Below are 57,671 nucleotides of genomic sequence, written 5' to 3' on the forward strand. Positions count from 1 at the left end.
CGCGACGAGCTGCTCAACTCCTGGCGCTTTGACTCCCTGCGCGAAGCCCGGGTCATCATCGAAGACTGGAGGATCGACTACAACGCCAACCGACCCCATTCGGCCCACCACGGACTCACCCCCGCCGAGTTCGCCCTACAGTGGACCACGACCCACCAACCTCAAGCCGCATAGCGACTGGACCATCGAATGGGTCCCCCTCAGGACGCCATGCGTTCGTCGCCTGCCTGGCCCGGAGCCGACCGGACGTCGAGGTGCACCCGGTTCTTCGCGGTCTTGCCCTCCGGAACGCGCTGGAAGAAGATCCGCGGACCCCGACCGTCGGGGTCGATCACCGCCGACGCATCGTTTCGGCGTTCCTCCGGGATGCCCATCGCCTCCAGTGCGGCGTCCCAGGTGCCGAATCCCGCAGGCGGCGCCTGGATCCGGTACCCGAGCACCTCGGCCCAGAACGCCGCAAGGGCCGCGGGATCAGCACAGTCGAATGTCACCTGGATCTCTCTGGTCATGTCTCCACTGTGGCCTACATCGAGGACAGCCACGGTCCTCATCGCAAGGAAGCCCAGGCGTGGATCAGCGAAGCCGCTCGCCGTACACCCGCTTGACCGACATCACCATCAACACGCGCCGATCCGACACCATCACGCTGCGGTACTCATCCCAGTCCGGGTGCTGGCCGGCGGCCTTCCGGTAGTACTCGACCAGTGCCTCCACCTCGGGGCCGTGGGGATCGGCGCCCGGCCCGATCAGCGTGACATCGCCCTCTGCGGTCGCCCAGGTGTAACGGTCGGGTCCGGTGACCTCGAGCGCCGCGCGCGGATCGCGGCGGAGGTTGACCGTCTTGGCCCGTCCCTCGGTCATCGACACGTAGATCGTGTCCGCGTCGCGGTCGTAGAACGGGGTCACCGGCGAAAGCTGCGGCAGGCCGGAGGACTTGATGGTGGCGAGAACGCCGAGACGTGATTCGGCGAGAAGGTCGCGCGGGTCGTACTCAGAGGTGGTCATGGTCTGGGCAACTGCCCTCGGTCGGCGACTATTCCGGCGCGACGGACGCACCGGACCCGGCGCGGAACCCGGACATCGGACCACGAGGGCCTATACCTTCATACGGTGTTCACGATCGGAATAGTGGCGGCATCGCTTGCCGCGGTGGCCTATGGACTGTCGACGGTCCTTCGCGCACTCGGCGCCCGGAACGCCGCCGGACCCGACGCCGCCGGTGTCACGGCCAAGGGCGGGCCGTCGTTGCGTTCGACGCTCGACACCTTCCGCGACCCGGCCTTCCTCGTCGGCACCCTCATGGTGGTCCTCGGTTTCGCCGGTGGCGCCGTCGCCGCACGACTGCTCCCGCTCTTCCTCGCACAGACGATTGTCGCCGGGAACCTGATCGTCACCGCGCTTCTCGGCAGCGTCCTGCTCGGGACCAAACTGCGTGGCCGGGACCTGGCCGCGATGGGCATCGTCGTCGCTTCACTCTGCATGCTCGGCGCGTCGGCGTCGCATGAGGCCGCGACCGCCCACGACATGGCCTTCCACTGGGCTCTGTTCATCGTGTCGACGGTGGTCGCGGTCGTGGGCCTGATCGTCGTGCACCTCCTCGGAAGGCGCGGCGCGATCCTCGCGGGGGCGCTCGCCGGCGCGATGTACGGCGCCCTCGCGGTGGCGGTGCGCGTCCTCGACGGCGTGCACCCATTCGACCCCGCGGCGCTGCTGACCGATCCGGCGGCCTGGACCATCGCCCTCGCCGGCGCCCTTGCGTTCTACGTGCAGACGGTCGCGCTCCAGCTCGGTCCGGTCAACGCCGTCACAGCCGTTCTGGTGGTGGGCGAGGTCGGCATTCCGTCGGTGATCGGTGTGCTGTTCCTCGGTGACCGCGCCGTCGACGGACTCGGGTGGCTCGCCTACGTCGGTTTCGTCGGTGCGATCGCGGGCGCCTTCGCGGTCGCGTGGCTCACCTCCCAACCCGACGGCAACGACGCGCAGCGCGGAGTTGCCGCAGGTTCGACCTCCTGACATTGCAACATTCTTCTCTATTTGTGTCTTTGGCCGTAGGATCGGCGACATGGACGTGCGCGAGATCCTGACCACCATTCCCACCGACACCGCCGAGGCACTCGAGCTGTTCGACTCCTGCGACGCGATCGACCCGGAGTTCATGATCGGCACCTGGCGTGGCGCGGAGCTGCCGACGGGCCATCCCCTCGACGGCTTCCTCGCCGCCAGCGGATGGTGGGGCAAGCAGTTCGTCGACGCCGAGACCGTCCACCCGCTGCTCTTCCCCACCCGCAACCACACCGCGCTGTGGGCGATGAACCCGGCGATCGCCTTCAGCGGGCTATCCGTTGCGGAGAAGACGCCCCAGGTGAAGACGATGTCGTTCGCGACACCGATCGCTGCCACCCGACTGCTGAGCCAGACCCGCAAGGCGCGCGCACGGCTGCGCACAACTCGCTATCGCGGCACCGACACCGCAACCATGGTCTACGACCAGTTGCCGATCAACGATGTCTTCCACCGCATCTCCGACGACGCGGTGATCGGCGCCATGGATCTCAAGGGTTCGCCGGCACCGTACTTCTTCGCACTTCGACGCGACGATTCGTTGCGGTTGATCTGAACACTCAGAGATCGGCGAGCGCCGCTCTCAGCATGTTCGCCTCGGAGACCGCGTCGCGGAGTGCGACCTTGGCCTCCGATCGGCCCTGCTCGGCGGTCGACAATCGCTGACGCGCGAAGCGCAGTGAGTCCTCGACGCGGGACAACTGCTCGCGGAGTTCCCTTGCCCGAGAAACGAGTTCGTCGACCTCCGCGGACGCCTCGTCCACCGCGGAGGACGCGTCGCCGAGACCTTCGCGCGCGGACTGCTCGTCGTCCTCGGCCCGGGCGATCCGGGCCTCGAGTTCACGCCTGGTCTGGTCGTCCTCATCTGTACTCCCGGCCTCGTCGGCCGACTCCTCGCCGACATCCTCCGGGCCGGCACCGCGACCATGCCCGGCCGCGCGTTTCGACTCGGCCGGCGGGTCGGGAACGACGAAGACCCCTGCGGGGCCGAAACCGCTGTACTCCGCAGAGGTGACGAGGCGTCCGCGTCGGAGATCGTCCAGGATCTCGGCGTCGGCGATCGCGGCGCGCAGCGTCGTCGCGACCTCGCGAACCGCGCTGTCGGACAGCTGCACTCCGAGCGAGGAGGCGGTGCCGGCCACGCCGTCGGCGGAGTCGGTGATCAACTCCTGGCGCCGACGGGACAGTTCGCGCATCGTGTCGACCGCCGAACGCCGTTGCGCCGCAGACAGGTCCGCGGCCAGCGAGGTGACCTGGTCGCAGTCGTCGGGATTCGCGCGCACCCACTGGTTGATCGCCCAGGCGGCCTGCGTCGGCCTGCGCAACTTCGAGATATCCTTGGCCAGAGAGGTTTCGCCATCGGCCTTGACCTCCTTGGCGATCTCGTTTCGTCGCTTCACGAACAGGTCCGGCGCCAGGCCGTAGAGTTCGTCGACGGTTTCGTCGTACCGGGACATCACATCACCCGCGACCGGCAGGATGTCGCTTACACATGAGCCGATCGTACGGCTCCGACTGCCCGTCATCCGACACATCACGGCGGCCTAAACTTGAACAGTTCCAGAAATGGGTGCATACTCGTCCACATGCTCACCGACGACGACTGCGCCACCCGGCTGCGCTCGGCTCGACTCCGCGTCACCCGCCCGCGGGTCGCGGTCATGCGTGCGGTGCATGCACACCCCCATGCCGACACCGACACCGTGCTCGGCTCCACGAGAGCCGAACTCGCCGACGTCTCCCAGCAGACCGTCTATGACGTGTTGGCCGCGTTGACATCTGCCGGTCTCATCCGGCGGATCCAGCCGTCGGGGCACGTGGCTCGCTACGAGTCCCGGATCGGCGACAACCACCACCACGTGGTCTGCCGCTCGTGCGGTGCGATCGGGGACGTCGACTGTGCCGTCGGCGCAGCTCCGTGCCTGACCGCGTCCAACGACCAGGGCTTCGTCATCGACGAGGCCGAGGTCGTCTACTGGGGCCTCTGTCCCGACTGCCAGGCCTGAACCACCGAAGATCCGACCACACCTGACCGCCCGGTCCACATCTGTGGACCGGGCGGGATCAAGGCTGCGCCCAGCCACCATCACCATTTCCCGAAAGGAATGACATGGCGCAAGAACACCCGCCGATCGCCGAGGCCAACACGCAACCGCCCGCCGGCGGTTGCCCGGTCATGCACGGCCAGGCCAAGCAGCCCACCGAGGGCGGCGGAAACCGTGACTGGTGGCCGAACCAGTTGAATCTCAAGATACTGCAGCACAATCCGGATGTCGTGAACCCGCTCGACGCCGACTTCGACTACGACGAGGCCCTCAAGGGCCTCGATGTCGAGGCCCTCAAGGCAGACCTGATCGCCCTGATGACCGATTCGCAGGACTGGTGGCCCGCGGACTTCGGCCACTACGGCGGCCTGATGGTGCGCATGTCGTGGCACGCGGCGGGCACCTACCGCGTCCGGGACGGACGCGGTGGCGCCGGGGCCGGTATGCAGCGCTTCGCGCCGCTCAACAGCTGGCCGGACAATGCCAACCTCGACAAGGCGCGTCGTCTGCTGTGGCCGATCAAGAAGAAGTACGGCCAGGCCGTCTCGTGGGCCGACCTGCTGGTCTTCGCCGGGAACGTCGCACTCGAGTCGATGGGATTCGAGACCGCGGGCTTCGCCTTCGGCCGCGTCGACGAGTGGGAACCCGATGACGTCTACTGGGGTCCCGAACTCGAATGGCTGGCCGATCAGCGGTACTCCGGTGACCGCGAACTCGAGAAGCCGCTGGCCGCTGTGCAGATGGGTCTCATCTACGTCAATCCCGAAGGACCCGAAGGTAATCCGGACGTCCTGGGATCGGCCGCCGACATCCGGGACACCTTCGCCCGGATGGCGATGAACGACGTCGAGACCGCGGCACTCATCGTCGGCGGTCACACTTTCGGCAAGACGCACGGCGCCGGGGATGCGAGCCAGGTCGGTCCCGAGCCGGAGGCCGCCGCACTCGAGGACGCCGGTCTCGGCTGGCGGAGCTCGCACGGCGAGGGCAACGGTGCCGACACCATCACGAGTGGTCTCGAGGTGACCTGGAACCCGACCCCGACCCAGTGGGACAACGCCTTCCTGGAGACCCTCTACGGCTACGAGTGGGAGCTGTACAAGAGCCCGGCGGGCGCCAACCAGTGGCGTCCCACGGACGGCGCCGGCGTGGGCACCGTGCCGATGGCCTTCGGTGACGGCAAGACCCACCCGTCGATGCTGACCAGCGACCTCGCACTCCGTTATGACCCCGAGTACGGGAAGATCACCCGCCGCTGGCTGGATCACCCGGAGGAGCTGGCCGAGGAGTTCGCCAAGGCCTGGTTCAAGCTGCTCCACCGCGACATGGGACCCGCGATCCGCTACCGCGGACCGCTGGTTCCCGACGTCACCTACGACTGGCAGGACAACGTGCCGGTGCACGAGGGACCGCTCGTCTCCGAGGCAGACATCGCCGCACTGAAGGTTGCGCTACTCGGGTCGGGCCTGTCGGTCTCGCAGCTGGTGAAGACCGCATGGGCGGCCGCATCGTCGTTCCGCGGCAGCGACTTCCGCGGCGGCGCCAACGGAGGTCGCCTCCGTCTGCAACCGCAGGCGAGCTGGGAGGCCAACGAGCCCACCGAACTCGCCGACATCGTCGCGACGCTGGAGGGCATCGCCGAGTCGTTCACCGGTGAGGCGGGCGCGAAGATCTCCTTCGCCGACCTCGTCGTCCTCGGTGGCGTCGCCGCTATCGAGAAGGCCGCTCGCGATGCGGGAGTCGACGTCACCGTGCCGTTCACGCCGGGCCGCACCGACGTGGCGCAGGACGACATCGACGTCGACTCGTTCGCATACCTCGAGCCCACCGCGGACGGTTTCCGCAACTACCTCGGCAGTGACAACGGCAAGCGGGGTGCCTCACTGCCGGCCGAGTTCACGCTGCTCGACCGGGCGAATCTGCTCACCGTGAGCGCGCCGGAGATGACCGCCCTCATCGGCGGCCTGCGCGTGCTCGGTGCCAATTACCAGAACTCGGCACTCGGTGTGCTCACCGACAAGCCGGGCGTGCTGACGAACGACTACTTCGTCAACCTGCTCGACATGTCCACCAAGTGGTCGAAGACCGACGACGAGAACGTCTTCGTCGGCACCGACCGCGCAACCGGTGAACAGACCTGGACCGGCAGCCGCGTCGACCTGGCGTTCAGCTCGAACTCGCAGCTGCGCGCCCTGGCCGAGGTGTACGCCTCCGACGACGCCGAGGAGAAGTTCGTCAAGGACTTCGTCGCGGCGTGGGACAAGGTCATGAACCTGGACCGGTTCGACGTCTGAGCCGATCCGTCGGTCAGCTGACTCGCTGATCGCCTCTCACACGACGATGCGGTGGTATCCGACCCGGGTGTCACCGCATCGTCGTCTCCGAGGAGCGCAGTCGTTCCGCGCGGCACGATCGCGAATTCGGAACTATGCTGGCGCTTTCCTCGAGGTGGCGGATGACCGTCGTGGCAGAAGGAGATCGCGATGTCCGGCGAGCACAAATCCCTGGGGCACATCCGACTGACCTCGCACAGCGGCGGAGTCGACGCCCCGCCCATCCACTGGGGGGCACCCACCGCGGCCGAGCGCGGGCCGGTCATCGGGACGACCGGAGTTCGCGCTCACCGCAACGTGATCGGCACCCACAGCGGGTCGTACAGCGTCTACCGTGCGCTGGCGGTGGCCGCCGGTGCGCTGGCCCGCGACCATCGCGCGGATCTGACCAACACCTCCCCGACCGACCACATCGGACCGTATCCGCAATGGGGAGATCCGAAGGCGATCGTCTCGCTCGATCCCTGGGGAGCGACGGTCGCCGAGAGCTTCCCCGACAAGATCGCCGCCGGCTACGACATCCGACCGACCATCGCGGTCACCAAGGCGCACGTCATCCTCCCCGAGATCGCCGAGGCCATCGAGAAGGGGCGGCTCGTCCCCGACGGCAAGCTGCTGCTCCCGAGCGGCGCCGCCCTGGTCACCAAGGCCGCGGTCGAGCCGGTGTGGCATCTGCCCGGTGTCGCCGAGCGCTTCGGCTGTTCCGAGGCCGAGCTGCGGCGGGTGCTGTTCGAGGAAACCGGGGGCATGTATCCCGAACTCGTCACGCGATCGGACCTGGAGGTCTTCCTGCCACCCATCGGCGGCCAGACCGTCTACGTCTTCGGCGATGCCCGTGATCTCGCCGATCCATCGGTCGAGCTGACCGCCCGCGTCCACGACGAGTGCAACGGCTCGGACGTGTTCGGTTCGGACATCTGCACCTGTCGCCCGTACCTCACGCACGCGATCGAGGAGTGCATCCGCGGCACCCAGCGCGGAGGCGTGGGCCTGGTCGCCTACTCCCGCAAGGAAGGGCGCGCACTGGGCGAGGTGACGAAGTTCCTCGTCTACAACGCCCGCAAGCGACAGGAAGGCGGCGACACCGCCGACCAGTACTTCGCCCGCACGGAATGTGTTGCCGGAGTTCAGGACATGCGCTTCCAGGAACTCATGCCCGATGTGCTGCACTGGTTCGGGATCACCAAGATCCACCGGCTCGTCTCGATGAGCAACATGAAGTACGACGCGATCACCGGCTCGGGCATCGAGGTCGGCGAGCGGGTCAACATCCCCGATGAGCTGGTCCCGGCCGATGCCCGGGTGGAGATCGACGCCAAGATGGCCGCCGGCTACTTCACCCCGGGACCCGTGCCCGACGCCGAGGCGTTGCGAAAGGTCAAGGGCCGGGGGCTCGAGTGAGCGGCACCGTGCGGAACGGCACCGCCGACCGGTCCGCGGGGACACCCGACAATGACGTCGCCGCGGCCGCGCTGCTGCGAACGAGCACCGCGGTTCGCGAGCGTTCGCGCCGGCTCCTCGAGCGTGCCCGCGACGGCCGGTCCCCCTGGTTCACGGTTCACGACGATGCCCTCGGTGTCGCTGCGGACATCGTCGTCGAGACGACCCGCGGTCGCTATCCCGACGGCACGATCCCATTCCACAGTCGCTGGCGCCATTTCGAGGCCGGCGGCGTCGACCGGCTCGGAGCGCTTCGTGACGCACTACCGTCGACGAACTCCCCCGACCACACCCGTGCACTCATCGACGTCGTCCTGGTCAGCGTGCTCCTGGACGCCGGGGCCGGTCCCGAGTGGTCCTATCGTGAGGAGTCGAGCGGCCTGGTCCTGACCCGCTCGGAAGGACTCGGCGTCGCCAGCTGGCAGGCGTTCACCGCCGGGTTGTTCTCCGACGATGCGGCGCAACCCCTCCGCGTCCACGCGGCCGGCCTCCGTGCGGTGACGATCGAGAGTTTGGGCGGCGCCTTCCAGGTCTCCCCCACCAATCCGCTCACCGGATTGGCGGGTCGCGTCGAACTGTTGCGTCGGCTGGGCGACGTTCTCGCCGATGAACCGACGGTGTTCGGCCCCGACGGCCGGCCCGGACGGCTGTTCGATCACCTGACCGCGGACGGTCGCGGAACGGTGACCGCTGCCGAGATCCTCGGCTCCGTGCTGACTCACCTCGGCCCGATCTGGCCGTCGGACAACAGGATCGGGTCCGTACCGCTGGGCGATTGCTGGCCTCACCGCGCAGTGACCGGACCGGGTCTCACCGCCGGGTGGATCCCGTTCCACAAGCTGTCCCAGTGGCTGACCTACTCGCTGCTGGAACCGTTCCTCTGGTCCGGCGTCGAGGTCACCGGCCTCGACGAGCTGACGGGTCTCCCCGAGTACCGCAACGGTGGACTCTTCCTCGACACCGGCGTGCTCACACTTCGGGACGAGGACTGGGCCGACGTCGAATGGGAGGTCGGCGACCAGATCGTCATCGAATGGCGTGCCCTCACCGTCGCCCTGCTCGACGAGATCGCCGGACTCGTCCGCGAACGGCTCGGGACCGACGCGGCGACGATGCCGCTGGCCTGCATCCTCGAGGGCGGAACCTGGGCGGCCGGCCGGGTCCTGGCCACCCGCCTGCGGAACGGGCTGCCGCCCTTGTCGATCCGCAGCACCGGAACCGTCTTCTGAGAACCACGATAGGGGAACCCATGGGCACCGTCGCCGTCATCGACCATCCACTGGTGCAGCACAAGCTCACCCTGATGCGCCGGAAAGACACGTCCACCAACGACTTCCGGCGCCTGCTGAACGAGATCTCCACCCTCATGGCCTACGACGTGCTGCGGGACATCCCCATGCACGAGATCACCATCGACACACCGCTGGAGACCACCACGGCGAGCGTGATCGACGGCAAGAAGCTGGTGTTCGCGGCGGTCCTGCGTGCCGGCGCCGGGATCGCCGACGGCATGCTCACCGTCGTGCCGGGCGCGCGGGTCGGCCACATCGGCCTCTATCGCGACCCCAAGACGATGGTCGTGGTCGAGTACTACTTCAAGATGCCGCCGGATTTGGACGAGCGCGATGTAGTGATCGTCGATCCCCTTCTCGCGACCGGCTTTTCGGCGGTCGCGGCGATCGACCGGATCAAGGAGTACGCGCCGCGATCGATCAAGTTCATGTGCCTCGTCGCCTGTCCGGAAGGCATCGACGTCCTGCACCGGGCACATCCCGAGGTTCCCGTCTACACCGCCGGGATCGACCGCGAACTCGACGCCGACGGATTCATCCGACCCGGCCTCGGGGATGTGGGTGATCGGGTCTTCGGGACGGCGTGAGCGCACGCCGGTCAGGAGACCTGCCACGCCACCGCGGCACCGATCGCGCCGGTGGCGTTGAGGGCCCAGTGCAAGGCGATGGGGGCGAGGAGACTCGTGGTGCGCTGCCGTAGCCAACCGAGAACGAAGCCCGCGAGGCCGGTCGCGACAACCGCACCAGCGATCCCGGCGACCTGCGCGACGGTGCCCGACCCGAGGGTGTCGCTGAGTCCTTCGTTTCCTTCGGTGAGTCCCGTCGAGGACAGGATGTGCCACAGTCCGAAGGCGACGGCGCCGTAGACAAGGGTCCCGGTCGGACCGCACAACCGGCCGAGGGTTCCCTGCAGGACGCCGCGGAACATCAGTTCCTCGGGGATGGCGGTCTGTAGCGGGATGACGACGAACGCGGCCAGCAACGCCTCGGATGTGTCGTCGTAGCGGTCCGAGAGGAAGAAGTCACGGGTCGCCGGGATCGCGACGGCGGTCGACACGATCGCCGCCACGACGATCACCGAGGCGACGGCGAACGGGACACCCGCGCGCAGTTCGGCGCGGCTCAGTCCCAGTTCGCGCCAGTCGAGTCCGCCGAGCCGCGCTATGAGCAGCAAGAGGATCGCCGCCACCGGGATGATCAGCACCGCGAACACGCCACTCGAGCGGTGAGCCGCGACGTTGACCGCGATCAGGGCCGCGACGATCACGACGAGCAGAGCCACGTCGTGGCGTCGGGACGGTGCGGTCATCCGTCGAGTGTCGCGCAGTACCGCGGCCCGTGGCGCCGATCGACGCCCGGTGGCCCAGAATGGTGCCGTGCCCGACACCGTCCGCGTTCCCGAACGTCTCGAACGACATCAGGTCGCGCTGTATCTCCTCGCGATCGGCGCGGGCCTGACGTTCGGGCTGACGGTGCCGTCGGCGGCCGAGTCGATGGACGTGGCGGTCACCCCGTTGCTGGCCGCTCTCCTCTTCGCCACCTTCCTCCAGGTCAGGGCGACAGATCTCGTTGCCTCGCTGCGCGACCGAAGGTTTCTGGCGGTGGTGCTGGCGGTGAACTTCGTTCTCGTGCCGCTCGTGGTCTGGGCGTTGTCTCCCCTTCTACCGGCTGATGACGCCATCCGGATTGGTGCGCTGCTGGTGCTGTTGTGTCCGTGCGTCGACTACGTCGTCGTCTTCGCCGGTCTCGCCGGGGGTGACCGGCAGCGCCTGCTCGCGGCGACGCCGCTGCTGTTGCTCGCCCAGATGCTCATCGTCCCGGTGTATCTGACACTCCTGCTCGGCGAGGACCGGGCAGCGATCGATCCGGAGCCGTTTCTGTGGGCGTTCGCGGTTCTGATCGCCCTCCCCCTGGTCTTGGCCTGGCTCTCGCAGGCATGGGCCGTCCGGAGCGATGTCGGGCGTCGTACCGGCGACGCGGTGTCGGTGACGATGGTCCCGCTGATGATGGCGGTGCTTGTCACCGCTGTCGGATCGCAGGTCCCGCGGATCGATTCCCGTTTCGACGACATCGCCGGCGTCATCCCGGTCTACGTCCTGTTCCTGATCCTCATGGCGATCGTCGGGCTCGGCGTCGCCCGCGCCCTTCACCTCTCACCGGCGTCCGGGACAGCCGTCGTGTTCTCTGGCGCGACCCGCAATTCGCTCGTGGTGCTCCCGCTGGCACTGGCGCTTCCGGTCGGCGCCGAGCTGGCCGCGGCGACGGTGATCACCCAGACGCTCGTCGAGCTGATCGGGATGGTGCTCCTCGTGTGGGCGTTCAGCCGTGCGGCACGTCGGGGCGCTCTCAGACCACTCCGGCGTCGTGCATGAGGATCGCGACCTGGACGCGGTTCGAGGCGTCGAGCTTGGTGAAGATGTGCGAGATGTGCGCCTTGACCGTCGCGAGGCTCATGTAGAGCCGGTCGGCGATCTCCGCGTTCGAAGCCCCCCGCGCGAGTTCGACGGCGACGTCGTGCTCCCGGGCGGTGAGCGACTCGATACGGGTTGTGGCAGAGAATGATCGGGCTCCCCCGCCGTCAACAACCTGCTTGATCAACGCGGCGGTGACCGAGGGACTCAGCGCGGGTTGTCCGGCGAGCACGTTGTGGATGGCTGCGACGATCTGGTCGGGCGCGGTGTCCTTGAGGAGAAAGCCGTCGGCGCCCATGGCGAGCGCGCGTACCACGAAGTCGTCGGCGTCGAAGGTGGTCAGCACGATCACCGCCGGCGGCGCCGGCAGTGCCTTGAATCGTCCGGTGGCCTCGATGCCGTCGAGAACCGGCATGCGCAGGTCCATCAGGATCAGGTCGACCGGATCGTCGCGATGGCTGTCGAGGGCTTCCTGCCCGTTGCCTGCTTCGGCGACGATGTCGAGCTCGGCGTCGCCCCCGAGGAGGAGCCGGAGTCCCGATCGGACGAGCGGGTCGTCGTCGACGATCATGATGCGTGCGGTCATGACTGCCACGGTAGCCAGACGTGCAGCAAGAATCTCTTGTCGTCGCTGACGGTCGCGGACTGCCGCCCACCGTGCAGGCCGACGCGCTCGGCGAGTCCGACCAGGCCGTAACCCGGGGCGGGTGAGGCGGCTCCGGCCGTCAGCGGCAACGGGTTCTCGACGAGGAGATCGACGCCGTGGTCGGGGCCACCGCGGATGTGCATCGTGACCGGCGCGCTCGGAGAGTGTCTGCGGGCGTTGGTCAGGGCCTCCTGCACACACCGATAGAGCGTGCGGGCGATAGTCGGAGGCAGTGCGGCGGGGTCGATCTCGCACCGCGCGTCGACCCGCATTCCGAGCCGCTGCGCCTCGTCGACGAGCGCCATCAGGTCAGGCGCATTCTGTGGTTCCTCCGGCGCGGCGTCGCCCGGGCCCTCCCGTAGGACCCCGAGGACCTCGCGCAACTCGGTGAGCGCGAGATGTGAGGTCTCCTGGATCGTGCGTGCCGTCTCACGCACCTGCTCACCGGTCAGGTCCGTTCGGTAGGCCAGTGCCCCGGCCGACATGCTCATCGCCGAGATCCGGTGGGCGAGAATGTCGTGCATCTCGCGCGCGATGCGCGCACGTTCCAGCGATCGCGCCTGCTGCACCTTGGCCTGCTGCTCGGCTTCCGACGCGAGCGCCCTGGCCTGCCAGCTCGCGAGGAGTTCCCGCCGCGAACCGATGTACATGCCCCAGGACACCATCGCCGCGGTGAGTGCGGCAATGACGGCGTAGACCACGAGCGCCGGGTCGTCTTCCTCGGCGGGGGTTGAGAAGAACTGCGACGCGACCACATTCGCGACCACGCACAGGAGCGTCAGCGGGATGATCTCGACCCACCGCCGGCGGGTCGCCATCGACACCAGCGAGAGAGTCGCCGGGCCGAGCGACGTCGTCGACACGATCCCCGCGAGGTTGGTGAACACGGTCACCGCAACGGGATACCGACGCCGCCACCAGACCGCCGAGTACGACGCCACCCCGAGTGCGAGGTCGGCGAAAAACCACCAGCGCACCTCGTTCCACAGGTATCCGGCGCGGGTGCTGAACACGGCCGCGGAGACCAGCAGCATGAGTGCGAGTCGCCACGCGTGACCGGCCCACGTGAGCGGGGGTTGGTACTGCTCGGGTTTCACAGTCGCTCACGCTAGTCGGACAGTTCGGGCGCGACCTCCGACCATCGGATACGACGCGTCTACGACTTTCGGCTGATGTACCCGTGAACCGGCGACCGATGTGGGCGACCACCTGCCCCGACAACCATGAGACCCATGATCACAGTGCAGAACCTCACCAAACGATACGGCGAGCACGTCGCGGTCGACGACGTCTCGTTCACCTGTCGGCCCGGGCAGGTCACCGGCTTCCTCGGCCCGAATGGTGCCGGCAAGTCGACGACCATGCGCATCATCGCCGGGCTCACGCCGGCCAGCGCTGGGGTCGCGCACCTCTACGGCGTCGACTACCGGACCATCCCGAACCCGGCCACGCAGGTCGGCGTTCTGCTCGACGCCTCTGCGCAGCACGCCGGACGGACCGGCGCCGAGATCCTTCGTCTGGCCGCGATGACGATGGGGATCAGCGGCGACCGGGTCGAGGAGATGCTCGAGAAGGTGAGTCTCACACCAGAGGAGGCGGGCCGTCGGGTGCGCAACTACTCCCTCGGAATGCGCCAGCGCCTCGGTATCGCCGCCGCGCTGCTCGGTGACCCGAAGATCCTCATCCTCGACGAACCGGCCAACGGCCTCGACCCCGCCGGTATCCACTGGATGCGAACTCTGTTGCGCAACTATGCCGATCGTGGCGGCACGGTCCTGCTGTCCTCGCATCTGCTCCACGAGATCGAGATCATCGCCGACGACATCGTCGTCATCGGCAACGGGCGGATCGTCGCGCAGGGGCCAAAGGCCGAACTGCTGGCCGGCGCCGGATCGCGCGTCCGCTCGCTCGATGACGAGGCCCTGCTGCGAGCACTGACCGCAGCTCAGATCGTGGCCCGTCCCAACACATCCGGAGGACTCGACGTCGACGCAGACCCGGTCGACGTCGGCCGCGCCGCGGCGGCGGTCGGTGTCGTCCTCACCGAGTTACGTCCCGCCCACGGTGCACAACTCGAAGCCATGTTCCTGCAGCTGACCTCCGACACGCAGCGCGAGCAGCCCACCCTCGAAGGAGCCCTCCGATGACCGTCGCCGACTTCCGCGCACCCCTCCCGACCACCGGCGGGATCGACGTCGACCGCCCCGGTATCCCGTTCGGGCGCCTCGTCGGCGTCGAACTCCGCAAGCTCGTCGACACCCGGGCCGGCTTCTGGTTGACCGCGTCGATCGGCGTCATCGCCGCGGTCATCATGGTCGCGATGCTCATCGCCAACCGCAACGATCCCGAGAACCTCAACCTCGGCGAGTTCTTCGGGCTGATGAACATCCCCACCGCGATCATCCTGCCGATCCTCGCGATCCTGCTGGTCACCGGCGAATGGAGCCAACGCACCGCGCTCACGACCTTCACGCTAGAACCCCGCCGGGAACGGATCATCGGCGCGAAACTCGTCGCGTCGTTGATCACCGGAGTGGCCGCGGTCGCGGTGGCACTGGTCCTCGGGATCATCGGGAACAGCATCGCCGCCATCGCCTTCGCCGACCCGGCCGGCGCCTGGGGACTGGGCGTGGCCGGATTCGTCAATTCCTTTGTCATCCAGGCATTCGGTCTGCTGCTCGGATTCGGTTTCGCCGCCCTGATCCTCAACACCCCGGGAGCCGTCGTCGCCTACTTCGCGCTCCCGACGGCCTTGTCGGTGGTCAGCGAACTGGTCCCGTGGTTCAAGGACAACCTCGGGCAGTGGGTCGACACGACGCTGACCCACATGCCCTTCCAGTCCGGGGAGTGGGCCACCGGCGGCGAGTGGGCGCGGCTGCTGGTGTCCGGCCTGATCTGGATCGCGCTCCCCCTCGGCATCGGGCTGGTTCGCGTGATGCGGTCCGAGGTGAAGTAGGGCATCTCGACCGAACCGGGCACGGACGACCACCACCGGCGGTAACCGTGCGGGAGCAGTATTGGGCCGAAGTGGGCACACGCCATGTCGCCGACCGTCATCCGCTGCTAGGTTTGCCGGGTTCTCGAGAAAAGAGGAACCCACGTGTCGTCGTCGACCCCTGCCACCGACCCGGGTATCGAGCCCCCTGCCGAACCTGCCGCCGAACCGGTCGCGGAGGCGCCGGCCCCTGCCGAGGGCGGTGCCGATGGCGCCCGCCCGGGGTGGTGGCGGCGGCGCCTCGACCGCTTCTCCTGCGTCGGGCTGAGTGTGGCATTGGTGTTCCTGTGGTTGTCGATGACACCGTCGCTGCTTCCCCGAGGCGCACTGTTCCAGGGTGTCGTCAGCGGCGCGTCGGCGGCGCTCGGATACTCGCTCGGCGTGTTCTTCTCGTGGCTGATCCGATTCATGATCTCCCGCGACAAGCCCTGGCCCGCCCCGATGCACCGGGTCTGGGTGGCGCTCGGCCTCGCCGCGATCGCCGGCACCCTGGTCATGCTCGTGATGTTCCAGCGGTGGCAGGATCAGATCCGCACCATGATGGACGTCGACCTGTTGTCCTGGACCGCATACCCGCAGATCGCGGTCATCTTCATCGTGGTCTTCTTCCTGCTCATCCTGATCGGCCAGGCGTGGGGCGACGGCGTCGTCTGGCTGGTCCGCAAGATCAACCACGTTGCCCCGCCGCGTATCTCCGCGGTCGCGGCGATCGTCGTCGCGATCCTCGTCACCGTCTTCGTGCTCAACGGCGTGGTCGCGAACTACGGTATGAAAGCTCTGAACTCGTCGTTCGCCGCGGTCAACGACGAGACCACCGCCGACTCCACGCCGCCGACGTCGCCGCTGCGGTCCGGTGGTCCGGGCTCGCTGGTGACCTGGGATTCACTCGGACGTCAGGGCCGGATCTTCGTCTCGGTCGGTCCGACCGTCGAGGAGCTGTCGGCGTTCAACGGCACCCCCGCGATGGAGCCGATCCGCGCCTACGTCGGCCTCGGCTCGGGAGACGACCTGCGCGCCAACGCGAAACTCGCCGCCGAAGAACTCGAACGCACCGGTGGGCTGCAACGGCAGGTCGTCGCGGTCGCCTCGACCACGGGCACCGGCTGGATCAACCAGGCGACAGTCGACTCCCTCGAGTACATGTACAACGGCGACACCGCCACGGTCAGCATGCAGTACTCCTATCTACCCAGCTGGCTGTCGTTCCTCGTCGACAAGGAGCGGGCGCGCCAAGCCGGTCAGGCCTTGTTCGAGGCCGTCTCCGAACGGGTCCGTGCGATCCCGGAGGCCCAGCGGCCCAAGCTGGTGGTCTTCGGCGAGAGTCTCGGTTCGTTCGCCGCCGAGTCGGCCTTCGGCACGATTCCGTCCCTCAACGCCCGGACCGACGGCGCGTTGTTCGTCGGCCCGACGTTCAACAACTCGCTGTGGGTCGACACAACCACCAACCGCGACCCCGGCACGCCCGAGTGGCAACCGGTCTACGAGGACGGTCGGCAGGTCCGCTTCATCGCCGACGCTCCGGATCTGTACAACGCCAAGGGCGAGTGGGTCCCGGGCCGCGCGGTCTACCTGCAGCATGCCTCCGACCCGATCTCGTGGTGGTCGCCGCGCCTGATCCTCCGCGAGCCCGACTGGCTCAACGAAGCGCGTGGACGGGACGTCCTGCCGGCGATGCACTGGATTCCCTTCGTGACCTTCCTGCAGGTCAGCGCCGACATGGCGGTGTCGACCGGGGTTCCCGACGGCCACGGCCACTTCTACCTGGCCGCGATCCCGGCGGCGTGGGCAGAGATCCTGCAGCCCCCGGGTTGGACACCGGAGAAGACCGAGAAGCTCATCCCCTTGCTCAGCCGCGACTGAGCAGGAAAGCCGACCGCAGCAAGAACGGTCGGGTCAGATCGGTGTCCGGCGTTCCATACTCGATGCGTGACCTCGACTCCCAGCGACCGGACCTCCGGCGACCGTGATCGACTGCGCGAGTTGCTCGACGCCGTACTGGCCGACAAGCACTCGAGTCTGGACGAGATGGCAGGCGGCGCGTTCTCGTCGCCGTTCCACTTCTCCCGGCAGGTGAGCCGGGGTGTGGGCGAGTCGCCGGTGGCGCTGCGTCGACGGGTGCTCCTCGAGCGTGCCGCCTGGCTGCTGCAACACGGCCGGACGGTCACCGAGGTCGCCTTCGACTCCGGCTACGAGTCCGTCGACGGGTTCGCCCGGGCCTTCACACGCGCCTTCGGACACAGCCCAGGACGAGCGGCGTCGACCACCACGCCGGCCGAGCACAGCCACTGGCTACCCGCGCCCAACGGCATCCACTTCCACTCGCCCACAGTGCTCTACGTCGACAGCGGCACCCCCACCACGGAGAGTGCCGGCGACGTCCTGATGCTCATGGTGCGACACGACCTCGACGACGTCGGGGTCCTGCTCGACGCCGCCAAGGGAATCGACGACGACGAGTGGAACCGGAGACTGCTTCCCGGCCACGAACCGCTGCACTGGAACGGACCGGAAGAGTCACTCGCGCAGGTGATGTCACATCTCGTCGTCGACAAGCAGCCGTGGCTGGCAACAATCGAGGGCGCCGACATGCCGCCCGACCCGCCGGTGGATCTGCCCACCCTCGTCGAACTGCACCGCGAACTGACTCCCCGCTGGCTGGCGCTGATCCGCGACATCGACCGCCGCAACGCCTGGCAGGACCGCGTCATCGATGCATTGTGCGACCCGCCCGAATCGTTTCTGCTCTCCCAGATCGTCGCGCACGTACTGACCTTCTCCGCGCATCGTCGTCAACTCGCGCGGTGGATGCTGCGCGCGGCCGGCGTCGACGTCGCGGCACACGACCCCGACCCGATCATGTGGCACCGCAAGCACTCCGGAGGTTTCTAGATGTCCTTCCGCTACTACACCGCGACCACGCTCGACGGCTATCTCGCCGACGACCACGACAGCCTCGACTGGCTTCTGACCCAACCGCTCGAAGAGGGCGGTCCGATGAACTACGACGACTTCTACGCCGGGATCGGCGCCGCGGTCATGGGGTACACCACCTACCGGTGGCTGCTCGACAACGAACTCGCCGACGGCAAACCGTGGCCGTACGAGATCCCGTCCTTCGTGTTCACCCATCGGACGATCACCCCGGTGGCCGACTCCATCACCGTCATCGACGGGAATCCCGCCGACCACCGCGATCTGTTGACCGAAGCAGCGGGTGGCCAGGACGTGTGGGTCGTCGGCGGAGGTGATCTCGCCGCCCAGTTCGCCGAGGCCGGGATGCTCGACGACATGATCGTCTCGATCGCGCCGGTCACCCTCGGGTCCGGACGCCCGCTCTTCCCGCGACGCTACGATCTCGAACTGCAGGAGCTCGCCCGCAACGGCGCTTTCCTCTGTGCGCGTTACTCACTGGTCGGTGCGCGCACACCGCTCACCGAGTACTGATGCCCTACGTGCGGCACGAGGGCACTCAGCCCTCGCCGACCGACTTGCGCAACACGTCGGACACCTCACCGCGGGCCCACTTGGGCAGGATGAAGATCCCCTCGGCCTCGGCGCTGACCTTGCCGTCGCGCGTGATCGTGCCGGTGACAAAGGTTTTCACGCCCTCGACCCGGTCGACCCGCGCCTCACCACGGATCCGGCCGAGCGGCGTCGCGCTGCGATACCGGACGTTGAGAGTGCCGGTCATTCCCGGGACACCCTGGAACTCGGCGGTCGAACCGAGCAGCTGATCGAGTATCAGTGCCAGGACACCACCGTGGACGAGTCCGGCCGGACCCTCGTAGGCGGCCCCGAGTTCGACCTCGGTCCAACTGAACTCGGGCTCGTGATGCAGCTCGACGGGCGGTGCGATCGGATTGCGCCGCCCCAGAACGGCATTGCCCCACGAGCGTTTGGTGCCGTCGGAGTTGAACCGGATGCCGTAGGCGCCGGGCAGCTGGTCCTTACGGAGGATCTCGGTGGCGGCCTCGATGAGCCGGCGCGCCTCGGCGATGTCGGCCTCGCCGACCTCGGTTCGCACGGTCGCGTCGATCAGTTCGCGCACGCTCCCGGCGATCGACGACGCGAGCTCGGAACGATGCGCGAGCTCCTCGGGGCCGATGTCCTCCTGGATGTATCCGCTCATGGGTGTCATCTAACAGGGCGCCGCCGGTAGTCCGCCCATCGGACGTCCTGACTGCCGAGTAAGCTCCCTCGCATGACAGAGCAAGCCTGGAATGAACGCGACTGGACCGCGTTCGACGTCACCGTTGCCGACCACATCGCCGAGGTCGCGCTGACCGGCCCCGGCAAGGGCAACGCGATGGGCCCCGACTTCTGGCGCGAGCTCCCCGAGCTCTTCGGCCACATCGACACCGATCCCGAGGTGCGCGTCGTCGTGCTGACCGGAGCCGGCAAGCATTTCTCCTTCGGACTCGACCTCGTCGCGATGGGCGGCACCCTGGCCAACGTCCTGGCCGACAACGCCAAGGCCGCCGCGCGGACCGAGTTCCTGGAGTCGCTGCGCAAGCTGCAGGCCGGGATCACCGCGGTCGCGGACTGCCGCAAGCCGGTCGTCGCCGCAGTCTCGGGTTGGTGCATCGGCGGCGGAGTCGACCTGATCTGCGCTGCCGACGTCCGCTACGCGAGCGCCGACGCAAAGTTCAGCATCCGTGAGGTCAAGGTCGGCATGGTCGCCGACGTGGGCACTCTCGCCCGCATGCCGTACATCATCGGCGACGGCCACATGCGTGAACTGGCGCTGACGGGCAAGGACATCGACGCCGCACGTGCCGAGAAGATCGGACTGGTCAACGACGTCGCCGACGATCAGGACGCCGTGCTCGCACTCGCTCGCGCGACCGCACGGGAGATCGCCGACAACCCGCCGCTCGTCGTCCACGGCATCAAGGACGTGCTCGACCACTCCCGCAGCGCGGCCGTGCACGACAGCCTGCGCTACGTCGCGGCCTGGAACTCGGCGTTCCTCCCCAGCGAGGATCTGTCCGAGGCCATCACCGCCGTCTTCGAGAAGCGCAAGCCGGAGTTCAAGGGGCGCTGACCTCACCGCCCGCTTCGGTGGACCTCGGCGGCCAGCGGGTGCGATTCGTCGAGCCCGGCCAGCAACCGCACACCGTCGAGGGGTTGCCCGTACGGCGCCCCGATGTCCACACCGGGCGCAGCTTCGCCGACCACGTCGACGAATCGCCCGCGGAGTCGGTCGTTGGCGGTCATCACCGAGCCCATCCAACTGATCCGCGCCTTCTCGCCGGGCCGGTGACCACTGCGATCCAGCGCGGTGAGCGCCGACCCGGCGAGTTCGTCCGCGGCGTCGTCGATGATCCCCTGTGCGACCGCGTCACCATCCCGTGCGGCCGCATCCACGGCCCGGGCGAATCCGGCCACCCGCGCCACGCGGTCCGGATCTCCCTGCACGACCATGTACAACTCGTCGAGCGGGCCGAAGACCTCGGCGGCCCGATCTCGTAGAACCGTCGCGCTCCCCCGTCCGTCGAAAGCACGCAGCGCGGCATCGATCCCGGCTCGTCCGATCCAATAGGCGCTGCCCGCGTCACCGAACAGATGGCCCCAGCCGTCCACCCGGTGGACCCCGGCGGGTCCGACGCCGAGTGTCACGACGCCGGTACCTACCGCGGTGACCACGCCGAACCCGTCCCGGTTCGCGGCCAGGTAGGCGGTGACCGAATCATGTGCCAGCGCAACCGACGTCACCCCGAGGTCGGCGACCGCGGCAAGCAACGCCGACGGGCGCGCAGCCTGAGGAGTGAGTCCGGAGACCCCGGCGGCCATCGACCACATGGCCTCCGGTATGCCGGCGTCGTGGAGGGCTCGCGCGATCTGTTCGACGACGGGCTGGTCCGTGCGGATCGGTCCGAGCTCGCGGTCGTCGGTTCCGGCCGGCGTTTCGACCCGCAGACGCGTTCCCGTCTGCCCGCCGTCGATGAGGATGCGTCCCGTCGTGTGACCGCCCATGACGTGCACGCTATCCGGCACCCTGCCGACGCGACGACGATGTCATGTCACACTAGGCGGATGAAGGTGCGGCGCAGCCTCGCGATCAAGATCGGTTCGATCCCCTGGATGCCTCGTTTTCTCCCGCAGATCGTGGTGGGTGACAACGCCATTCAGACCGTCACCGGTCAACGGATGACCCTGCTCGACATCGCCGATCTCCCGAACATCACCATCCGGGTGACAGGTCGAAAGACCGGCGCCATCCGGACCACCCAACTCCTCGCGGTTCCCGACGGCGACGACTGGCTGATCGCGGGCTCCTACTTCGGTGGGCCGAAAATGCCTGCGTGGGTGTACAACATCCGGGCCGCCGACACGATCGAGATCGTCGTCGCCGGAGTGGTGTCCGTCGCGGTCCCGACCGAACTCGAGGGAGCCGACCGCGACGCGGCGTGGCAGAAGCTGCGCACGGTGTGGCCGAATTTCGACCTGTACGAGAAGCGCACCGATCGCCGGATCCCGGTGTTCCGACTCCGACCTGCACCGCCGGCCGGGTAGGTCCGCCGCGTCGGGGTCAGGTCGCCGGTTCGGCGGTGAACGACGGTGTGCCGGCGGTGAGGTCGACTTCCCCGATGAGGTACTGGATGTCGGTCGTCTCGACGCGGGGTCCGTTCCGGTCGTAGTCCGGCGTGTAGGCCACCCGCCATTCGACCGCACCCGCGACGTCGACCGTGCCGAGGTCCTTCTCGTCCGGCATCGAACCGGTTCTCGCATCGGGGCGTCGGAGGAGGTACCGCAGACCGGACAGGTCTCGTGGGGCGGTCCATCGCACGCTGCCGTCGACCGCGGACCGGAACAGCCGCTGCGTGCAGCCGGGGACGTCGGCTCCGGCGTCGGCGCGGGTCGAGGCCGCGCATCGGGTGAGCTGTGCCGAGACGGCGTCGCTGACCGCCGACACCCCGGTGGGACTGAGCTCGGCGACCACCTGAACCGTCATCGGCGCGCGCGGACCGGTGGGCGGTCCGTCGGCGGGACGTCCGACGAAGTCGGTGTCCCGGGAACCCCATCGCTGCGGCCCCGGAAAGAGGAAGACGGTCTCCCCGGCCTTCACCTGCGCTCCGAACAACGTCGGGCTCGGCACCAGCAGCGACTCGATGCGCACCTTCACCGCGCCGTCGACCACCGCCCAGCCGTCCCCGGCCCGCGTCACCCTGATGGGCATGCCGACCTCACGTGCCCCGAGCCGATACCGCGCCTGGACCGTCTGTGCGAACTCCCCTGGATCGTCGACCTCGATGTCGGAGATCGGCGCTTCGGCGCGCTGCTGACGCAACACCCCGTCGGAGAGAAACCGGGCGTCCGGGCGCGATTCGACGACGGCAAGGGCCGCCGAGGCGTCGGCGTCGGCGAGCGCGGTGAGATAGGTCCGGACGGCACCGGCGGGCGTGCGGGCCCGCTCGTCCTCGCGTGACAATCCCACGAGGAGAGCGGACACCAGCACGACCGCCAGGACCAACGCCCCGACTCCGATGGTGATCGTCCACCTCCGCCGGGTCATTCCGGGCGACCCACCCGGGGCGTCGGGAACCCGATCAGGAATCCGAACCGGCCGCGAACGACTCGGTGAGGCTGCCCGCGAGCAGCTTCGCGAACTCCGCGGGATCCTCGAGTTCGCCGCCCTCCGCGATCACGGCCATGCCGTAGACGAGCTTCGCGGTCGGCACCAGCTTGTCGTGGTCGCCGTTCGCGTACGCCTTGTTGAGTGCCTCGACCAGCGGGTGATCGGGGTTGAGTTCGAGCGCCCGCTTGGACTTCGGGAACTGCTGTCCCGAGGCCCGGTACAGCTTCTCCAGCTGGGGTGACATCGAGAACGTGTCCCCCACGAGGCAGGCCGGGGACTCGGTCAGGCGCGACGACAGCCGGGTCTCGCTGACGTCGTCGGACAGCGTGGTGGTCAACCACGACAGCAGGTCGGCGTAGGCCTTCTCCCGCTCGTCCTTCGACGTGTCGTCGGAGTCCTCGTCGTCGGCGTCGAGATCGACCGCACCCTTGGCGATCGACTGGAACGACTTGCCGTCGAACTCGGCACCGGCCGAGACCCACATCTCGTCGACCGGGTCGGACAGGACGAGGACCTCGATCCCCTTGGCGCGGAACGCCTCCATGTGCGGGGAGTTGACTATCTGCTGCCGGGACTCGCCGGTCATGTAGTAGATCGTGTCCTGACCGCTCTTCATCCGGGCGATGTAGTCGGCCAGCGTCGTGAGCTCCTCCTCCGAGTGGGTGCTCGCGAAGGACGACGCCTTGAGCAGCGCGTCGCGGTTGTCCGGGTCGTTGACGAGGCCTTCCTTGAAGACGCGACCGAAACCGTCCCAGAAGGTGCGGTAGTCGTCGGGCCGGCTGTCGCGCATCTCGGTGACGGTCGAGATGACCTTCTTGGTGAGGCGACGACGGATCGCGCGGATCTGCCGGTCCTGCTGCAGGATCTCGCGGGACACGTTGAGCGAGAGGTCCGCGGCGTCGACGACACCCTTGACGAAGCGCAGGTACTCCGGCATCAGCTCGGCGCAGTCGTCCATGATGAACACGCGCTTGACGTAGAGGTGGATGCCGACCTTGCTGTCGCGCATGAACAGGTCGAACGGCGGCTGAGTCGGGATGAACAACAGCGCCTGGTACTCGAAGGTGCCCTCGGCCTGCAGGGTTATGGTCTCCAGCGGCGCGTCCCAAGCGTGGGACACATGCCGGTAGAACTCGTGGTACTCCTCCTCGGAGACCTCCGACCGCGACTTGGCCCAGAGGGCCTTCATCGAGTTGATGGTCTCGGCCTCGATGACCGTCTTGGTCTCGGGAGCCTTGTCGTCCTCGGCGGACTCCGATTCGGACTCGGGCTTCTCGACGGGCACCGTCTTCTCGACGTCCATGCGGATCGGCCACGCGATGAAGTCCGAGTAGCGCTTGACCAGCTGACGGAGCTTGGACTTGTCGGCGTAGTCGTACAGGTGGTCCTCGGTGTCGGCCGGCTTCAGTGCCAGGGTGACGGAGGTGCCCTGCGGGGCGTCCGGTACGTCGTCGATCGTGTAGGTGCCATCGCCGGTCGACTCCCAGCGGGTTCCGGTGGTCTCGCCGGCCTTGCGCGTCACCAGGGTGACCTTCTCGGCGACCATGAACGTCGAGTAGAAGCCGATGCCGAACTGTCCGATCAGTTCCTCGGCGGCGGCGTCCGAGACACCCTTCTCGCGTGCCTCGGCCAGCGAGCGGCGCAGCTCCGCGGTGCCCGAGCGGGCGAGCGTGCCGATCAGTCCGACGACCTCGTCGCGGGTCATGCCGATGCCGTTGTCGGCGACGACCAGGGTGCGCTTCTCCGCATCCGGGACGAGCGTGATGTGCAGGTCGGAGGTGTCGACGTCGAGGTCCTTGTCGAGCAACGACTCCAGGCGCAGCTTGTCGAGCGCATCGGATGCGTTCGAGATCAGCTCACGCAGGAAACTGTCCTTGTTGGAGTAGATCGAGTGGACCATGAGATCCAGCAGCTGCCGGGTCTCCGCCTGGAACTCATGAACTTCGGGCTGAGCGCTCATCGCAAACCTCCATGTTCTGTTCTCGTGTGTTCGGTAGTCACGTGTTCAGTTGTGGACGTGGCGTTTCGGTGCTGGGTCCGGTGTCGGACGCGGGTCCGGGCGCGACACGTCGTGACGGACACCGACTTTACCGAGCGCCGGTGTGGCTACCCTGGGTCGGGGACCGACTACCCCGGTTGCGGATGGTGCCCGAGTGAGCGCCGTCCGCGGGGAACGATCAGGAAGCTAGGTGGATGGGTACGCCTCGACTGCTGCTGGTGCATGCACACCCCGACGACGAGTCGCTGTGGACCGGCGGACTCACCGCCCGTCACGTCGACGCCGGCGGCGAGGCCGACCTGGTCATGTGCACCTGGGCCGAGGGCACGGTCCGGCACCGGGAGCTGACCGACGCCGTCGGCATCCTCGGCATGCCCCGCCCACCGATCATGCTCGGCTACGCCGACGACCGGCGGCCCGAATCGGCACCGGACGCCCCCCGGCTGTGCGCGGCGTCCTTCGACGAACAGGTCCGGGCGTTGACCGCCCACATCCGCGAGCTCCAGCCGGACATCGTCGTCACCTACGACGCCCTCGGCATCTACGGTCACCCCGACCACGTTCACGCCCACCGGCTGGCGTGCGCCGCCGCCGACGCCGCGGCCTCGACGAAGCTCTACCACCGGGCCGGGCCCGCCTGGCGGGTCCGCTCGCTGTACTTCGCGACGATCCCCGAGTGGATGATGGACCTGCTCGCCCCCAGCCTCTTTCCCGAGATCCCCCGCGATCAGCTGCCCGGCACACCGGATTCCGAGATCGACGTGACCGTCGACGTGTCGGATCTGGCGGCACGGAAGAAGGCGGGGGTCACCGCACACCGGTCGGAGGTCGACCGCAGCCGCGCGATCGCCGGATTCCTGTCGTTGCCCGACGACGTCCAGCACAAGCTGCTGAGCGTCGAGTGCTACCAGCGCCGCGACCTGGTGCCGGGTGGGTGTGAGCTGATCTGAGGGTCAGATCGCGCTGAGCGTCGACCGCAACCCGCTGGCCCGCTGCACGCGTCGGTTGACGGCCGCGGTGAGCACGTCGGCGGTGCCGACGATGCGCACCCGGCTCCGCGCGCGGGTGATCGCGGTGTAGAGGAGCTCGCGGGTCAGCAGTTCCGAGCCGGCCGGCGGCAGGACGACGGTCACCTGATCGAACTGGCTGCCCTGACTGCGGTGGATCGTCATCGCGTGGACCGACACCACGTCGGCGAGCTGGGTCGGGTGAAGCAACCGGACCTCACCGCCGCGCCGGAACGCCACCCGGACCGCATCCGACGAGTCGGGACGATTCGCGCGCTGCGGCTCCGTGTCCGGGCCGGCGATGACGACACCGGTGTCACCGTTGAAGGTCGAGGTCTGGCGATCGTTCGCCGTCACCAGGATGGGTTGTCCCACATACCAACCCATGTGTTCGGCCTCGGTTGTGCCCAGCCAGTCGGTGATCCGCGTCGTCCATCCGCGAACGCCCCACGAGCCCTCGCGGTGCGCACACAGGACCCGGTGAGAGTCGAGGGCGTCCAGGGCTCCCGCCGCGTCGCCCCGGCGAGCCGCGGTGCGCAGGCCACGGCCCCACGACAGGATGTCGCCGGCCACCCCGTCGAGGTCGTCGGGGGCGACCAGTTCGACGTCGCCGATCTCCGGTGAGGTGACCAGTTCCAGGACCGCATCGGGATCGCCGGCGTTGACGGCGGCCGCGACCTGCGAGATGCCGCCACCGAACCGGAACTGCCGCCGGAGGGTGATGACGCCGTCGGCCATGCGTGCCACGTCGTCGGGATCGAGATCCTCGGCGGCGGGATCGAGGCCCACGGCGTCGAACGCCTGCGTCGGTGTCGTCGGCGACCCGTCTGTTTCGGCGGTTGCCGGGACGTCGGTTCGTTCGACGAGATCGGCCAGTACGGCGCCCGCCTCCACCGAGGCCAACTGGTGCGGATCGCCGACGAACACGACCCGTGCGTCGGGACGAACCGCGTCGAGCAGCCGGCTCATGGCCGTCATCGACAGCATCGACGTCTCGTCGACGACGATGACGTCGTGCGGCAGGGTGCGCCCGCGTCCGTACCGGGGATTCGAACCGGGGCGCCAGCCGAGCAGAGAGTGCAGGGTGACCGCGTGGGCGGTGACCGGGAGGGTGGATTCGGCCTCGACGGAGGCCTGGAGCTGTGCAGCGGCTCGCCCGGTGGGTGCGCAGAGTCCGATGCGGAGGCCGGGTCCCTGGAGACGGTCGAGGACGGCGAGGATACGGGCGACGGTGTAGGTCTTGCCCGTTCCCGGACCACCGGCGAGGACCGTCGTCCAGCGGGTCGCCGCGACCGCGGCGGCAAGCTTCTGGAGGGCGCCGTCGTCGGGCGAGGAGTAGACCGCCGCGATGGCCTCGCGGAGTGCCGCCGTGTCCACGGAGGGTGCGGTCCGAGACCGCCGGTCGAGGATCTCCCGAATCGTCTGTTCCTGCCGGAAGTACTTCTGCAGGTAGACGAGCGGGCCGTCGACCGAGTCGCGAACCACCAGCGGGCACAACGGTCCGGCGTCGCTCCCGGCGACGAGCGGACTCGCCGCCAACGCGTCGAGAAGGTCGCCGGGCGAGGGCATCTCGATCTCCGCGGTGTCCTCCCCCGCCGCCAGCTCCCCGATCCGGTCGAGGGCGAGGCAGGTGGAGCCGAGGCGGACGGCGCGAACGGCGAGAGCCGCACCGAGACGGGCGTCGTCGGACACGGATTCGCCACACATCCGGACCAAGCGGTCGGTGATGTGCAGATCCGCAGCGGCGAGAAGGCCCGCGGCGTTCCAGTCGGCGAGCGTGCCCGTCGCCGAGTCGACACGCTGGACATCGGGTGTGCTCATCGGATCTTCCCTCCGGTACCGGCGCTCGACTCCGCACCGGCCAGTGCGTCGGACAGGTCGACGACGAGCCCGGCGGGCAGCATCCACTCGAAGACACCGCAGCCGGGCGGGGTGTCGGGCCCGGCCATGCCGCGCACGAAGTGGTACTGCACCGGTCCGAGATGCCGGGCCGGCTCGTAGTCCGGCACCCGCCAGCGCAGATACCGATGCAGCGCAACCGAATACAGCATGGCCTGGAGCGGATAGTGGGCAGCGATCATCTCGCCCGCCATGGCCTCGGCGTCGAAGTCCTCCACCACCAGGTCACCCGGTCGGATGCGGTTGGTCTTGTAGTCGACGATCACGTAGCGGCCGTCGGGGATCCTCAGCACCGAGTCGATACTGCCGGTGAGGAATCCGCGGAGGCGGCGGCCCGGCACCGCACGCAGGTGGTCGGCGTAAGCGCGCAACGGGTCCGACTCCGGCAGATGCTCTTCCATCAGGTCGGCGAGACGGTCCAGGGTCGTGCCGCCGTCGGATGCCGCCTCGCCCGCAGGGCCGAGCGGCAGTTCGAAATCGAGTTCGGCCAGGCGATCACGAGGGTCGATGCTCCAGAGATTCCCGAAACCGAGGGGCGTGGTGAGCACACCGATCAGGGCGGCGACGAGCCGGTCGGGGTCGATGTCGCCGGCGAGCGCGCCGAGTGCTCGCGAACAGAGCTCGCGGACATGGGCGTCGATCTCGGGCGCCGAGGTGTCGACGTATTCGAGAACCTCGTGGACGAGGGTTCCGAAGGCCGCACCGAACGGCAGACCGTTCATCAGCGATGGCATCCCGTGACGCATTGTGGCCGAATCGGTTTCAACATCCTCGGCGACGTCGCCGGGAAGTGCGACGGGTTCGTCGTCGAGGATGTCGGTCACCTCGTCGTCGGGTTCGCTGCCGGTCTCGACGACCGAGGTCGACGGCCCACCGGGTGAACCGTGCGCCCCGTGGGCGACATCGGCGGTGAGGGCCGAGTACGAGGTGCGACGCCAGTCCTGGTCGATCCGACGGTCGAAGTGCGCGATGTCCAGGGCGGCGGGGTTGTCTCCGTCGCCTGCGGCCGGAGGCACGGTGTCCGTGTCGAGTCGGCCGGCCGGTTCGACGGAGATCGACGGGTCCCGCTCGGCGAGGGTGCGCATGATGCCCACACAGTCGGCATCGGCCTCGGGGATCGGCACCTCTCCGGCGACCGTCCATTCCGGGTCCCCCGTCGAGGACCGAATGGCGTTCTCGCGACCGAAGATCAACCGATGCAGCGGTCCGGTCGTGGTGTTCCGCGATGGCGCCCACCAGGCCACGACCTGTGACTGGGCGCGGGTGAGCGCGACGTAGAGCAGACGCAGATCCTCGCCCGCGACCTCGTCGGCGTAGCGACGGCGTCGCGCGGCCCGGTCCGGTGCCTGCTGGCCGCCCACGTCGAGCCGACGGGTTCCCGATTCGTCGTGGTAGGTGATGTTGCCGCGGTCGTTGACCCAGGTGCCGTCCCACCCGTAGGGCACGTAGACGATCGGGAACTGCAACCCCTTGCTCGCGTGGACGGTCATGATCTGGACGGCCTGGGTGTCGCGGTCGAGGCGTCGGCTCTGGTCCTCGTAACGTTGCCGCGACGAGGTGTCGGTGATCCGTTCGGTCAGCCACTCGACGAGTGCGCTCAGCCCTTCACCGGTCTCGACGACGTGTTTGTTGCACAGCGCCGACACCTGGATGAGGTCGGTGAGGGTGCGTTCGCCGTTCTCGACCGTGAGAACGCGCGCCGCCACTTCGTGCGCGTCGAACAGGCGCTGGGCCATCGCGGCGAATCCGCCCTGCGCGAAAACCCGGGCGAGCATGGACAGTTCGGCACCGAGCGAGGCGACCTCCGGCTCGGCGGCGGTCGCCACCCGTGCGGTGGACCACCCGAAGAGGGCGGTCAGGGCGGCCATGCGCACCCGGTCCGGACGGGACGGTTGTTCGACGGCACGCAGCACCCACAGCCATTGCTGGGCAGCCGATGTCGAGAAGACGTTGACACCCGACCCGATCACCGAGTTGATGCCGCGTTCGGCGAGCTCCCGCTGCAGCGGTTCGATGGTGCTGTTGAGGCGCACGAGGACCGCGATGTCGCCGGGGTCGACCGGCCGGGACACACCGTTCAGGTCGATATGGTCGCCCACGGCCAGGACGTTGGCGATGTCGTCGGCGACGTCGGCGGCGATGCGTGACCGCACCTCCTTGACGCCCGGGAGGTTGAACGAGTTGAGGGCGCCGAAATCCCGGCGCAGGAACGCCCGGAGTCGGAACGGTGGACGGCCTTCGAGCCGGCTGCCGGCGAAGGCGGCCTGGACCGGGCGCGCCACGATGTCCGGATGCCCTAGTGTCGCTTCGCCGTACAGGTGCTGAAGGGCTCCCACGAGTGCACCGTCAGAGCGGCGGTTGACGTCGAGCGCTTTCAGCGTGTCGGCGGACGACACCGCGGCGAGGTAGCTGAGCACCTCGGCACCACGGAATCCGTAGATCGACTGCTTCGGGTCGCCGACGAGGATCATCCGACGATGGCCGTGGAAACAGCGGCGGAGGATGTCCCACTGCAGCGGATCGGTGTCCTGGAACTCGTCGACGAGCACCACGGAGAAGGTGTCGCGAATCCGTTGGCACGCACGGTCGCCGACCACGTCGTCGTTGACGATCCGGTGCAGGATCGCCTGGAGGTCGTCGTACGTGCGCACGCGGGCATCCCGCTTGCGGGTCTCGACGTGCTGCCGGACCGCCTTGGCGAAGCTCACCCGGCGCGCGGCGACATGGTCCGCGGCCGGCCCGTCGGCGAGTGCGCGCTCGTCCGGGGCGAGTGCCACCGACGCCTGGCGGACGGCGTCGCGCGCGATCTCCCGTGCCTCGGCGAAGCTGAACTCCGGTGAGTCACTGGCCCAGAAGCCGCGCAGGTAGAGGTCGAGCGCGACCTCCTCGGTGAGTTCATCGACTTCTTCGACGATGGAGTGGACGAGCTCTCGTTCGCCGAGGAAGCCCAGTGCCTCCAGCATCCGGTTGCAGAACGTGTGCGTGGTGGCGATCGTCGAGGCGTCGAAGTCGCTCAGTGCGCGGGCGAGGTTCCCGCGGCGCGTGCGGACCTCCTCCGGTGTGCCGCTCGCCAGCTGTCGCAGCAGTGCGTCGTCGTCGGCCTGCGCGGGCCCGGACAGGACCTCGGCGGGATCGGCGAGGACGTCGAGCAGTTCACGCACACGGGCGCGCATCCGTTCCCGGAGTTCGGCGGTCGCCGCCCGGCTGAAGGTGACGAGCAGCATCTCCGAGATCGGTACGCCGTCGGCGAGATACCGGGCCGCGAGCCCGACGATCGCATAGGTCTTCCCCGTCCCGGCACTCGCCTCCAGAACCGTCGTGTGCTCCGGCAGTCCGGCGGTGATGTCGAAGGGTTCCGGGCGTCTCATGTGCCCTCCCGGTGTTGGCCGACGGGAACCCAGACCGCGCGGGCCAGCCCGGTGAACAGCGGTTCGTCCTCTGCCAGAGCGAGTTCCACCCCGCCGAGGACGCGGTCGGTCGGTGCCGGCTCCTCGAGCAGGACGTCGAACTCGACGTCGGCCAGGACATCGCCGCCGAAGGCGAGCTTGAGGTACCGGTCGTGGCGAGGACCGAAGGTGTCGTCGAAGACCTTGCGCGCACTGTTCAGTGCCCAGTGGCTCCGTCGACCGGGCCCGTCGTTGTCGACGAAGGTGAACGCCGGTTCCAGCGGCAGCGGCAGCGGGCGGCGCAGACCCTCGTCCCGCAGCCTCACGAGCTGATCGAGCAGCGGTACCGGATCCTCCGGGCGCCGGAGCGTGAGCGTGGTGGTCCCGCCCCCTCGGGCTGCGCGACCGACCGACACCGCGGAACCGACCCGTGCCGCGCCGGCATTGCCCTGGGTCGCGGCCGCCGCGACGGCGAGCAACGTGATCCAGGCGCTCAGCTGCTGTTTGGCCTTGAGGCGCGAGTACGTGGCGCGGACGAGGCGGGCCTGTCCGTCGCCGGTGAAGACGTCGCCGACCGTACCGTGCACGCGTCGCCCGTCCGGCAGTGTGACGAGGATGTCGAGGGTCTCCGGCGATCCCGGACGCAGCGGTGCGACGACGCCGTGCAGCCGGGTGACCGCACGCGAGATGGCCTGCAGTTCGCGGGTGCCGAAGGCGAAGGGCGGCAACGTGCCCCGACGGAGTTCGGCGGCCTCACAGTCGCCGAGGGGCACACCCGACAGCATCCGGGTGAGGAAACGGTCGCCGATCCCCCACTTGTCGAGCGGGTCGAGCTCGACGTCGAGCTGGTCGTCGTGCGGTGTCTCGTCGTCGGGAATCCGGGCGCCCAGCCGTTGGCGGACGAAAGCGGTGATCGGGTCGACGTGGAAGTCGATGAGCGACGCGAGGTCGATGTCGGCGAGCTCGGGCGTCGGTTCGGGCGCGGGGAGGGCCTCCCGGGCGGCGGGAACGACCGGGTCGGCCGGTCCGCGCAGGGCCTTGGCCCCCGCGAGCAATGACGCGTCGTGGCTGAACGGTCCGGCGATGCCGGGGACGCCGCCGTCGATGAAGTTGCGGGCGTCGAAGCCGTGCAGGGAATGTCGCCGCACGATCGTCGGCCGGTCCGGGCCGGTGAGACCGTCGAGGATGTCGATCAGTTCGCTGACCACCACGGCGGGTGGGATGTGCCGGCCCGACACGGGGTCGGCACCGCTGTAGAAGACGAGCAGATTGTCCCGCGCCGCGCCGATCGCGTCGAGGAAGCATTGCCGGTCCTCGTCCCGCGGATTACGTTCCCCTACGAGCGGATCGACGCCGAGCACGTCGTCCCCGTCGATGCGCTGTACGCGCGGGAACACCTCGGCATCGATACCGAGCAGCACGATGACGCGGTGGGGCACCGAACGCATCGGGACCATCGTGCACACGGTGAGCTCACCGGTCCGGAAGTTCGACCGGGTGGGACGTCCCGCGATCAGGGCGGACAGCAGGTCGCGCACGTCGGCGAGACGAAGTACCTCCTCGGTGGTGCCGAAATCGTCCTCGAGCATCCGGATGGCCTGTGCGCGTTGCCAGTCGTCGGCGGGTGCGGTCGCGGTGAGCGACCCGACCGCCTCGACGAGCGTCTCGGCCCACCGATGAGCGGGTGCGGTCGTGGTCAGCTCCGCGAGTACGCGCCCGAGGCGATCGAGGAACTCGTCGAGCCGGCCGACCAGGTCGATACCGGTGCTCTCCACACCCGCGAGAGGTAGTGCGGTGCCGAGCCATTCGTCGTCGGTCTCCTCGGCGACCACCCCGAGCGCGATGCGGTCGAGACCGGCGTCGAAGGTGCCCTGGCGGAAACGTTCGAGACCGAACCGGGCACGTTCGGCCGTGCCGAGTCCCCAGCGGACATTGCTGTGGCCCAACCATTCCCGGACCAGGTCCAGGTCGTCGTCGGTCATCGCGAACCGCGTCCGGACGGGTTCGGTCCCGAGCAGATCGAGGACGTCGCCCGCGGTGACCCGGCCGGCCGCGAGTTCGACCACGCCGACGACGGTGTCGATGACCGGGTTCACGTGACGCACACCGCGATCGGCGAGGCGAACCCGGAGATCGAAGGCGGGGTGCGGCAACCCGGCCTGTCCGAAGGCACCCCGGATCAACGGCGCGAAGGTCTCGACGTCGGGGCACATGATCAGGACGTCGCGGGGTTCGAGGGTCGGGTCGTCGGCGAAGAGGTGCAGCAACCGGTCGCGCAGCACCTCGATCTGCCGTTCGGGACCGTGGCACGCGTGGACCTCGACCGACCCGTCGTCGGTGAGTTCGGCAGACGGTGCCGCGCCGGGGTCGGCGTCGTCGCGGATACCCGACTGGAGAGCACCGAGCAACGTGTCGGGCAGCGGCGTGCTCGGCTGATGACGGACGTCGCGGTCGACGACGTCGCCCAGCCGCAGCTGGAGTTCCTGGAGGTCGCGGGACAGCCCGGCCAGCAACGGGTTCCGGAGTTCGGGAACCGGACGTTCGCGCCGGCGCGGCGGGACGCTCACGCCGACCGCTCCCCCGGCGGACTCTCCCCCGGCGGCGGCTCGGAGTTCTTCCCACAGACGGGGACTCGCGTGCGGGACGAACAGATGGACGTCGTGGTGCACGCTCACCGCGGAGATGATGTTCCGGAACGACTCGGTGATCCGCGTGGGGCCGAACACCGAGAAGCGGTCGGGAAGGTCGGCGACCCCGGGGTCGGACCGTAGACGGTCACACACCTCGCCCAGGACCTCGGCCGGATGGGGCTGTCCGATCTCGGCTCGCACCGCACGCCAGAACCCCGCCTGCCAGGCCAGGTCGTCCCGCAGCGGCCCACCCGCCCCGTCGAGATCGTCGCCCGCCGCCCAGCCGGCGATCATCGACGGACGGGATCGTCCGTATCGCTCGAAGAGCTCGGCCAGATGTCGCGCGGTCGCGTAACGGCGGCCGATCCGGGGTGACGCGTCGTCGCCCGCACCGACGTGACGGGCGATCACCGTCAGCTCGGGGTCATCGATCCGTTCATCGAGGACTCGGAGCACCGGCCAGGTCAATTCCGCAGCGCGCCAGGGATTCCCGGTCGACAACGGGGTGTCGGTCGCGAAGCGGTCACCGGTGAGGACCGCCGCCGAGATCGCGTCCGACAGCCGTCCCGGACCGGTGAAATCGATGTTGGCCGCGATGCCGTCGGACAGCTCGGGACCGGAACCGAGCCGGCGGGCGAGGTGCTGGGCGAGCCAGCGTTCGACACCGGCCGCCGGTACCGAGATGATCTCGGTACGCATCGGATCGTCGAGCGGCGTGGCCAGCACCTCGGCCAACGTGTCGGCCAGGGTGTCGGTGCGCTCGGCGCGATGAAGGATCAGCACCAGGCTCGGTCAGCCGGCGGTGTTCGCGCGTGCCGAATGGAACTTCACCGGTTCGCCCAGGCTGTTGAGGAGGACCTCCCGCAGCTGATCCGGAATCGGCGTCGGCCGGCCCACCGCCGGGTCGACGACCACCAGCGTCGTCTCCGCCGTCGCGCAGAGGACGCCCTCCTTGTCGAACAGGCGCAGCGCCATCGTGAACGACGATCGACCGACCCGCCCGATGCACGAACGCACGGTCACGGGGTGGGTCGAGTAGTGGACGGGTGCGGAGAACTCGATGTCCTGGCGTGCCACGAGGAAGGAGAAGTTCCGCGGCCCGTCGGGAATCCACTCGTGGAAGGAACGCACACGCGCCTCCTCGAAGAGGCGGGAGATCTGCACGTTGTTGATGTGATTGTTGATGTCCATGTCGCCCCATCGGAGATGGACGGGGATCTCGAGGACATAGTCCGGTGCAGATCGTTCAGAGGCCACGGCAGCAACCATAACGGCGGGACACGCCCGCTGCGTACTGCGGTACCGACCGTGTCGAGACCGTAGACTCGCCTCCGGGGAAACGGCAGAGATGCGCAGGCAGGCAGTCGCCGCCCGCGTCTCCGCACGGTGCGTCCGCGCGATTCGCGGGCTCAAGTCGGGCAGTGAGGGGCCTCGGGTGAACATCGACACGGCACGGGCACGTCTGCGCCCGGTGTCTGCGATGGACATCGACGACCTCGTCCACCTCGACAGCGATCCCGAGGTCATGCGTTTCGTCAGCGGCGGCACCCCGACCCCCCGGGCGGTCATCGAGGACTGGGTGGTGCCCCGGGCCGAGTCCGAGCGCCGGATGTACGGGACCGGCACCTGGGTGCTCTGCGATCCCGCCACCGACGCATTCCTCGGCTGGGCGTCGCTGCGTACTCCGCGTCACAGCCGACGCCCCGAACTCGAACTCAGCTACCGCATCCGCCGGACGGTCTGGGGACGCGGCCTGGCCACCGAGGCCGCATTCGCCCTGATGGCATTCGCCTTCGACCATCTCGACACCGAACGCGTCTTCGCCGGCACCGTCGCGGGCAACATGCCCTCGCGGCGCGTCATGGAGAAACTCGGCATGACGCTGTCGGGAATCCACGTGGGCGAGGAAACCGTTGGAGCAGGCATGCCCACGCATCCGCTCCATCTCGGTCCCGACCGGTACGAGGTCGAGTACCAGATCCTCAAGACCGAGTGGCAGCGACGATCTCTGCGCTGGTCATCGGCCAGCGATCTGACAGCCTGACCCCTGTGGCGACACCGTCCGCACGGCCGTGACCGCGCTCAGGGCGTCGCGCCACGCCGTCCTGGTCGCGCCCGGTCGCGCATCATTGACTACCGTTGTGGGCAAGTACGGTTTTGCCTCGATCCCCGTCACGTGGTTCGGCCACGTCACGACACGAATCCACACGGTACCGAAGCACAAACCGTCCCCCATCGAGCGAGAAGGAGATGTCTGGAGATGAGCAGCCCCGCCGTCCAGGCCCCCGCTGTAGCGGCCACCGACCGCAGGAAAGTGGTCATCATCGGCTCCGGCTTCGGCGGATTGTTCGCCGCCCAGCGTCTGGCGAAGGCCGACGTCGACGTGACGCTGATCGCCAAGACCACCCACCATCTCTTCCAGCCGATGCTCTACCAGGTTGCGACGGGCATCGTCGCCGAGGGTGAGATCGCCCCGGCGACCCGCGTCGTCCTGCGCAAGCAGAAGAACACCTCGGTACTCATGGGCGACGTCTTCGACATCGACCTCGAGGCCAAGACGGTCTCCTCGCGACTCCTCGAGCGCATCACGGTCACGCCGTACGACGACCTGATCGTCGCGGCCGGCGCCGATCAGTCGTACTTCGGCAACGACCACTTCGCCGAGTACGCGCCGGGTATGAAGACCATCGACCACGCCCTCGAACTGCGCGGCCGTATCCTCGGCGCCTTCGAGCAGGCCGAGCTGTCCCACGACCCCGCCGAGCGCGCCAAGCTGCTCACCTTCGTGGTCGTCGGTGCGGGACCGACCGGTGTCGAGCTCGCCGGCCAGATCGCCGAGATGAGCGACAAGACCCTCAAGGGCGCGTTCCGCAACATCGATCCGACCGAGGCGCGGGTCATCCTCCTCGACGCCGCCCCGGCAGTGCTGCCGCCGTTCGGGCCGAAGCTCGGCGGCAAGGCCGCAGCCCGCCTGGAGAAGATGGGCGTGGAGATCCAGCTCAACGCGATGGTCGTCGACGTCGACTACGACGGCTTAGTCGTCAAGGAGAAGGACGGCACCACCCGTCGCATCGAGTCGCAGTGCAAGGTGTGGTCGGCCGGTGTGCAGGCCAGCCCGCTCGGCCAGCAGCTCGCCGAACAGTCCGGCGTCGAACTCGACCGCGCCGGCCGCGTGAAGGTCGGACCGGATCTGACGATCCCGGGTCACCCCGAGGTCTTCGTCGTCGGCGACATGATGGCCGTCGACGGCGTGCCCGGTGTCGCGCAGGGCGCCATCCAGGGCGGCCGCTACGCCGCGGACGCGATCAAGGCCGAGCTGAAGGGCCAGACGCCGGACCAGCGCAAGCCGTTCAGCTACTGGGACAAGGGTTCGATGGCCACCATCTCGCGGTACTCCGCGGTGATGCAGGTTCCGGTCCCGGGCTTCAAGAAGCCCTTCGAGACCGAGGGCTACTTCGCGTGGCTCGGCTGGCTCGCGCTGCACCTCGTGTACCTCGTCGGGTTCCGCAACCGACTGAACACACTGATCAACTGGTTCTTCGCCTTCACCACCCGAGGCCGTTCACAGCTCGCCGTCACCGAACAGCAGGTGTACGCGCGCACCGCGATCGGACAGTTGTCGGCGCTGGAGAAGCAGGCCGCAGAAGGCAACGGCAGCGGACCCGATGCCGAGGCCGCCGAGACCGACTCCGGAACGGTCGACTCGAAGGCCACCGACGCCTCGGGATCGGTACCGACAGAAGGCAAGGACGCTGTGGGCAAGCAGTCCGAAGCGGCCAGCTGACGCCAAGACCGGCAGACCCGCAACAGCGCTGGTTCCCTATCCGCTGGGGACCAGCGCTGTTGCGTCGAGGGCATCGGTGAGGCGGCGAGTGGCCGTCACCGACGAGCCGAGCGCACTGGTGAGGGTCGCTTCGCCGACCAGCCGTAGGCGGGCCGCGAACTCGCTCGGGTGCACGTCCTCGGCGCGATCGTCCGGATAGCGGAAGACACTGCTCATCGCACGATGGCCGATCGCGGCGGCCGGTGTCGACGCGCCCAGCGCCACGCGATGTGCCAGCCACACCTCTCCGCCGACCGCCACCCGTAGACCTCCGGTCCAGGCGCCGGTGCGGTCGCGCTCGATCCGGTCGAGATCCGTGGTGGTCGCCCCGTCTATCTGCACGGATCGGCCGATCTGGACGTGTTCGTACAGATCGAGGACCGCGGACGGATCGAGGGCGGCGACGATGTCCGAGGTGTGGATCGCGCCGCCGGCGACCACGGTCGGTTGCGGATCGAGGCGCAGGCGGCCACCCGCACCCACCTCGATCTCCCATCTCGCCCGGGAGTCCAGGTGGTCTCGTGCGGGCAGGGCGATCGTGGCGGCGACACTGCCGACGCTCAGATGCGCTCCGGGCTCCACGCGAATGCGGACCACGATCTCGTCACCACCCAGCGGTGTGGCCGCGGTGCCGATCAGCTGGGCGTGGCCGGGTGAGGTCACCCGGACGGCGAGACCACCCGTCGCGCGGTGCCGCACACCGCGGTCGGCGGTCGCAACGATCTCGACGTCGGTGCGCATCGCTACCTGGCCGTCACGGGCGCGGCGAGCTGCTCGCGCACCCAGGCCAGCACATCGGTCGCCGCCGGATCGTCGGTCAGCGAGATCATCGCCGTCGGACGCCCCTCGCGAACCTTGTCGGCATCGCGACGCATGACCCCGAGGTCGGCGTTGACGCGCTCGGCGAGATCGGTCTTGTTGATCACCAGCAGATCCGAGAAGGTGACGCCCGGACCGCCCTTGCGCGGGACCTTGTCGCCGCCGGCCACGTCGATCACGAAGATCTGGACGTCGATGAGGCCCGTCGAGAACGTCGCGGTGAGGTTGTCACCACCGGACTCGACCAGAATGAGGTCGAGCGGCGGGTTCGCCTCGACGAGGTCGTCGATGGCATCGAGGTTCGCGGTGATGTCGTCGCGGATCGCGGTGTGCGGGCATCCGCCGGTCTGCACGGCGGTGATCCGCTCGTCGGGCAGAACCGCGTTGCGGCGGAGGAAGTCCGCATCCTCGGTGGTGTAGATGTCGTTGGTCAGCACGGCCACCGACAGCTCGTCGCGCAGCTGGCGGCAGAGTGCCGCGACGAGGGCGGTCTTGCCGGACCCGACGGGACCGCCGACGCCGATGCGCAGCGCCTCACCGGGTTCACGCTTCCGGCGGGGCCGGTCGTGGTCGTGGCTGTGGGGCTGCCCGTCGATGAGATGCGGGGGCATCGTTGACTCCTCTTGGTCGGACCCACAAGTCAGGTACCTGCGGGTTGTTCAGGACATGAAGAGCGGCATCGGTTGCCGCTCATGACGTTCGGCGAAGATGTCGAGGACCGGGTCCGACGTTTCGGCGAGGCCCACCGCCGCCTCGGCCGCGACGCGTTCACATTCGGCGCCGAGATCGGCGATCATGATCGACACATCCGCCGGGTCCAGGGCGAGCAGGCGCTGGCCGGCGGTCGCCGACCCGCTCATCGTCGTGTACACGAGGACCAGTGCGGTGTGGAATCCGGACAGCGACGACGCCGCGCCGATCGATCCGCTGATCACCGGCAGATGTGTCGTCGGCCGATGCGCCGACCAGTCGTGGTCGGGGAACATCCGGCGCGCGAGCCGGACCATCCCGCGACCCTGCGCGAGCGAGGCCTTCCGGGCCGCGGCCGACGGGGTGCGGGCGTCCATCTCTCGTTGCGCCGCGCCGACTTCGATCACGCCGTCGGCGACCGCGGCGGCGACCGATGCCGCGACGAGACCGCTCGTCGTCACGCGGCGGTACAGGAAGTCGGCGAGATCGGCTGCCGTACGGATGAATCCGTCGGCAATCGCCTGCTCGACACCACCGGAGTGCACGTGCCCGCCGACCGGCAGCCGGGAGTCGGCCAGCGACAACATCATCGCCAACGGGGCGGGCGCGGGCGAGGACGGCGGCGGTTCCGGACGGTCGGACATCAGAACAGGAAATACCGCTGTGCCATCGGGAGTTCGGACACCGGTTCGGCATCCCACACCTCGCCGTCGACCTTCACCGTGAACGTGTCGGGGTCGACCTCGATCGTCGGGCACGCGTCGTTGTTCACCATGTCGGCCTTGCCGACGCCTCGGGTGTTCTCGACCGGGACCAGACGACGATCGACGCCGATCCGTTCGGCGAGGTCGGGGTCCGCGCCGGGGGCGACGAAACTCACCGATGTCGCGGCCGCCAGTTTCGGTGCGGCACCGAACATCGGGCGAGGCAGGACCGGTTGCGGGGTGGGGATCGACGCGTTCGCGTCGCCCATCGCGGCCCACGCGATCGCGCCGCCCTTGATCACCAGATCGGGCCGGACGCCGAAGAATGCCGGATCCCAGAGGACCAGGTCGGCCAGCTTGCCGACCTCGACTGACCCGATCTCGTCGTCGAAGCCGTGCGCGACGGCCGGGCAGATCGTGTACTTGGCGATGTACCGCCGGGCCCGGTTGTTGTCGGCGCGACCGTCACCAGGAAGCGCACCGCGCTTGCGCTTCATGACGTGTGCGGTCTGCCAGGTGCGCAGGACCACCTCGCCGATGCGTCCCATCGCCTGCGAGTCCGAGCCGATCATCGAGATCGCACCGAGGTCGTGGAGCAGGTCCTCGGCGGCGATGGTCGACGGCCGGATCCGGCTCTCCGCGAAGGCCAGGTCCTCCGGCACCGTCGGGTTGAGGTGGTGGCACACCATCAGCATGTCGAGGTGTTCGTCGAGGGTGTTCACGGTGTGCGGTCGCGTCGGATTCGTCGACGACGGAAGCACATTGGGATATGCCGCGACCGTGATGATGTCGGGCGCGTGGCCGCCGCCGGCACCTTCGGTGTGGTACGCGTGGATGCTGCGGCCGGCGATCGCGCCGAGCGTGCTCTCCACGAAGCCCGCCTCGTTCAGGGTGTCGGAGTGGAGTGCGACCTGCACCCCGGTCTCGTCGGCGACCCGCAGGCACGCGTCGATCGCGGCGGGGGTGCTCCCCCAGTCCTCGTGCAACTTGAAACCCGAAGCGCCCGCGCGGATCTGCTCGTGCATGGCCGCGGCGCTGACCGTGTTGCCCTTGCCCAGCAGGGCGATGTTCATCGGCCAGTGGTCGGTCGCGGCGAGGATCGACGCGAGGTGCCAGGCGCCCGGCGTGACGGTGGTCGCCTTGCTGCCCTCGGCCGGACCGGTACCGCCGCCGATCAGCGTCGTGATGCCGTTGCCGAGTGCCTCGTCCATGATCTGCGGGCAGATGAAGTGCACGTGGCAGTCGATGGCGCCGGCGGTGACGATCTTGCCGTTGCCGGCGATGATCTCGGTCGACGGTCCGATGACGAGGTCGGGGTGGATGCCGTCCATCGTGTCGGGGTTGCCGGCCTTGCCCATCGCGACGATGCGTCCGCCGCGGATTCCCAGGTCCGCCTTGATGATTCCCCAGTGATCGAGAATGACGACGCCGGTGATGATCGTGTCGGGCGCCCCGTCGGCGCGGGTCGCCCGGCTCTGGCCCATCGACTCACGGATCACCTTGCCGCCGCCGAAGACCGCCTCCTCGCCCGCACGGCCGGGTCCGCCCGAGAGGTCGTCGGTGACCTCGATGAGCAGATCGGTGTCGGCGAGTCGGATCCGGTCGCCGGTCGTCGGACCGAAGAGCTGCGCGTAGCGGTCGCGTCCGAGTGTCGCCATGTCACTTGCTCCCGTCGGCGTCGGTCGTGCGCGCCGGCGAGCCCACCGGCCCGCATTCACCCGGCGGATCCATCGAGATCCCGTACACCTCACGGGTTCCCCCGAGCGGGACGAGACCCACGGTCATCTCGATCCCCGGCTCGAACCGCACGGCGGTGCCGGCCGGGATGTCGAGGCGCCGTCCGTGCGCGAGCGCGCGATCGAAGTCGAGGGCGGCGTTGGACTGAGGGAAGTGGACGTGGCTGCCGACCTGCACCGGGCGATCACCGGAGTTGACGACGCTCAACTCGACGACGTCCGCGCCGGCGTTCAACTCGATCGTGCCCTCGGCGGGGATCACCTCGCCCGGGACGAGCGAGGAGCGTGTGGCAGTGGGTGGCGTAGCCGACATCTCGGCCTCTCTTCGACAGCTGGAGATCGGTTGGCGGAGCGGAGTTCAGGCGATCGGGTCGTGGACGGTCACCAGCTTGGTGCCGTCCGGGAACGTCGCCTCGACCTGGACGTCGTGCAGCATCTCGGGCACGCCGTCCATCACGTCGTCGCGTCCGAGCACCTCACGACCGGAGGTCATGAGCTCGGCCACCGACCTACCGTCGCGGGCCCCCTCCAGAACATGATCGGTGATGAGCGCGACCGCCTCGGGGTGATTGAGCTTCAGGCCGCGCGCCTGCCGCCGTCGCGCGAGCTCGGCCGCATACGAGATCAACAGCCGTTCTTGTTCATGCGGCGACAGTCGCACCGAGTTCGCTCCTCGCAGATGGCCGACCGGGTGGTCGTCGTTGATGGCAGTGGAGACATCCTGCCACGCCGAGGAGGCCTCGGCTCGCCGACGGCCACCGGGTTCGCCGGTGATCGCGAGATCAGTACTCCGGCGGTGAGACCGTGACCGCTCGGACCGGGATTCGCGAGACGAGCTCCGACCGGTTACCGGGCTTCGATGTTCTGGAGTCGCACCTGGGTCCTGGCGAGCAGCGTGCCATCCTGATCAACCATGTCGACGGCCCACAGCTGCTGACGCCGACCGCGGTGGATCGGCGTCGACGTCGCGGTGACCGTGCCGGCGCTGACGGACTTGAGGAAGTCGGTGTTGTTGTTGACGCCGACCGCGTGACCGCCGATGCCGGTCTCCTGCAGCCAGATGAATCCGCTCATGCTCGCCACGCTCTCACCGATCGCGCAGTAGACGCCGCCGTGGACGATCCCGAACGGCTGATGGTGACTCTCGGTGATCTCCATGGTGGCGACGATCCGATCCGGACCCGCCTCGACGACCTCGAGTCCGAGCACGCCGTCGAGTCCCTTGCCGAAGGAGTTCCGGAGGATCTCGTCCGCACTGTTCGCAGTCATGGCGTCAACATTGGCACGGCCGTCCGGCGTTCGCGATACCGACCCGGGAACACCGATGCCGGCCCCGGCGTTGTCTGTCCAGTGAAAGCGGAAGGCCCCGCACCTCGATGAGATGCGGGGCCCTCCGTGACGTGAACCGGGGGTCTCTGCAGCCCTCAGGACTCTCGCGCGGTCCGACGTGACACTTAATGTAGGCTAGCCTTACCAACGTGTCAAGGGCTCGGGCGTAAGGCCACGTGAAAGGCGAAATCGCCTCCGCGGACGCGACAACCAGATGAAGACGTGAGCCGAGGGCGCACAACGGAAGGCACAGCAGTAAAATGCGAAAGATGAATGGGCTAGGCGACCTCGAGCGCGCGGTGATGGACACGTTGTGGGCGGGCTCCGAACCGAAGACCGTCCGGCAGGTGCATGCCGAACTGTCCCAGGATCGATCCCTCGCCTACACGACGGTCATGACCGTTCTGCAGCGTCTCGCGAAGAAGAACCTGGTGACACAGATCCGCGACGACCGCGCACACAAGTACGTCCCCACCCACCCCCGCGAGGACCTGGTCGCGAGTCTGATGGTCGACGCACTCAGCGAGGCCGACGCGCCCGGATCGCGGCACGCAGCCCTCGTCTCGTTCGTCGGACGGGTCGGTGCCGACGAAGCCGCGGCGCTCCGCCACGCTCTCGATGAACTCGAAGCCGCCCGAGGAACCCGCGACACCGGTTAGATTCGCGGCACAACCCCCAACAGCCCACCCCTGAGGAAGCCCACCGGATGACCGCCCTGCTCTTCGGCATCGTCAGCCTGGTGCTCGCCGGACCCGTACCCGAGGCATTATCTCGGGCGCAGTGGCCGATCCGAGCGCCACGCGCGGCGATGACGCTGTGGCAGGCCATCGCACTCGCCGCCGTGTTGTCGGCGTTCAGCTGTGGCCTGGCGATCGCCGCCAACCTCCTGGTGATCGGGGCCGACGGCACGCCGACGACGCATCCGCTCCGCGAGATCGACCGCCTCGGCCTCCCCCTGTGGCTGACCTGCGTGGGCGTCTTCATCCTCACCCTGCTGGTCGGCGCCCGCCTCTTCTACACGACCATCCGCGTCGGACTGCGCACCCGCGCCCGTCGCAAGGCCCACCGCCAGCTGATCGACATCCTCGATCGCTGCGACCGGACCGACGCCGATGACCCCCTCTACGCCCGCGACGTCCGCATGATCGACGTCGAGCAGCCGCTCGCCTACTGCCTCCCCGGTCTGCGCCAGCGCGTCGTCGTCAGCGAGGGTGTCGTCCACCGACTGACGCGCGACGAGCTCATCGCCGTCATCGCCCACGAACGCGCACATCTACGGGCCCGACACGACCTCGTGCTCGAGGCCTTCATCGCGCTGCACGAGGCCTTCCCGCGGTTCGTCCGTTCCAGGTCCGCTCTCGGCGCCGCCGAACTGCTCGTCGAAGCGCTCGCCGACGACCAGGCCGTCCGAGCCACCGCACCGACGACCCTCGGCCGCGCGCTCGTCGCCTGCGCCGACGCGGTGGCCCCCCGCGGTGCGATGGCGGTCGGCGGGCCGACCACGCTCACCCGCGTCCACCGCCTGCGCGACGACCGCCCCGCCCACTGGATCGCGGTCGGCGCCTACGCGACTGCCGCTGTCATCCTGGTGCTGCCGACCCTCGCGGTCGCGATCCCCTGGCTCACCGAGCTCAACCGCCTGATGTCGGCTTTCTGAGTCCGCCAACCCCCGACCGGTTGAACACCTTCCGCGCGCGGCCCGAATGGTGAGGCAGATCGCCGGATCGGATCGTGAGGCAATAGGCTGTCGGACATGAACAACGTCGAGGCATCGTCACCGTCCGGGAAAGCTCAGATCGGCGTCACCGGTCTGGCCGTCATGGGTTCGAACATCGCGCGTAACTTCGCCCGCAACGGGTACACGGTCGCGCTGCACAACCGCAGCATCGCCAAGACCGACGCACTGCTCGAGAACCACGGCAGCGACGGCAATTTCATCCGCACCGAGACGGTCGCGGAGTTCGTCGCCGCACTCGAGCGCCCGCGCCGCGTGCTGATCATGGTCAAGGCCGGCGACGCCACCGACGCGGTGATCAACGAGCTCGCCGACGCGATGGAGCCCGGCGACATCATCATCGACGGCGGTAACGCCCTCTACACCGACACCATCCGCCGCGAGGCGGCGATGTCGGCGCGTGGACTGAACTTCGTCGGCGCCGGCATCTCCGGTGGTGAGGAAGGCGCCCTCAACGGCCCCTCGATCATGCCCGGCGGACCCGCCGAGTCGTACAAATCACTCGGCCCGCTGCTCGAGTCGATCGCCGCCCAGGTCGACGGCGAACCCTGCTGCACCCACATCGGTCCCGACGGCAGCGGCCACTTCGTCAAGATGGTCCACAACGGCATCGAGTACGCCGACATGCAGCTCATCGGCGAGGCCTACGACCTGATGCGCAAGGCCCTCGACATGCCCGTCGCCGAGATCGCCGACGTCTTCCGCGAGTGGAACGGGACCGAACTCGAGAGCTACCTCATCGAGATCACCGCCGACGTGCTCAGCCAGGTCGACGCCGAGACCGGCAAGCCGCTCGTCGACGTCATCGTCGACGCCGCCGGCCAGAAGGGCACCGGCCGCTGGACCGTGAAGTCCGCGCTCGACCTGGGCATCCCGACCACCGGCATCGCCGAGGCCGTCTTCGCCCGCGCCCTGTCCAGCGCCACCGACCAGCGCGTCGCCGCCCGCGGCCTGTCGTCGGGCAACCTCGGGGACGCGCCCACCGACAAGGCGCAGTTCATCGCCGACATCAAGACCGCGCTGTATGCCTCCAAGGTCGTCGCCTACGCCCAGGGCTTCGACCAGATCGCCGCCGGCAGCGCCGAATACGGTTGGAACGTCGACCGCGGATCGCTTGCCACCATCTGGCGCGGCGGCTGCATCATCCGCGCGCAGTTCCTCAACCGCATCCGCGAGGCCTACGCCGACGATCCCGAGCTGCCCAGCCTGCTCCTCGCCCCCTACTTCCGCGAAGCGGTCGAGGTCGGCATCGACAGCTGGCGCCGCGTCGTCGCCACCGCCACCCTGCTCGGCATCCCGGTGCCGGCCTTCGCCTCGTCGCTGTCGTACTACGACGCCCTGCGCGCCGAGCGCCTGCCGGCCGCCCTCACCCAGGGCCTGCGCGACTTCTTCGGCGCCCACACCTACAAGCGCGTGGACAAGGAAGGCACCTTCCACACGCTGTGGAGCGGCGACCGCTCGGAAGTGACCGAATAGGAGCCTGCGAGAACCGGTGCGATTCATCGAAGGCCATCGGCCGACCCACGACCTGACCTACGACGATGTCTTCATCGTCCCCAACAGGTCTGATGTCAGTTCGCGATTCGATGTCGACCTGTCGACCTCGGACGGCAGCGGGACCACCATCCCGATCGTCGTGGCGAACATGACGGCGGTCGCGGGCAAGCGCATGGCCGAGACGGTCGCGCGCCGCGGCGGACTCGTGGTCCTCCCGCAGGATCTTCCCATCGAGGCCGTCGCGTCGTCGATCGCGTTCGTGAAATCGCGCCACCTCGTGGCCGACACCCCGGTCACGCTCACCCCGTCGGATTCGGTGTCCGATGCGGTCGCGTTGATCCCCAAGCGATCCCACGGCGTCGCGGTCGTCGCCGAGGACGGACGCCCGGTGGGTGTCGTCACCGAGAAGCGGTGCCGCGACGTCGACCGCTTCGCCCGGGTCCGCGAGGTCCTCGACCCCGACATCGTCACCCTGCCCGTCGACACCCCGCCCCGCGAGGTGTTCGACGCGCTCGGCGACCTCCACCTCGGCGTCGCCGTGCTCGTCGACGCCGACGGCAAGCTGGCGGGTCTCCTGAACCGCGTGGGCGCGCTGCGCCACGCGATCTACGAACCGAACGTCGACGCGTCCGGCAAGCTGCGGATCGCCGCGGCCGTCGGGATCAACGGCGACGTGGTCGGCAAGGCCCGCGCGCTCGTCGCGGCCGGTGCCGATGTGCTCGTCATGGACACCGCGCACGGGCATCAGGAGAAGATGCTGACCGCACTGAAGTCGGTCGCCGATGCGGGACTCGGTGTCCCGATCGCGGCGGGCAACGTGGTCTCCGCGGAGGGCACCCTCGACCTCATCGCCGCCGGCGCGTCGATCATCAAGGTCGGCGTCGGCCCGGGCGCGATGTGCACCACCCGGATGATGACCGGCGTGGGTCGGCCGCAGTTCTCCGCGGTGGCCGAATGTGCCGGGGTCGCAGCGAGTCACGGTGCGTCGGTGTGGGCCGACGGCGGTGTCCGTCATCCGCGCGACATCGCCCTGGCGCTGGCGGCCGGTGCGTCGAACGTGATGGTGGGCTCGTGGTTCGCGGGCACCCACGAATCACCCGGCGATCTCCTCGAGGACGAGCAGGGCCCGTACAAGGTGAGTTTCGGTATGGCGTCGAAGCGGGCGGTGGCCGCGCGGTCGACCGGCGACAGCCCGTACGACCGTGCCCGCAAGAGTCTCTTCGAGGAGGGCATCTCGTCGTCCCGGATCCGGCTCGATCCCGATCGTCCCGGCGTCGAGGACCTCATCGACCACATCTGTTCCGGGATTCGCAGCACCGCAACCTATACGGGGGCCAGGAACCTGCGGGAACTGCACGACAAGGTCGTCCTCGGAGTCCAGTCGCCCGCCGGTTTCGCCGAAGGGCGTCCCCTGCCGGGCGGGTGGTGACGTGGAGATCCTGCTTCTCGTCGCCAGCCTGATCGGCTTCATCGCCCTCACGCTGGGCACGGCGCTGTTCGTCGCTGCCGAGTTCTCGTTGACCGCCTTGGAACGCTCGACGATCTCGGCGGACGTGGCCAAGCGCGGGGACCGGCGCGCACGGCTGGTGCAGCGCGCGCATTCGACGCTGTCGTTCCAGTTGTCCGGCGCCCAGCTCGGCATCACGATCACCACGCTGATCACCGGCTACATCGCCGAACCCGTCCTCGCCCGCATCATCAAGCCGCCGCTGGAAGCGGCCGGGGTGAGTCCCTCGGTCGCCTCGGCGACGTCGCTGATCCTCGCTCTCGTCATCGCCACGTCGCTGTCGATGGTCCTGGGTGAGCTGATCCCGAAGAATCTCGCGATCGCCAAGTCGCTGGCCGTCGCCCGTGCCACATCGGGTCCGATGACGGCGTTCTCCGCGGTCTTCCGCTGGGCGATCAACGGACTCAACGGCACCGCGAACTGGATCGTCCGCCGGTTGGGCATCGAACCGACCGACGAGCTCGCCTCGGCCCGCTCACCGCAGGAACTCGTGTCGCTGGTCCGCAACTCGGCCCGGCGCGGCGCGCTCGACGAGCAGACCGCCACGCTGGTGGACCGTTCGCTGCGCTTCGGTGAGCTGACCGCCGAGGATCTGATGACGCCGCGAGTCACCATCGACACCCTCGACCGCGAGGACACCGTCCGCGATCTCGTGATGGCGTCGTCGCGCACCGGGCACTCGCGTTTCCCCGTCGTCGTCGACGGTGACCTCGACGACCTCGTCGGCGTGGTCCACATCAAGCAGGCGTTCACCATCCCGCCCGAGCGTCAGGCCACCACGCGCGTCACCTCGATCGCACGCAGCGTGCCGCGCGTCCCCGCCAGCCTCGACGGCGACGCTCTGATGCAACGCATCCGCGCCGACGGCATGGAGCTGTGCGTCGTCATCGACGAATACGGCGGGACCGCGGGCATCGTCACCACCGAGGACCTCATCGAGGAGATCCTCGGCGACGTCACCGACGAACACGACGACGAGCGCGCCGACGTCGCGATCGACGGCAACGGCTATCTCTGTGCGGGGCTGCTGCGCATCGACGAGCTCTACGACGCGACCGGCTATCACGCCCCCGACGGTCCGTACGACACGCTCGGCGGCCTGATCATGTACTGCCTCGGACGCATTCCCACGGTCGACGACGTCGTCGACCTGCCCCGCCGCTCCCCGGTCGGCGACGGCGACGACGACTCGCCCGAGATGCCCGAAGCCCGCGACGACATCACCTGGCGGGCCACCGTCGCCCAGATGGACGGCCGACGCATCGACGTCGTCGCATTGCGACCGGCCCCCGCCGGCGACTCCCTCGGCGACGAGCCACGAGACACGGAGGCCGGAGATGGGTGACCTCTGGGCTGTCGTCCTCGCCTTCGCACTGCTGGGCGGCAACGCCTTCTTCGTCGGCGCCGAGTTCTCGCTGATCTCGGCGCGCCGCGACCGGCTCGAGGCGTTGGCCGAGAGCGGCAAGAGTCGTGCACGAACCGTCATCAAGGCCGGTGAGAACCTGTCGCTGATGCTGGCCGGCGCCCAGCTGGGCATCACGATCTGTTCGATCCTGCTCGGCCGCGTCGGCGAACCCGCGGTCGCGCACCTCATCGAGAAACCGCTGGAACTCGCGCACGTGCCGCACGCGCTGCTGCACCCGATCTCGTTCGCCATCGCGTTGTCGCTGGTGGTGGTGCTGCACATCCTGCTGGGTGAGATGGTGCCGAAGAACATCGCCCTCGCGGGACCCGAGTCGGCGGCGATGCTGCTGGTCCCGGTGCACCTGATGTTCATCCGCCTGGTGCGTCCGCTCATCTCCTTCTACAACTGGCTCGCCAACATCTCGCTGCGCCTGATGCGCGTGGAACCGAAGGACGAACTCGAGTCCACGGTGTCGCTGGGCGAGCTGGCGCAGATGCTCGGCGAGTCCAAGCAGGAAGGTCTCATCGATGCCGAGGAACACGAGCGCCTCACCCGCGCTCTGCAGTCCATCGGCCGCACCGTCGCCGAGGTGATGATCCCCCTCGAGAAGATGCGCAGCGTCAAGGTCCAGGTGTCGGCGACCGGCGGGATCGGCCCGACACTCGGCGCCGTCGAGAAGGCCGTCAGCGAGACCGGGTTCTCCCGCTTCCCGGTCCGCGGATCCGACGGCACGTTCACCGGTTACCTGCATCTGAAGGACGTCCTCGACGAGATCCTCGACGAGCACATCGGCCCGGACACCATCATCGGTGTCGACAAGATCCGCCCGCTGCCGGTCATCGCGTCCAACACACCCCTCGACGAGGCGACCACCGTGCTGCGCCGCACCAGCTCGCACCTGGGCGCCGTCGTTGACGACAACGGCCGCACGATCGGCATCGTCCCGCTCGCCGACCTCGTCGAGGAGTTCGTCGGCAACGTCCGGGACGAGACCCACCGGGTGTGACGACCGTGACCGCGCACGTGGAAGAGCAGACCGTGTTGACGGGCCGCGAGTGGCGGGCCCGGCGCGACGAGCATCAGGGACGCGTCGACGCGCTCATCGGTCCGTACCTGGAGGCGCGCCGCAAGGGCGGCAAGCATCCCGTCGTCGACTTCCTGTTCACCTACTACTCGTCGCGGCCGTCCCATGTGCTGCGCTGGCATCCGGGCTTCGGCGTGCGTCTCGAGGACGCCGACGAGTTCCTGCCCCTGCGCGGCTACGAACGTGCCGACTCCGGTGTGCACGTGGGCATCGACTACGTCCGACGCCGCCGCGACGCACTGCAGGCCACGGTGGATCTGCTCGACGCCACCGCCGCGCGTCCGGCCCGGCTGGGCTGCTTCGGGCTCCACGAGTGGGCCATGGTCTACCGCACCGACGAGACCCGGCACGACATCCCCTTGCGTCTGGGTGCCGCCGGCACCGACCGGGTCGTCGAACAGATGCCGTTGCGCTGCACGCACTTCGACGCGTACCGCTTCTTCACCGAGCCGGCGCGGCCGCGCAACGAGAACGAGCTGAACCGTGCGTCGCAGATCGACCACGAACAGCCGGGGTGCCTGCACGCGACCATGGACCTCTACCGGCACTGCTTCACCCTGGCGCCGCTGTTGCCCGCCGACCTCACCGTCGACTGCTTCGAACTGGCGCTGCGCGCTCGTGACCTCGACATGCGTGCGAGTCCGTACGACCTGCGCCACCTGGGATATGAGCCGGTCCCGATCGAGACCCCCGCCGGACGAGCCGAATACGTCCGGGAACAATCGGCCATCGCCGACGCCGGAACACAACTCCGCGCGGAGGTGTTGGGGCGGTGTACGCACCTGGCCGAGATCGCTCGCCACGCCTAAACAGGACGCCTGTACGGTTCAGCGTTACCGGCTAGTAGCATGGATGTCGTCTTCATTCGCTCGAGAAAGGCAATCATGTCGGACCGGATCACCGTCAACGGGTTGCAGGTCGCTTCCGTCCTGTACGACTTCATCAACAACGAGGCGTTGCCCGGTACCGGTGTAGAGGCCGACGCCTTCTGGTCGGGTGCGGCATCGGTGATCGCCGACCTCGCCCCACGCAACCGTGAGCTGCTCGCCGTCCGCGACGATCTGCAAACCAAGATCGACGCCTGGCACCGCGATCACCAGGCGCCGACCTCACCCCGGGCTCTGCGGATTTCGACGCCTACAAGTCCTTCCTGACCGAGATCGGTTACCTCGCCGAGGTCCCGGCCGACTTCCAGATCACCACCGGCAATGTGGACCGCGAGATCGCCGAGACCGCCGGTCCGCAGCTGGTCGTGCCGGTCCTCAACGCCCGGTTCGCGCTGAACGCCTCCAACGCCCGCTGGGGTTCGCTCTACGACGCCCTGTACGGCACCGACGCGATCCCGGAGACCGACGGCGCCGAGAAGGGTTCGTCGTACAACAAGGTGCGCGGCGACAAGGTCATCGCCTACGCCAAGGACTTCCTGGACAAGGCGGTCCCGCTCGAGCAGTGCAGCTACACCGACGTGCGGTCCTTCGCCGTTCAGGACGGCGCCCTGCAGGTGACCCTCGACGGGGGCGCGACCTCGACGCTGGCCGATCCGGCCGCCTTCGTCGGCTACCGCGGCGACGCCGGCTCACCGTCCTCGATCCTGCTGCGCAACAACGGTCTTCACCTCGACATCGAGATCGATCCCTCCTCGCCGATCGGTTCCACCGATCCGGCCGGCATCAAGGACGTCGTCGTCGAGTCCGCGATCACCACGATCATGGACTTCGAGGACTCGGTCGCCGCGGTCGACGCCGAGGACAAGGTCACCGGCTACCGCAACTGGCTGGGCCTGAACAAGGGCGATCTGTCCGAAGAGGTCACCAAGGGTGGCAAGACCTTCACCCGTGTGCTCAACGGCAACCGCGAGTACACCGCTCCCGACGGCACCGGCTTCGACCTCCACGGCCGTTCGCTGCTGTTCGTGCGCAACGTCGGTCACCTGATGACCAACGACGCGATCCTCGACGCCGACGGCAATGAGGTTCCCGAGGGCATCCTCGACGGCCTGGTCACCTCGCTGATCGGCATCCACGGCCTGAGCGCAGAGGGTCTGCAGAACTCGCGGACCGGTTCGGTCTACATCGTGAAGCCGAAGATGCACGGCCCCGACGAGGTCGCCTTCACCGTCGAGCTGTTCGGTCGCGTCGAGCAGGTGCTCGGCCTGCCCGCCAACACGCTCAAGGTCGGCATCATGGACGAGGAACGCCGCACCACGGTCAACCTGAAGGCATGTATCAAGGCCGCCTCGGAGCGCGTGGTGTTCATCAACACCGGCTTCCTCGACCGCACCGGCGACGAGATCCACACCTCCATGGAGGCCGGCGCATGGTGCGCAAGGCCGAGATGAAAAAGCAGAAGTGGATCGCGGCGTACGAGGACTTCAACGTCGACACCGGCCTGCACGCCGGCCTGCAGCACAAGGCGCAGATCGGCAAGGGCATGTGGGCCATGCCGGACCTGATGGCCGACATGCTCGAGCAGAAGATCGGTCACCCCAAGGCCGGCGCCACCACCGCATGGGTGCCCTCGCCGACCGCCGCGACCCTGCACGCGCTGCACTACCACCAGGTCGACGTCTTCGAACGTCAGGACGAGATCGCCAAGCGCGACCCGGCGTCGGTCGACGACATCCTCACCGTGCCGCTGGCCGCGAAGACCGACTGGTCCGACGAGGAGAAGCAGCAGGAACTCGACAACAACTGCCAGTCGATCCTGGGCTACGTGGTCCGCTGGATCGATGCCGGCGTCGGCTGCTCGAAGGTGCCCGACATCCACGACGTCGCACTGATGGAGGACCGCGCCACCCTGCGTATCTCCAGCCAGCTGCTGGCGAACTGGCTGCGCCACGGCATCGTCTCCGAGGCCGACATCGTCGCATCGCTCGAGCGGATGGCCCCGGTCGTCGACCGCCAGAACGCCGGCGACAAGGCCTACAAGCCGATGGCCCCGGACTTCGACTCCAACATCGCCTTCCAGGCGGCCAAGGAGCTGATCCTCGAGGGCACGACGCAGCCCAGCGGCTACACCGAGCCGATCCTGCATCGCCGTCGCCGCGAGTACAAGGCCGCCAACGCGGCCGGCTGACACCTCGGTCACGACGCACTGATACGACCGTGCCGGTCCCCGGTGGACCGGCACGGCGTATCGTCGTACCCTGCGCTGCACATCGACCGGGTGGAGCCCGGGGACAGCACGCTCAGAGCAGGGAGGGCATCGGCGTTGGCACATCATCGGAACCGCGGCGAGAGTATCCGCAACCGTGGCGTCAGCCGAGGTGTCGTCTTCGCACTGCTGTCGATTCTGCTCGTCGCCGCCATCGTGGTCACCTGGCGCGACCTCGGTGACCGCATCAACCGGCAGGCCGACGACGCCGCCGCCCAATGCGTCGAGGGCGCCACGTCGGTGCCGATCATCGCCGACCCCGACATCGCACCCGGGCTCGCCGCGATCGCGACCTCCTTCACGAACACGAAACCGGTGGTCCGCGACCACTGCGTCACCATCGCCGTCCGGCCCGGCGACGCGAAGATCACCCTCGACGGCCTGACCGGGAAGTGGGACGCCGAGTCGATGGGTGCCTACCCCGCTGCCTGGGTGCCGCAGTCGTCGGTGTGGTCGGCGGATCTGGCCACGGCCAAACCCGATCTGATCGAGGGCAACTCCCGTTCACTCGTCTCGACACCGGTCGTTCTCGCGGTCTCGCCCGAACTCGCCAAGGCCGCCGGCGACCAGCTCGACTGGTCGCAGATCCCGCTCCTGCAGCAACGCGACGCCTCGCTCACCGAGTTCGGCCTGCAGGGCTGGGGCTCGTTGCGCATGGCGATGCCGATCGGCGCCCAGTCCGATGCCAGTGCACTGGCGGCGCAGGCCGTCGCCACCCGCGTGACACGGACGACCGGCCCGCTGACCACCGCCGACGCCGAGTCGCCGCGGGTGACCTCCAGCGTGAAGGCGATGCTCGGCGGCGCGCCGCTCTCGCCCGATGGAACCCCGCAGGGCGCGGCCACCGCGATCGCCAATGCCGCCGACCCGGCCAAAGCCGAGATCCACGCCGTGCCGATCACCGAGCAGCGGCTGTACCAGATCACCAAGACCGACCAGCCCGCGCGGCTGTCAGAGGTGATCCCGTCCGGACCGACGCCGATCGCGGACTACCCGATCATCCGTCTCTCCGGCCCGGAGGTCGGAGACGTCGCGGCCGACGCGGTCGCGGACTTCATCTCCTACGCATCACAGCCCGAACAGCTGAAGCTGCTCACCGAACTCGGCTTCCGCGGCGACGCCCCGATGCCGTCGGCCACCGCCACGGTCACCTTCCCGCGAACCCGCGATCCGATGCCCACGCCGGAGGACGGCGCGATCGTCGCCATCAACCGCGTCGTCTACGGACCGACGAGTGTGCCGGCGAGCTCTGCGGTCTCGCCGGCACCTTCGGGAACCGCGGGCGGGTAGCCCTCAGCTGCTGTAGGCCTCGATCGGCGCGCAGCTGCACACCAGGTTGCGGTCGCCGTACACGCCGTCGATACGACGCACCGAGGGCCACACCTTGGCCCGGGCACCGGCCGACGGGAGTCCCTGCGGGTAGACCGCGATCTCTCGCGAGTACGGGTGGTCCCACTCGCCCACCAGCGCCTCGGCGGTGTGCGGTGCCCCGCGCAGCGGGTTGTCGTCGACCGGCCACTCGCCGCTGCCGACCCGGTCGATCTCCTCGCGGATGGCGATCATGGCGTCGCAGAACGCGTCGATCTCGTCGAGATTCTCGCTCTCGGTGGGCTCGACCATCAACGTGCCGGCCACCGGGAAGCTCATGGTCGGCGCGTGGAAACCATAGTCGGCCAGGCGCTTTGCCACATCGTCGACCGAAACGCCGGTCTCCTTGGTGATCGCCCTGAGGTCGAGAATGCACTCGTGCGCGACGAAGCCGCCCTCGCCGGTGTAGAGCACCGGGTAGTGGTCGCCGAGCCGCTTGGCGACGTAGTTCGCCGCGGTGATGGCGTCAGCGTCGCCCGGCGTAGACCGGCCGCACCCATCATCGCGATGTAGGCGTAGGTGATCGGCAGGATCGTCGCCGACCCGTACGGTGCCGCGGCGATGGTCGCGGTGCCGGGCAATTCGTCGGCGAGGGGGTGCCCGGGCAGGAACGGTGCGAGGTGCTCGCGTACCGCAACCGGACCCACGCCCGGGCCGCCGCCGCCGTGCGGGATGCAGAAGGTCTTGTGCAGGTTCAGGTGGCTGACGTCGCCGCCGAAATGACCCGGACGTGCCACGCCGACCAGGGCGTTGAGGTTGGCACCGTCGACGTAGACCTGGCCGCCGGCGTCGTGGACGGCACCGCAGATGTCGCGGATGTCGTGCTCGAAAACGCCGTGCGTCGACGGGTAGGTGATCATGATGGCCGCGATCCGGCCCTCGTTCGCGGCGATCTTCGCGCGCAGATCCTCGAGATCGACGTCGCCGTTCTCCCGGCAGCCGACCACGACGACGCGCATGCCCGCCATGACCGCCGACGCGGCGTTGGTGCCGTGGGCGCTCGACGGGATCAGGCAGATGTCGCGGTCGATGTCGCCCCGGCTGCGGTGGTACCCCCGGATCGCGAGCAGTCCGGCGAACTCACCCTGCGACCCCGCGTTCGGCTGCAGGCTCACGCGGTCGTAGCCGGTGACGGCGACGAGCCAGTCCTCGAGGGTGGAGATCAGCTCGCGGATGCCGACGGTGTCCTCCACCGGCGCGAACGGGTGGAGACCGGCGAACCCGGGCCAGGTGATGGGTTCCATCTCCGTGGTCGCGTTGAGCTTCATGGTGCAGGAGCCGAGCGGAATCATGCTGCGGTCGAGCGCGATGTCCTTGTCGGACAAGGCCCGCAGGTAGCGCAGCATCGCCGTCTCGGTGCGGTACCGGTTGAACGCCGGGTGCGTCAGGTACTCGCTGGTGCGGTTCTCGATGGGCTGGGCGAAGTCGAGCGGTTGCACACCGGTGGCGCCGAACGCCCGCAGTACACCGTCGAGGTCGGCCTCGGTGGTGGTCTCGTCGCAGGCGATGGAGACGGTGTCGGTGTCGACGCGGCGGAGGTTGATGCCCTCGCGGCGAGCCTGGGCGATGATCACATCGGCCTGGCCGGGAGCACGGACCTCGACGGTGTCGAAGAACGAGCCGTGTGCGACCGAGAAGCCGCCCGCCGCCAGCGAGTTCGCCAGGCGGACCGCGGCGTCGTGGGTGCGGCGCGCGATGGCCCGGAGCCCCTCCGGTCCGTGGTATGACGCGTACATTGCGGCCATCACGGCGAGCAGAACCTGCGCCGTACAGATGTTGCTGGTGGCCTTCTCACGGCGAATGTGCTGCTCACGGGTCTGCAAGGCCAGGCGGTAGGCGAGGTTGCCGTCGGCGTCCTTGGAGATGCCGACCAGTCGCCCCGGCAGCTGGCGGGCGTGCTTCGAACCGACCGCGAGGTAACCGGCGTGCGGACCGCCGAAGCCCATCGGCACGCCGAAACGCTGCGTGGTGCCGAAGCACGCATCCGCGCCCTGCTCCCCCGGCGGCGTGATGAGCGTCAGTGCGAGGAGGTCGCCACCGACCGCGACCAGGGCGCCACGTTCGTGCGCGGCGGCGATGATCGGAGCGGCGTCGACGATGCGGCCCGACGCGCCGGGCACCTGCAGGATGACGCCGAAGAAGTCGCCGTCGGGCAGGCCGTGGTCCGGCCGCTCCGAATCCAGCGACGCCTCGACGACCGCGATGCCGAGCGGCTCGGCGCGGGTCTCGATCACCGCACGGGTCTGCGGGAAGAGATCGGCGTCGACGACGACACGTGGCGACTTGGACTTGCCGGCGCGCCGAAGCAACGTCATCGCCTCGGCGGCCGCGGTGGCCTCGTCGAGCATCGACGCGTTCGCCACCTCCATGCCGGTGAGGTCGGCGACCATGGTCTGGAAGTTCAGCAGCGCCTCGAGGCGTCCCTGGCTGATCTCCGGCTGGTACGGCGTGTACGCGGTGTACCAGGCCGGGTTCTCCAGGACGTTGCGCAGGATGACGCCGGGCGTGTGGGTGCCGTAGTAGCCGAGGCCGATCATCGAACGGGCCACGGTGTTACGGGCCGCGAGCCCGCTGAGCTCGGCGAGCACCTCGCTCTCACTCTGCGGCTGCGGCAGTGCGCCCAGCACGTTCGAGTCGAGTTCGTCCGCGATGACCGCGGGGATGGCGCGATGGGCCAGTTCGTCGAGCGACGACACACCGATCACCGAGAGCATGCGCTGCGTCTCGTCGGGGTCGGGTCCGACGTGGCGGTCCACGAAGGTGACTGGCGCTGACGACGGGTCGGCTGAGGGCATGATGAGGGCAACCTCTCGCAGGCGCCGGCGCGGTGCCGGCAGGCTCGCCCTCCCCCTCTGTCATGTCGCCGGCCGGTGGCCGGGAGGACGCCTGAGAGATTCGGTGCCACGCGACGTTGCGTGACGACCTTTCACCGTGGGCGGACGACTGATCGTCACTTTCCAGAGACGCCGTCACCACCACGGTCCGGGTGCCTGAGAGTTTGACGGAGAGGTGTTGCTCCTTCGGCGGTCACCCGTACTGCTCGGTGACGCTCTCCCGTGGCGTAGCGACGCGCGCACCAGTGTACGCAGGTCGTTGCC

The 57,671-nt window shown here is 68.6% G+C and carries 47 protein-coding genes, 3 pseudogenes and 1 riboswitch; of the genes and pseudogenes, 28 read left to right on the forward strand and 22 right to left on the reverse strand.

Annotation, left to right across the window (positions count from 1 at the left end; all coding sequences use genetic code 11):
- Window positions 1-174: integrase core domain-containing protein (locus BJF87_RS02020; RefSeq protein ID WP_139319406.1), on the forward strand; the 174-nt coding region annotated here is incomplete at its 5' end.
- A gap of 29 nt (window positions 175-203) precedes the next feature.
- Here the strand turns inward: BJF87_RS02020 and BJF87_RS02025 are convergent.
- Both BJF87_RS02025 and BJF87_RS02030 read right to left on the reverse strand, forming a co-directional pair.
- A pseudogene (locus BJF87_RS02025) lies at window positions 204-509 on the reverse strand (VOC family protein); the annotation flags it as partial.
- Window positions 510-573: 64 nt separating this feature from the next.
- Window positions 574-1,005 carry a PPOX class F420-dependent oxidoreductase gene (locus BJF87_RS02030; protein ID WP_075862561.1) on the reverse strand — a complete coding sequence of 144 codons (432 nt, stop codon included), beginning with the start codon at window positions 1,003-1,005 and terminating at the stop codon, window positions 574-576.
- Between the two features lie 123 nt (window positions 1,006-1,128).
- Between BJF87_RS02030 and BJF87_RS02035 the strand changes: the two genes are divergently transcribed.
- Complete coding sequence (locus BJF87_RS02035) at window positions 1,129-2,013, forward strand: hypothetical protein (RefSeq protein ID WP_262338840.1); 885 nt, start codon at window positions 1,129-1,131, stop codon at window positions 2,011-2,013.
- A 49-nt stretch (window positions 2,014-2,062) separates the two neighbouring features.
- Entirely contained in the window at window positions 2,063-2,617 is a 555-nt protein-coding gene (locus BJF87_RS02040) for a DUF4334 domain-containing protein (RefSeq protein WP_075862563.1), read from the forward strand.
- A 4-nt stretch (window positions 2,618-2,621) separates the two neighbouring features.
- Here the strand turns inward: BJF87_RS02040 and BJF87_RS02045 are convergent, their stop codons facing one another.
- Complete coding sequence (locus BJF87_RS02045; protein WP_075862583.1) at window positions 2,622-3,518, reverse strand: hypothetical protein; 897 nt, start codon at window positions 3,516-3,518, stop codon at window positions 2,622-2,624.
- A gap of 129 nt (window positions 3,519-3,647) precedes the next feature.
- On the opposite strand from BJF87_RS02045, the gene BJF87_RS02050 reads away from it, so the two are divergent.
- The 5 genes from BJF87_RS02050 (at window position 3,648) to upp (ending at window position 9,758) form a co-directional block, all read left to right on the forward strand.
- A complete protein-coding gene (locus tag BJF87_RS02050) occupies window positions 3,648-4,067 on the forward strand; it encodes a Fur family transcriptional regulator (RefSeq protein WP_035752313.1) in 420 nt (139 codons plus the stop codon).
- A gap of 104 nt (window positions 4,068-4,171) precedes the next feature.
- Window positions 4,172-6,400, forward strand: coding sequence for a catalase/peroxidase HPI (katG, locus tag BJF87_RS02055; protein WP_042375734.1), 2,229 nt, complete (start codon window positions 4,172-4,174; stop codon window positions 6,398-6,400).
- 189 nt (window positions 6,401-6,589) lie between these two features.
- On the forward strand, window positions 6,590-7,840 hold the full coding sequence (locus tag BJF87_RS02060; RefSeq protein ID WP_006864987.1) for a GTP cyclohydrolase II: 1,251 nt from the start codon (window positions 6,590-6,592) through the stop codon (window positions 7,838-7,840).
- Window positions 7,837-9,108 carry a URC4/urg3 family protein gene (locus BJF87_RS02065; protein ID WP_081790103.1) on the forward strand — a complete coding sequence of 424 codons (1,272 nt, stop codon included), beginning with the start codon at window positions 7,837-7,839 and terminating at the stop codon, window positions 9,106-9,108. Before BJF87_RS02060 ends, BJF87_RS02065 begins: the two co-directional genes overlap by 4 nt.
- Window positions 9,109-9,128: 20 nt before the next feature.
- Window positions 9,129-9,758: a uracil phosphoribosyltransferase gene (gene upp, locus BJF87_RS02070; RefSeq protein ID WP_035752308.1), complete on the forward strand. Its 630-nt coding sequence runs from the start codon at window positions 9,129-9,131 to the stop codon at window positions 9,756-9,758.
- 11 nt (window positions 9,759-9,769) lie between these two features.
- Here the strand turns inward: upp and BJF87_RS02075 are convergent, their stop codons facing one another.
- The gene (locus tag BJF87_RS02075; protein WP_006360947.1) at window positions 9,770-10,480 is read right to left on the reverse strand and encodes a CPBP family intramembrane glutamic endopeptidase; all 711 of its coding nucleotides are present in this window, start codon (window positions 10,478-10,480) and stop codon (window positions 9,770-9,772) included.
- Between the two features lie 67 nt (window positions 10,481-10,547).
- Between BJF87_RS02075 and BJF87_RS02080 the strand changes: the two genes are divergently transcribed.
- Entirely contained in the window at window positions 10,548-11,543 is a 996-nt protein-coding gene (locus BJF87_RS02080) for an arsenic resistance protein (protein ID WP_187346448.1), read from the forward strand.
- On the opposite strand, the gene BJF87_RS02085 is transcribed toward BJF87_RS02080, so the two are convergent.
- Both BJF87_RS02085 and BJF87_RS02090 read right to left on the reverse strand, forming a co-directional pair.
- Window positions 11,518-12,168, reverse strand: coding sequence for a response regulator transcription factor (locus BJF87_RS02085; RefSeq protein ID WP_006360945.1), 651 nt, complete (start codon window positions 12,166-12,168; stop codon window positions 11,518-11,520). The two genes, BJF87_RS02080 and BJF87_RS02085, sit on opposite strands and share 26 nt — an antisense overlap.
- A complete protein-coding gene (locus BJF87_RS02090; protein ID WP_075862565.1) occupies window positions 12,165-13,325 on the reverse strand; it encodes a sensor histidine kinase in 1,161 nt (386 codons plus the stop codon). Before BJF87_RS02090 ends, BJF87_RS02085 begins: the two co-directional genes overlap by 4 nt.
- Window positions 13,326-13,460: 135 nt before the next feature.
- On the opposite strand from BJF87_RS02090, the gene BJF87_RS02095 reads away from it, so the two are divergent.
- The 5 genes from BJF87_RS02095 to BJF87_RS02115 all read left to right on the forward strand — a co-directional run bounded on the left by BJF87_RS02095 (window position 13,461) and on the right by BJF87_RS02115 (window position 18,667).
- Window positions 13,461-14,375: an ABC transporter ATP-binding protein gene (locus BJF87_RS02095; RefSeq protein ID WP_187346449.1), complete on the forward strand. Its 915-nt coding sequence runs from the start codon at window positions 13,461-13,463 to the stop codon at window positions 14,373-14,375.
- A complete protein-coding gene (locus BJF87_RS02100) occupies window positions 14,372-15,184 on the forward strand; it encodes an ABC transporter permease subunit (RefSeq protein WP_075862567.1) in 813 nt (270 codons plus the stop codon). Before BJF87_RS02095 ends, BJF87_RS02100 begins: the two co-directional genes overlap by 4 nt.
- Before the next feature lie 144 nt (window positions 15,185-15,328).
- Window positions 15,329-17,083, forward strand: coding sequence for an alpha/beta-hydrolase family protein (locus tag BJF87_RS02105; RefSeq protein WP_006360941.1), 1,755 nt, complete (start codon window positions 15,329-15,331; stop codon window positions 17,081-17,083).
- A 66-nt stretch (window positions 17,084-17,149) separates the two neighbouring features.
- Complete coding sequence (locus tag BJF87_RS02110) at window positions 17,150-18,112, forward strand: helix-turn-helix domain-containing protein (protein WP_075862568.1); 963 nt, start codon at window positions 17,150-17,152, stop codon at window positions 18,110-18,112.
- Window positions 18,113-18,667: a dihydrofolate reductase family protein gene (locus BJF87_RS02115; protein ID WP_075862569.1), complete on the forward strand. Its 555-nt coding sequence runs from the start codon at window positions 18,113-18,115 to the stop codon at window positions 18,665-18,667. It begins immediately after the preceding gene.
- A 25-nt stretch (window positions 18,668-18,692) separates the two neighbouring features.
- On the opposite strand, the gene BJF87_RS02120 is transcribed toward BJF87_RS02115, so the two are convergent.
- Complete coding sequence (locus tag BJF87_RS02120; protein WP_075862584.1) at window positions 18,693-19,352, reverse strand: PaaI family thioesterase; 660 nt, start codon at window positions 19,350-19,352, stop codon at window positions 18,693-18,695.
- A gap of 72 nt (window positions 19,353-19,424) precedes the next feature.
- Between BJF87_RS02120 and BJF87_RS02125 the strand changes: the two genes are divergently transcribed.
- Window positions 19,425-20,267: a crotonase/enoyl-CoA hydratase family protein gene (locus tag BJF87_RS02125; RefSeq protein ID WP_075862570.1), complete on the forward strand. Its 843-nt coding sequence runs from the start codon at window positions 19,425-19,427 to the stop codon at window positions 20,265-20,267.
- A gap of 2 nt (window positions 20,268-20,269) precedes the next feature.
- Here the strand turns inward: BJF87_RS02125 and BJF87_RS02130 are convergent, their stop codons facing one another.
- The gene (locus BJF87_RS02130) at window positions 20,270-21,199 is read right to left on the reverse strand and encodes an N-acetylglucosamine kinase (protein WP_075862585.1); all 930 of its coding nucleotides are present in this window, start codon (window positions 21,197-21,199) and stop codon (window positions 20,270-20,272) included.
- Window positions 21,200-21,259: 60 nt separating this feature from the next.
- Between BJF87_RS02130 and BJF87_RS02135 the strand changes: the two genes are divergently transcribed.
- Complete coding sequence (locus BJF87_RS02135) at window positions 21,260-21,739, forward strand: nitroreductase family deazaflavin-dependent oxidoreductase (protein ID WP_075862571.1); 480 nt, start codon at window positions 21,260-21,262, stop codon at window positions 21,737-21,739.
- Window positions 21,740-21,755: 16 nt separating this feature from the next.
- On the opposite strand, the gene BJF87_RS02140 is transcribed toward BJF87_RS02135, so the two are convergent.
- Window positions 21,756-22,739, reverse strand: a complete 984-nt coding sequence (locus BJF87_RS02140; protein ID WP_075862572.1) for a hypothetical protein — start codon at window positions 22,737-22,739, stop codon at window positions 21,756-21,758.
- Between the two features lie 34 nt (window positions 22,740-22,773).
- Window positions 22,774-24,762, reverse strand: a complete 1,989-nt coding sequence (gene htpG, locus BJF87_RS02145) for a molecular chaperone HtpG (RefSeq protein ID WP_075862573.1) — start codon at window positions 24,760-24,762, stop codon at window positions 22,774-22,776.
- Window positions 24,763-24,995: 233 nt separating this feature from the next.
- Between htpG and BJF87_RS02150 the strand changes: the two genes are divergently transcribed.
- Entirely contained in the window at window positions 24,996-25,751 is a 756-nt protein-coding gene (locus BJF87_RS02150; RefSeq protein ID WP_006360932.1) for a PIG-L family deacetylase, read from the forward strand.
- Window positions 25,752-25,754: 3 nt separating this feature from the next.
- On the opposite strand, the gene recD is transcribed toward BJF87_RS02150, so the two are convergent.
- From recD to BJF87_RS02170, 4 genes are read right to left on the reverse strand one after another with little or no spacing between them, the layout of a single operon-like run.
- Window positions 25,755-27,629: an exodeoxyribonuclease V subunit alpha gene (gene recD, locus BJF87_RS02155; RefSeq protein ID WP_006360931.1), complete on the reverse strand. Its 1,875-nt coding sequence runs from the start codon at window positions 27,627-27,629 to the stop codon at window positions 25,755-25,757.
- Window positions 27,626-31,075, reverse strand: coding sequence for a UvrD-helicase domain-containing protein (locus BJF87_RS02160; RefSeq protein WP_006360930.1), 3,450 nt, complete (start codon window positions 31,073-31,075; stop codon window positions 27,626-27,628). The genes recD and BJF87_RS02160 overlap by 4 nt, the downstream gene beginning before the upstream one ends.
- On the reverse strand, window positions 31,072-34,506 hold the full coding sequence (recC, locus tag BJF87_RS02165) for an exodeoxyribonuclease V subunit gamma (RefSeq protein ID WP_035752294.1): 3,435 nt from the start codon (window positions 34,504-34,506) through the stop codon (window positions 31,072-31,074). The genes BJF87_RS02160 and recC overlap by 4 nt, the downstream gene beginning before the upstream one ends.
- A gap of 9 nt (window positions 34,507-34,515) precedes the next feature.
- Entirely contained in the window at window positions 34,516-34,992 is a 477-nt protein-coding gene (locus BJF87_RS02170; protein WP_006360927.1) for a thioesterase family protein, read from the reverse strand.
- A 166-nt stretch (window positions 34,993-35,158) separates the two neighbouring features.
- Here BJF87_RS02170 and BJF87_RS02175 point away from each other — a divergent pair, with 166 nt between their 5' ends.
- Both BJF87_RS02175 and BJF87_RS02180 read left to right on the forward strand, forming a co-directional pair.
- Window positions 35,159-35,767, forward strand: a complete 609-nt coding sequence (locus BJF87_RS02175; RefSeq protein WP_006360926.1) for a GNAT family N-acetyltransferase — start codon at window positions 35,159-35,161, stop codon at window positions 35,765-35,767.
- A 216-nt stretch (window positions 35,768-35,983) separates the two neighbouring features.
- Window positions 35,984-37,507, forward strand: coding sequence for an NAD(P)/FAD-dependent oxidoreductase (locus BJF87_RS02180; RefSeq protein ID WP_006360925.1), 1,524 nt, complete (start codon window positions 35,984-35,986; stop codon window positions 37,505-37,507).
- A 36-nt stretch (window positions 37,508-37,543) separates the two neighbouring features.
- Here the strand turns inward: BJF87_RS02180 and BJF87_RS02185 are convergent, their stop codons facing one another.
- From BJF87_RS02185 to BJF87_RS02215, 7 genes are all read right to left on the reverse strand, one after another.
- Entirely contained in the window at window positions 37,544-38,287 is a 744-nt protein-coding gene (locus BJF87_RS02185) for an urease accessory protein UreD (RefSeq protein WP_035752291.1), read from the reverse strand.
- A 2-nt stretch (window positions 38,288-38,289) separates the two neighbouring features.
- A complete protein-coding gene (gene ureG, locus BJF87_RS02190) occupies window positions 38,290-38,976 on the reverse strand; it encodes an urease accessory protein UreG (RefSeq protein ID WP_006360923.1) in 687 nt (228 codons plus the stop codon).
- A 48-nt stretch (window positions 38,977-39,024) separates the two neighbouring features.
- Window positions 39,025-39,699: an urease accessory protein UreF gene (locus BJF87_RS02195; protein WP_035752290.1), complete on the reverse strand. Its 675-nt coding sequence runs from the start codon at window positions 39,697-39,699 to the stop codon at window positions 39,025-39,027.
- A complete protein-coding gene (locus BJF87_RS02200; protein WP_042375723.1) occupies window positions 39,699-41,417 on the reverse strand; it encodes an urease subunit alpha in 1,719 nt (572 codons plus the stop codon). Before BJF87_RS02200 ends, BJF87_RS02195 begins: the two co-directional genes overlap by 1 nt.
- A 1-nt stretch (window position 41,418) precedes the next feature.
- A complete protein-coding gene (locus tag BJF87_RS02205) occupies window positions 41,419-41,808 on the reverse strand; it encodes an urease subunit beta (protein WP_006360920.1) in 390 nt (129 codons plus the stop codon).
- Between the two features lie 45 nt (window positions 41,809-41,853).
- The gene (locus BJF87_RS02210; RefSeq protein ID WP_006360919.1) at window positions 41,854-42,156 is read right to left on the reverse strand and encodes an urease subunit gamma; all 303 of its coding nucleotides are present in this window, start codon (window positions 42,154-42,156) and stop codon (window positions 41,854-41,856) included.
- Window positions 42,157-42,341: 185 nt separating this feature from the next.
- Complete coding sequence (locus tag BJF87_RS02215; protein WP_006360918.1) at window positions 42,342-42,764, reverse strand: PaaI family thioesterase; 423 nt, start codon at window positions 42,762-42,764, stop codon at window positions 42,342-42,344.
- A gap of 320 nt (window positions 42,765-43,084) precedes the next feature.
- Here BJF87_RS02215 and BJF87_RS02220 point away from each other — a divergent pair, with 320 nt between their 5' ends.
- The 9 genes and pseudogenes from BJF87_RS02220 (at window position 43,085) to BJF87_RS02260 (ending at window position 54,495) form a co-directional block, all read left to right on the forward strand.
- Window positions 43,085-43,483: a BlaI/MecI/CopY family transcriptional regulator gene (locus BJF87_RS02220; protein ID WP_006360917.1), complete on the forward strand. Its 399-nt coding sequence runs from the start codon at window positions 43,085-43,087 to the stop codon at window positions 43,481-43,483.
- A gap of 47 nt (window positions 43,484-43,530) precedes the next feature.
- Window positions 43,531-44,481 (forward strand): M56 family metallopeptidase, encoded by a 951-nt coding sequence (locus BJF87_RS02225; RefSeq protein ID WP_006360916.1) that lies wholly within the window; start codon window positions 43,531-43,533, stop codon window positions 44,479-44,481.
- A gap of 96 nt (window positions 44,482-44,577) precedes the next feature.
- Window positions 44,578-46,035 carry an NADP-dependent phosphogluconate dehydrogenase gene (gene gndA / locus BJF87_RS02230; protein WP_006360915.1) on the forward strand — a complete coding sequence of 486 codons (1,458 nt, stop codon included), beginning with the start codon at window positions 44,578-44,580 and terminating at the stop codon, window positions 46,033-46,035.
- 16 nt (window positions 46,036-46,051) lie between these two features.
- Window positions 46,052-47,485, forward strand: a complete 1,434-nt coding sequence (locus BJF87_RS02235) for a GuaB1 family IMP dehydrogenase-related protein (protein ID WP_006360914.1) — start codon at window positions 46,052-46,054, stop codon at window positions 47,483-47,485.
- Window position 47,486: 1 nt separating this feature from the next.
- A complete protein-coding gene (locus tag BJF87_RS02240; protein ID WP_006360913.1) occupies window positions 47,487-48,908 on the forward strand; it encodes a hemolysin family protein in 1,422 nt (473 codons plus the stop codon).
- Complete coding sequence (locus BJF87_RS02245) at window positions 48,901-49,974, forward strand: hemolysin family protein (protein WP_006360912.1); 1,074 nt, start codon at window positions 48,901-48,903, stop codon at window positions 49,972-49,974. The genes BJF87_RS02240 and BJF87_RS02245 overlap by 8 nt, the downstream gene beginning before the upstream one ends.
- Window positions 49,971-50,861 (forward strand): hypothetical protein, encoded by an 891-nt coding sequence (locus BJF87_RS02250; RefSeq protein ID WP_006360911.1) that lies wholly within the window; start codon window positions 49,971-49,973, stop codon window positions 50,859-50,861. The genes BJF87_RS02245 and BJF87_RS02250 overlap by 4 nt, the downstream gene beginning before the upstream one ends.
- Window positions 50,862-50,936: 75 nt before the next feature.
- Window positions 50,937-53,127, forward strand: a pseudogene (locus tag BJF87_RS02255) (malate synthase G).
- Between the two features lie 135 nt (window positions 53,128-53,262).
- Complete coding sequence (locus tag BJF87_RS02260; protein ID WP_006360909.1) at window positions 53,263-54,495, forward strand: substrate-binding domain-containing protein; 1,233 nt, start codon at window positions 53,263-53,265, stop codon at window positions 54,493-54,495.
- Between the two features lie 3 nt (window positions 54,496-54,498).
- On the opposite strand, the pseudogene gcvP reads toward BJF87_RS02260, so the two are convergent.
- A pseudogene (gcvP, locus tag BJF87_RS02265) lies at window positions 54,499-57,368 on the reverse strand (aminomethyl-transferring glycine dehydrogenase).
- A 173-nt stretch (window positions 57,369-57,541) separates the two neighbouring features.
- A riboswitch (glycine riboswitch) is annotated at window positions 57,542-57,640 on the reverse strand.
- Window positions 57,641-57,671 lie beyond the last annotated feature (31 nt).

It is taken from the genome of Gordonia sp. CNJ-863 (assembly GCF_001942325.1).
GTDB classification, from domain to species: domain Bacteria; phylum Actinomycetota; class Actinomycetes; order Mycobacteriales; family Mycobacteriaceae; genus Gordonia; species Gordonia alkanivorans.

Bases quoted from the DNA above. Each gene is read 5' to 3' on its own strand.
- BJF87_RS02030 (WP_075862561.1), bottom strand. From the start codon at position 1,005: ATGACCACCTCTGAGTACGACCCGCGCGACCTTCTCGCCGAATCACGT.
- BJF87_RS02040 (WP_075862563.1), top strand. From the start codon at position 2,063: ATGGACGTGCGCGAGATCCTGACCACCATTCCCACCGACACCGCCGAG.
- BJF87_RS02045 (WP_075862583.1), bottom strand. From the start codon at position 3,518: ATGTCCCGGTACGACGAAACCGTCGACGAACTCTACGGCCTGGCGCCG.
- BJF87_RS02050 (WP_035752313.1), top strand. From the start codon at position 3,648: ATGCTCACCGACGACGACTGCGCCACCCGGCTGCGCTCGGCTCGACTC.
- katG (WP_042375734.1), top strand. From the start codon at position 4,172: ATGGCGCAAGAACACCCGCCGATCGCCGAGGCCAACACGCAACCGCCC.
- BJF87_RS02060 (WP_006864987.1), top strand. From the start codon at position 6,590: ATGTCCGGCGAGCACAAATCCCTGGGGCACATCCGACTGACCTCGCAC.
- upp (WP_035752308.1), top strand. From the start codon at position 9,129: ATGGGCACCGTCGCCGTCATCGACCATCCACTGGTGCAGCACAAGCTC.
- BJF87_RS02075 (WP_006360947.1), bottom strand. From the start codon at position 10,480: ATGACCGCACCGTCCCGACGCCACGACGTGGCTCTGCTCGTCGTGATC.
- BJF87_RS02085 (WP_006360945.1), bottom strand. From the start codon at position 12,168: ATGACCGCACGCATCATGATCGTCGACGACGACCCGCTCGTCCGATCG.
- BJF87_RS02095 (WP_187346449.1), top strand. From the start codon at position 13,461: ATGATCACAGTGCAGAACCTCACCAAACGATACGGCGAGCACGTCGCG.
- BJF87_RS02100 (WP_075862567.1), top strand. From the start codon at position 14,372: ATGACCGTCGCCGACTTCCGCGCACCCCTCCCGACCACCGGCGGGATC.
- BJF87_RS02115 (WP_075862569.1), top strand. From the start codon at position 18,113: ATGTCCTTCCGCTACTACACCGCGACCACGCTCGACGGCTATCTCGCC.
- BJF87_RS02120 (WP_075862584.1), bottom strand. From the start codon at position 19,352: ATGAGCGGATACATCCAGGAGGACATCGGCCCCGAGGAGCTCGCGCAT.
- BJF87_RS02125 (WP_075862570.1), top strand. From the start codon at position 19,425: ATGACAGAGCAAGCCTGGAATGAACGCGACTGGACCGCGTTCGACGTC.
- BJF87_RS02130 (WP_075862585.1), bottom strand. From the start codon at position 21,199: ATGGGCGGTCACACGACGGGACGCATCCTCATCGACGGCGGGCAGACG.
- BJF87_RS02135 (WP_075862571.1), top strand. From the start codon at position 21,260: ATGAAGGTGCGGCGCAGCCTCGCGATCAAGATCGGTTCGATCCCCTGG.
- BJF87_RS02140 (WP_075862572.1), bottom strand. From the start codon at position 22,739: ATGACCCGGCGGAGGTGGACGATCACCATCGGAGTCGGGGCGTTGGTC.
- htpG (WP_075862573.1), bottom strand. From the start codon at position 24,762: ATGAGCGCTCAGCCCGAAGTTCATGAGTTCCAGGCGGAGACCCGGCAG.
- BJF87_RS02150 (WP_006360932.1), top strand. From the start codon at position 24,996: ATGGGTACGCCTCGACTGCTGCTGGTGCATGCACACCCCGACGACGAG.
- recD (WP_006360931.1), bottom strand. From the start codon at position 27,629: ATGAGCACACCCGATGTCCAGCGTGTCGACTCGGCGACGGGCACGCTC.
- BJF87_RS02160 (WP_006360930.1), bottom strand. From the start codon at position 31,075: ATGAGACGCCCGGAACCCTTCGACATCACCGCCGGACTGCCGGAGCAC.
- BJF87_RS02170 (WP_006360927.1), bottom strand. From the start codon at position 34,992: ATGGTTGCTGCCGTGGCCTCTGAACGATCTGCACCGGACTATGTCCTC.
- BJF87_RS02180 (WP_006360925.1), top strand. From the start codon at position 35,984: ATGAGCAGCCCCGCCGTCCAGGCCCCCGCTGTAGCGGCCACCGACCGC.
- BJF87_RS02185 (WP_035752291.1), bottom strand. From the start codon at position 38,287: ATGCGCACCGACGTCGAGATCGTTGCGACCGCCGACCGCGGTGTGCGG.
- ureG (WP_006360923.1), bottom strand. From the start codon at position 38,976: ATGCCCCCGCATCTCATCGACGGGCAGCCCCACAGCCACGACCACGAC.
- BJF87_RS02195 (WP_035752290.1), bottom strand. From the start codon at position 39,699: ATGTCCGACCGTCCGGAACCGCCGCCGTCCTCGCCCGCGCCCGCCCCG.
- BJF87_RS02200 (WP_042375723.1), bottom strand. From the start codon at position 41,417: ATGGCGACACTCGGACGCGACCGCTACGCGCAGCTCTTCGGTCCGACG.
- BJF87_RS02205 (WP_006360920.1), bottom strand. From the start codon at position 41,808: ATGTCGGCTACGCCACCCACTGCCACACGCTCCTCGCTCGTCCCGGGC.
- BJF87_RS02215 (WP_006360918.1), bottom strand. From the start codon at position 42,764: ATGACTGCGAACAGTGCGGACGAGATCCTCCGGAACTCCTTCGGCAAG.
- BJF87_RS02220 (WP_006360917.1), top strand. From the start codon at position 43,085: ATGCGAAAGATGAATGGGCTAGGCGACCTCGAGCGCGCGGTGATGGAC.
- BJF87_RS02225 (WP_006360916.1), top strand. From the start codon at position 43,531: ATGACCGCCCTGCTCTTCGGCATCGTCAGCCTGGTGCTCGCCGGACCC.
- gndA (WP_006360915.1), top strand. From the start codon at position 44,578: ATGAACAACGTCGAGGCATCGTCACCGTCCGGGAAAGCTCAGATCGGC.
- BJF87_RS02245 (WP_006360912.1), top strand. From the start codon at position 48,901: ATGGGTGACCTCTGGGCTGTCGTCCTCGCCTTCGCACTGCTGGGCGGC.